The 42,165-nt window shown below is 66.3% G+C and carries 39 protein-coding genes; 37 read left to right on the top strand and 2 right to left on the bottom strand.

Annotated features, from left to right (window positions below):
- From OEX18_12035 to OEX18_12025, 3 genes are all read left to right on the top strand, one after another.
- Positions 1-276 (top strand): beta-ketoacyl-[acyl-carrier-protein] synthase II (locus tag OEX18_12035; protein ID MDH4337992.1); only part of this gene is annotated, 276 nt, incomplete at its 5' end.
- Positions 277-295: 19 nt separating this feature from the next.
- Positions 296-1,063, top strand: coding sequence for a ribonuclease III (gene rnc / locus OEX18_12030; protein ID MDH4337991.1), 768 nt, complete (start codon positions 296-298; stop codon positions 1,061-1,063).
- Positions 1,064-1,106: 43 nt separating this feature from the next.
- A complete protein-coding gene (locus tag OEX18_12025) occupies positions 1,107-1,595 on the top strand; it encodes a hypothetical protein (GenBank protein ID MDH4337990.1) in 489 nt (162 codons plus the stop codon).
- 3 nt (positions 1,596-1,598) lie between these two features.
- On the opposite strand, the gene OEX18_12020 is transcribed toward OEX18_12025, so the two are convergent.
- Together OEX18_12020 and OEX18_12015 are read right to left on the bottom strand one after the other, a co-directional pair.
- Entirely contained in the window at positions 1,599-2,909 is a 1,311-nt protein-coding gene (locus OEX18_12020) for a hypothetical protein (protein MDH4337989.1), read from the bottom strand.
- Positions 2,906-3,190: a hypothetical protein gene (locus OEX18_12015; protein MDH4337988.1), complete on the bottom strand. Its 285-nt coding sequence runs from the start codon at positions 3,188-3,190 to the stop codon at positions 2,906-2,908. The genes OEX18_12020 and OEX18_12015 overlap by 4 nt, the downstream gene beginning before the upstream one ends.
- 43 nt (positions 3,191-3,233) lie before the next feature.
- Between OEX18_12015 and OEX18_12010 the strand changes: the two genes are divergently transcribed.
- The 34 genes from OEX18_12010 (at position 3,234) to lpxK (ending at position 42,036) form a co-directional block, all read left to right on the top strand.
- On the top strand, positions 3,234-4,949 hold the full coding sequence (locus tag OEX18_12010; protein ID MDH4337987.1) for a tetratricopeptide repeat protein: 1,716 nt from the start codon (positions 3,234-3,236) through the stop codon (positions 4,947-4,949).
- 13 nt (positions 4,950-4,962) lie between these two features.
- A complete protein-coding gene (locus OEX18_12005; GenBank protein ID MDH4337986.1) occupies positions 4,963-5,634 on the top strand; it encodes a hypothetical protein in 672 nt (223 codons plus the stop codon).
- A gap of 117 nt (positions 5,635-5,751) precedes the next feature.
- Positions 5,752-6,381 (top strand): sigma-70 family RNA polymerase sigma factor, encoded by a 630-nt coding sequence (locus OEX18_12000; GenBank protein MDH4337985.1) that lies wholly within the window; start codon positions 5,752-5,754, stop codon positions 6,379-6,381.
- Positions 6,382-6,395: 14 nt separating this feature from the next.
- Positions 6,396-7,103: an anti-sigma factor gene (locus OEX18_11995; GenBank protein ID MDH4337984.1), complete on the top strand. Its 708-nt coding sequence runs from the start codon at positions 6,396-6,398 to the stop codon at positions 7,101-7,103.
- A 105-nt stretch (positions 7,104-7,208) separates the two neighbouring features.
- A complete protein-coding gene (locus tag OEX18_11990; GenBank protein ID MDH4337983.1) occupies positions 7,209-8,231 on the top strand; it encodes a DUF4837 family protein in 1,023 nt (340 codons plus the stop codon).
- A 204-nt stretch (positions 8,232-8,435) separates the two neighbouring features.
- Positions 8,436-9,359, top strand: a complete 924-nt coding sequence (locus OEX18_11985) for a hypothetical protein (GenBank protein MDH4337982.1) — start codon at positions 8,436-8,438, stop codon at positions 9,357-9,359.
- A 166-nt stretch (positions 9,360-9,525) separates the two neighbouring features.
- A complete protein-coding gene (gene efp / locus OEX18_11980; GenBank protein MDH4337981.1) occupies positions 9,526-10,083 on the top strand; it encodes an elongation factor P in 558 nt (185 codons plus the stop codon).
- A gap of 25 nt (positions 10,084-10,108) precedes the next feature.
- The gene (gene accB, locus OEX18_11975; protein ID MDH4337980.1) at positions 10,109-10,582 is read left to right on the top strand and encodes an acetyl-CoA carboxylase biotin carboxyl carrier protein; all 474 of its coding nucleotides are present in this window, start codon (positions 10,109-10,111) and stop codon (positions 10,580-10,582) included.
- Between the two features lie 27 nt (positions 10,583-10,609).
- Positions 10,610-11,746: a PilT/PilU family type 4a pilus ATPase gene (locus OEX18_11970; GenBank protein ID MDH4337979.1), complete on the top strand. Its 1,137-nt coding sequence runs from the start codon at positions 10,610-10,612 to the stop codon at positions 11,744-11,746.
- A gap of 60 nt (positions 11,747-11,806) precedes the next feature.
- Positions 11,807-13,186, top strand: a complete 1,380-nt coding sequence (gene accC / locus OEX18_11965) for an acetyl-CoA carboxylase biotin carboxylase subunit (GenBank protein MDH4337978.1) — start codon at positions 11,807-11,809, stop codon at positions 13,184-13,186.
- A gap of 4 nt (positions 13,187-13,190) precedes the next feature.
- Entirely contained in the window at positions 13,191-15,482 is a 2,292-nt protein-coding gene (locus OEX18_11960) for a DNA translocase FtsK (protein ID MDH4337977.1), read from the top strand.
- A 21-nt stretch (positions 15,483-15,503) separates the two neighbouring features.
- Entirely contained in the window at positions 15,504-16,847 is a 1,344-nt protein-coding gene (rimO, locus tag OEX18_11955) for a 30S ribosomal protein S12 methylthiotransferase RimO (protein MDH4337976.1), read from the top strand.
- A 10-nt stretch (positions 16,848-16,857) separates the two neighbouring features.
- Positions 16,858-17,598, top strand: a complete 741-nt coding sequence (locus OEX18_11950) for a hypothetical protein (GenBank protein ID MDH4337975.1) — start codon at positions 16,858-16,860, stop codon at positions 17,596-17,598.
- 34 nt (positions 17,599-17,632) lie between these two features.
- Complete coding sequence (locus tag OEX18_11945) at positions 17,633-18,526, top strand: tetratricopeptide repeat protein (protein ID MDH4337974.1); 894 nt, start codon at positions 17,633-17,635, stop codon at positions 18,524-18,526.
- Entirely contained in the window at positions 18,523-19,284 is a 762-nt protein-coding gene (gene bamD, locus OEX18_11940) for an outer membrane protein assembly factor BamD (protein ID MDH4337973.1), read from the top strand. The genes OEX18_11945 and bamD overlap by 4 nt, the downstream gene beginning before the upstream one ends.
- Positions 19,281-19,889, top strand: a complete 609-nt coding sequence (nadD, locus tag OEX18_11935) for a nicotinate (nicotinamide) nucleotide adenylyltransferase (protein ID MDH4337972.1) — start codon at positions 19,281-19,283, stop codon at positions 19,887-19,889. Before bamD ends, nadD begins: the two co-directional genes overlap by 4 nt.
- Before the next feature lie 19 nt (positions 19,890-19,908).
- Entirely contained in the window at positions 19,909-22,680 is a 2,772-nt protein-coding gene (gene polA / locus OEX18_11930; protein MDH4337971.1) for a DNA polymerase I, read from the top strand.
- A 10-nt stretch (positions 22,681-22,690) separates the two neighbouring features.
- Positions 22,691-23,302 carry a dephospho-CoA kinase gene (gene coaE, locus OEX18_11925; protein MDH4337970.1) on the top strand — a complete coding sequence of 204 codons (612 nt, stop codon included), beginning with the start codon at positions 22,691-22,693 and terminating at the stop codon, positions 23,300-23,302.
- A protein-coding gene (prfB, locus tag OEX18_11920; GenBank protein MDH4337969.1) for a peptide chain release factor 2 occupies positions 23,299-24,403 on the top strand; the annotation gives its coding sequence in 2 pieces (ribosomal slippage) (positions 23,299-23,361 and positions 23,363-24,403; 1,104 coding nt in all). The genes coaE and prfB overlap by 4 nt, the downstream gene beginning before the upstream one ends.
- A 19-nt stretch (positions 24,404-24,422) precedes the next feature.
- Complete coding sequence (gene lysS, locus OEX18_11915; protein ID MDH4337968.1) at positions 24,423-25,919, top strand: lysine--tRNA ligase; 1,497 nt, start codon at positions 24,423-24,425, stop codon at positions 25,917-25,919.
- A complete protein-coding gene (locus OEX18_11910) occupies positions 25,916-27,172 on the top strand; it encodes an ABC transporter permease (protein ID MDH4337967.1) in 1,257 nt (418 codons plus the stop codon). Before lysS ends, OEX18_11910 begins: the two co-directional genes overlap by 4 nt.
- Positions 27,173-27,250: 78 nt before the next feature.
- Positions 27,251-27,940, top strand: a complete 690-nt coding sequence (locus OEX18_11905) for an ABC transporter ATP-binding protein (GenBank protein ID MDH4337966.1) — start codon at positions 27,251-27,253, stop codon at positions 27,938-27,940.
- Between the two features lie 2 nt (positions 27,941-27,942).
- The gene (locus tag OEX18_11900; protein ID MDH4337965.1) at positions 27,943-28,455 is read left to right on the top strand and encodes a UvrB/UvrC motif-containing protein; all 513 of its coding nucleotides are present in this window, start codon (positions 27,943-27,945) and stop codon (positions 28,453-28,455) included.
- Entirely contained in the window at positions 28,452-29,519 is a 1,068-nt protein-coding gene (locus OEX18_11895) for a protein arginine kinase (GenBank protein ID MDH4337964.1), read from the top strand. The genes OEX18_11900 and OEX18_11895 overlap by 4 nt, the downstream gene beginning before the upstream one ends.
- Positions 29,520-29,545: 26 nt before the next feature.
- Positions 29,546-31,996, top strand: a complete 2,451-nt coding sequence (locus OEX18_11890; protein ID MDH4337963.1) for an ATP-dependent Clp protease ATP-binding subunit — start codon at positions 29,546-29,548, stop codon at positions 31,994-31,996.
- Between the two features lie 126 nt (positions 31,997-32,122).
- On the top strand, positions 32,123-34,402 hold the full coding sequence (gene bamA, locus OEX18_11885) for an outer membrane protein assembly factor BamA (GenBank protein ID MDH4337962.1): 2,280 nt from the start codon (positions 32,123-32,125) through the stop codon (positions 34,400-34,402).
- 34 nt (positions 34,403-34,436) lie between these two features.
- Positions 34,437-34,970: an OmpH family outer membrane protein gene (locus OEX18_11880; protein MDH4337961.1), complete on the top strand. Its 534-nt coding sequence runs from the start codon at positions 34,437-34,439 to the stop codon at positions 34,968-34,970.
- A 34-nt stretch (positions 34,971-35,004) separates the two neighbouring features.
- Entirely contained in the window at positions 35,005-36,072 is a 1,068-nt protein-coding gene (gene lpxD, locus OEX18_11875) for a UDP-3-O-(3-hydroxymyristoyl)glucosamine N-acyltransferase (GenBank protein ID MDH4337960.1), read from the top strand.
- Positions 36,044-37,357, top strand: coding sequence for a bifunctional UDP-3-O-[3-hydroxymyristoyl] N-acetylglucosamine deacetylase/3-hydroxyacyl-ACP dehydratase (locus OEX18_11870; protein MDH4337959.1), 1,314 nt, complete (start codon positions 36,044-36,046; stop codon positions 37,355-37,357). Before lpxD ends, OEX18_11870 begins: the two co-directional genes overlap by 29 nt.
- 52 nt (positions 37,358-37,409) lie before the next feature.
- Positions 37,410-38,204, top strand: a complete 795-nt coding sequence (gene lpxA / locus OEX18_11865; protein MDH4337958.1) for an acyl-ACP--UDP-N-acetylglucosamine O-acyltransferase — start codon at positions 37,410-37,412, stop codon at positions 38,202-38,204.
- A 6-nt stretch (positions 38,205-38,210) separates the two neighbouring features.
- Positions 38,211-39,194 (top strand): Gfo/Idh/MocA family oxidoreductase, encoded by a 984-nt coding sequence (locus tag OEX18_11860; protein MDH4337957.1) that lies wholly within the window; start codon positions 38,211-38,213, stop codon positions 39,192-39,194.
- Position 39,195: 1 nt separating this feature from the next.
- On the top strand, positions 39,196-40,320 hold the full coding sequence (lpxB, locus tag OEX18_11855) for a lipid-A-disaccharide synthase (GenBank protein ID MDH4337956.1): 1,125 nt from the start codon (positions 39,196-39,198) through the stop codon (positions 40,318-40,320).
- Positions 40,317-40,961, top strand: a complete 645-nt coding sequence (locus OEX18_11850; protein MDH4337955.1) for a lysophospholipid acyltransferase family protein — start codon at positions 40,317-40,319, stop codon at positions 40,959-40,961. Before lpxB ends, OEX18_11850 begins: the two co-directional genes overlap by 4 nt.
- A complete protein-coding gene (gene lpxK / locus OEX18_11845) occupies positions 40,948-42,036 on the top strand; it encodes a tetraacyldisaccharide 4'-kinase (protein ID MDH4337954.1) in 1,089 nt (362 codons plus the stop codon). Before OEX18_11850 ends, lpxK begins: the two co-directional genes overlap by 14 nt.
- The last annotated feature ends 129 nt before the right edge of the window (positions 42,037-42,165 follow it).

Raw genomic sequence — 42,165 nt, 5'->3', positions numbered from 1 at the left:
GATCACGCGCGCCGCTTGATGGTCAGCTCCACCAAGTCCATGGTGGGTCACCAGCTGGGTGCGGCCGCGGCGGTTGAGATCATCCTGTGCGCCCTCGCCATCCGCGACGACATTGTCCCTCCCACCATCAACCAGGAAACGCCCGACCCCGCGTGCGACCTCGACTACGTTCCCAACGCCGCGCGCCGCCAGCGCATCAACACCGCGCTGTCGAATTCGTTCGGTTTCGGCGGGCACAACGTATCCCTCATCATACGTCGATTCAGCGACGTCTAGCGACGGGTCGGTGGGCGGCGTGTTCCGTAGGCTGATTTCGCTATTCGCCGCCTCCCGACGCCCCGAACTGCCGGTAGAGCATGCGCAGCTCGCGCTGCTCGAGTCCACGCTGGACTATCGCTTTCGTGATCGCGCGCTGCTCACCGCCTCGCTCATGCACCGTTCCTACTACTCGGGCACCGAAAGCAACGGAGCCGGGCGCTCCAACGAACGCATGGAGTTCCTGGGTGATTCGGTCCTGTCCCTGGTGGTCAATGACTACCTGTATCACCGCTATCCCGAGAAGTCGGAAGGCGAACTGACCAAGATGAAGTCGGTGGTGGTCAGCAAGCAGGTGCTCGCCCATCTGGCCAAGAAGATCAACCTGGGTTCGTTCGTGCTGGTGAGCGACAACGCCCAGCGCGCGGGGGTCAGCACCATGGACAGCGTGCTCTCGGACACGCTGGAGGCTGTGTTCGGCGCGGTCTTCATCGACGGCGGCTTCGAGGCGGCGCGGCGTTGCGTGATGAAGGTCCTCCCCGACAACCTCAACGATGTGGTATACAAGGAAGAGTCGATCAACTACAAGAGCCTGCTGCAGGAGTATATCCAGGCGCTGCACAAGGTGCCGCCGCGATACCGGGTGCAATCGACCACCGGACCCGATCACGACAAGGAGTTCGTGGTGGAGGTCGTGGTGAAGGGGAACACCCTCGGCCAGGGAGCCGGGAAGACCAAGAAGATCGCCGAGCAGGAGGCCGCCCGCGAGGCCTACCGGAGGCTCACCAACGCGATGACCGGGAACTAGCGGGCGGGTGCGCGGGCACGCGTCCGGCCGTGGAGCAACCCCAATGGGCCGTCCCGAAATCAAGATCCCCGAGGCGCCGTACGTGTACGGTGGCGACCGCGAACGGCTGTGCCGCGACTGCCAGTTGCCGTGCCGTTTCGACGAGACCAGCCCCGATTGCTTCCGTCGTTTCTTCCTGCAGGGGATGATGCATTGCACCTACCTGGTATACGGCTACTGTTTCCTCGATCGGCCAGGTTGTGTGTTCGACAACGGCGCCGACCACGACAAGTACTGGCTGGGCCTGCTCAACGAGTACTTCCACAACGTGATGCAGCGCGAGGAGAGCGATCCGGAGTTTGCGCGGCATCGCGACGAGGTGAGCCGGCTCGTGGAGGAGCATATCGCGGGCCGTCAGGTGTCGTTGTGCCGCTACTTCGAGGAGTTCTACAATCGCCTGCTCGAGGACGGGGGCGGGCTCAGCGAGGACGTCATGGCCCGCTTCGACGAGGCCTATCTCTCGCTTCTCTCCGGCACATCCCGCAAGCGCTGAACCTCAGAACCAGTATGCGGCCTGCAGCGAGACCAGCGTTGCGCTGTAGTCGTCGGTCAACACGGTCGTCTCGCGAGTGCCTTCGGTCTGCACCCAGGCGGCGTCCACCACGATGCGCGTGAACAGCAGCGCCCCCGCACCCAGCGCTATGCTCGAACGCCCCGACTGCGAGCCGATGCGGGCGAGCGTGTCGTTGTCGATCCGATCGGTCTGCAGGAACTTGAGCGGCGAGGGCGCGTACTCGTAGCCGGCGCGCAGACGCACGGGCAGGCGCGCGGGGCTCCACTCCACCCCCGCCGAGAAGCCCAGCACGGTCTCCAGCACGGTTTCCGTGGAGCGCGTGTAGATACGCCTTCCGTCCACGGCCGCTTCGCCCCAGTCCGCGTAGTTGACCTGTGCGGCGAGCAGCCATGCGCCCAGCGGAAGCGCGATGGCGCCGTTGAAGCGGTAGGGCAGTATGTACTCGGTGTCGCCCTCGCTGGTCTGGCGCAGGAAGGATCCCACGTCGTTCTCGATCTGCGTCGTCTCCTCGCGTACGCCGGTGGAGTGAAGCTTCACCACCGTGGGTGCGTTGAAGCAAAGACCAATCTGCACGCGCGGGTGAAAGTAGAGTTGCATCCCGACTTGGGCCCCGTAACCACCAACGTCCGAGGAAACGTCCTCCAGCACGAACGTCCGTTCGCCCGGCGGGGTGACCAGCGGCTGCCACTGGTAGCGGCGGTGGGTGTCAATGCTGCCATTGAGCAGGAACGCGGATACACCGGCCGAGAGGGTGGACGAGAGGTCGATTCCGAGGCCGAGCGTGTAGGCGTAGGTGGCGCCACTCTGTTGCATCTGGAATCTCTCCGCGCGCGAGTCGGTGACGTTGTCACGCGCGTAGGCGAGGTCCAGTGCGCTGTCGAATGCACGATGCACGGAGATGGCGGGGACCAGGCTGCCGCGCAGGACGCGCAGCGGATACGCGACGCCGGCGAAGGCGAGGTAGGAATCGCTCACGTCCTCTCCCGTCGGGCCGTTGCCGTAGTCGAGTGTCACGCGGGATTCCGAACGGGCCATGACCGCAGCGCCGTGGATGCGCTTCACGCGCGCAAGGCCCGCACTGTTGAGGACGAGCGCGGTCACGTCGTCGCTGCTGGCGGCGAAGGCGCGCAGGGCCGTGGCGCGCGCCCCGATCTCCGCCGTTCCGGTGAGCCCGAGGTCCTCGAACTCCACCGCGCGGTCCTGTGCCTGGGCACCCGCCGTGACGGCGCCCTTCGGGCCGATGGGTCCGATGCAGCAGGCGAGAACCAGCGCGGCGGCCAGGCGGCGTCTCACCCGCCACCACCGGTGCTGTCGGGCGCGATCCACCATGGGCGGGTGAGGGAATCCCAGGGTGGGGGTGGGGCGGCGAGATGTTCCGGCCTGAGGAAGCCGCTGATCTCCTCCGCCCGGTGGCAGCCGGTACAGGACTTGCCCTGGGGACGGCGGAAGTTGAGGGAAGCGACACGCGGGTGCTGCACGAGCGTATAACAGGCGGCGAGGTGGCCGACTGCTGCGAGTGCCAGGAGCAGCAGAATGACCACGCGCGCGGCGGATAATTGTCGTATCGTTGTCATACGGGAGGCGCCCTGCTAAACTCAGTGCAGGAAAGGTACTAGGATGATGGGCCGAAAGGCAAACGTGCATTTGTGGCAGTTGCTTGCATTCGTCTGTTTTCTCGCGGGCGCGGCCCCGGCGCTCGCGCAGCCGGGTGACGAGTCGGGGGCGATGTCGAGCTTCGCGCGCGGGGTATTCCTGCTCGAGAACGGACATGCCGACCAGGCCATCGAAGCACTCGAGGAGGCATGGCGGGCCAGCGATCACGCACCGGCGGTGGGTGCGCGCCTGGCGGAGGCCTACTACGCCATCCGCGACATGTCGCGTGCCGAGCTCATCGCGGACGACGTCCTGGAGTCGGACCCGATGCGGGAAGACGTCCTCCAGCTCAAGGCGCGGCTGTGCTACGCGCGGCGCGACGTGCGGGCTTCCATCGCCTACCTGGAGCGGGTGCGCGAGGTGCGCCCCTCCTCGTTCGAGACCGACCGGCTCCTCGCGAGCCTCTACGCCGAGGTGGGCGAGCGCGACAAGGCCATCGAGGCGGTGGAGCGCTGCATTCGCAGCGAACCGTCGATCCCGTACCTGCACGTCCTTCTCGGCAGCATGCTGGAAGAGGCCGGGCGTACCGAAGAGGCGGAGCTAGCCTACATCGCGGCACTCGAACTCGACCCGTCCGACGAGACCGCGGTGGAGTCGCTCACCGACCTCCTGGAGAAGGACGATCGCGTTGCCGAAGCCATTCCGCACCTCGAGCGGCTTGCCGCGTCTCCCGGCGCGCCGGAGTCCGCCGCGCTGGCGCTGGCGGAGGCGTACCTGGTGGTGGGCCGCTACACGGACGGGATCGACCTGCTGGAGGCGCGGCGCGGAGACGGCCACCTCGCGCCGGAGGGTGAGATACTGCTGGGACGCCTCTACTACGAAGCGGGCCGCAACGAGGACGCCATCCGCGTCTTCGAACCGATGTACGAGCACACCGGCAACAATCCCGAACTGGCGCGAATCCTGGGAGAGCTGTACCTGAAGACCGACGACCCCGCGCGTGCGCGCAGCTACTTCGAGGCCGGAATCGCGGCGCAGCCGAAGGACTACCGCGGCTACCTGGCGCTGTTCTTCGCGCAGTCGGAGGCCTTCACCCAGGGCGGGCCCCGGGTCGAGATGACCACGGCGGAGGCGGGCGCGCTGCTGACCACGGCGTCGGGTCTGGTGCCGGCGTCCGATTTCGACGCCAACTATGCGCTCGGCATGGCGTTCTCCAGCGTGGACTCGCTGCGTTCGGCGCGGGTGCACCTGTCGCGCGCCAACACCATCAGGTCCGGGGACCGCGGCACACTGTTCAACCTGGCGGCGGTCGAAGAGAAGAGCGGCGACCTGGAGTCGGCGCTGCAACATCTTGTCGAGCTGCACGCCATCGTCCCCGACGACGCGGCGGTGAGCAATTTCTACGGCTACGTGCTGGCCGAAATGAATCGCGAACTGGATCTCGCCGAGTCATTGATAAGCGCCGCGCTCGCCGCGGAGCCGGAAAACGGGTACTTCATCGACAGCCTGGGCTGGGTTTACTACCAGCGCGGCGAATATCGTGACGCCGTGACCCATCTGGAGCGCGCGCTGCGCATCCTGGGTGACGACGCGGTCATCCTCGAACACCTCGGCGACGCCTATGCGGCGCTGTCGCGGTACAAGGAAGCGCTGGCGGCCTACCGGCAGTCCGACAGCCTGCAGGACAACAATCTCAAACTCCGTGAAAAAATCGAATCGACCGAGCGGCGCCTGCAGTAGCGGGTGGCTGGCGGTGCTGGCGTTGCTCGCGCTTGCGGTGGCGGCGTGTGGACCCAAGACCGTCGTGACCAGCCGGGTGGCGCGCGGGCAGGAGGCGTGCGTGGCGCTCGACTCGGTGCTGGCGCGCACGCTGCCGGTGCGGCCGTGGAACTGTTCGGGCAAGGCCACCTTCGACGTCGACGAATACCGGGTGCGGGGCCGCTACCGGCTCACGGTGGGCGGGCGGGAATCGCTCCTGTTCGAGTTCGAAGGGACGATGCTGATGGGCGGACACCGCGAGGACGTCGCCGTGTCGTTGCAGGACGACACCCTGCGCGTGCTGGACCGTGAGCACGGCGCGTATTACGTGGGTGACGAGGTGGACGCGTTGATCGAGCGCGGCACGGGTGCCACCGGGAACTGGGTGGACGCGGTGCGGGCGGTGGCGGGTTTCACCCCCGAGTGCACGCAGGGCCTGGAGATGCGAAGCGACGGCGAGCACATCAGCGGTCTGATCGACGGAGGGGCCTTCGTGCTGACCACGGACGGGTTCCGGCTGCAGAGCGCCTCGTGGCCCGACCCGACCGCCAGCCGCACCTACAGCGACCGCCTCGAGCTCAGCTACGACTGGGATGCCGGCCGCCTGGCCGGGATCACGGTCTCGCTCCCCAGGCGGGGCTGGCGCATCAAGCTGACCGTGGACTAGGCCGCTGGGCCAGACGGGGTGGGGACGGGCCGCCGGACCCGTGAATCAGGTGCTGGAATCCGGGAACCCGGGGCGGGCGGGGGTGGTATAAGGGACGTACTTGCGCAAGGAGCAGGGGTGCTGACGGATACGAGTCGCGACCGGGCCAGGTGGAAGGACCTCACCGACGAGGAGCTGATGCTCCGCGTGCAGGGCGGGGAGACGGACTGCTACGACGTCCTGGTCGAGCGGTACAAGAACCGTCTGTTCAACTACCTGCTGCGACTCACGGGCAACCGGGACGAGGCCGAGGAGTTCGCCCAGGAGGCCCTGGTCAAGGGGTACATCCACGCGGAGAAGTACAAGACCATCGCCAAATTCTCCACGTGGCTGTACACCATCGCGACCAATCTGGTGAGGAACCGGGTGCGGTCGCGCTCCCGGGCCCCGCAGATCGTGTCGCTCTGGTCGCGGGTGTTTGGAGACGGGGAAGAAGAGCGGGTGATCGACATCCCGGACGCACAGCGCAGTCCCGAGGAAGCGATCAACGACAACGAGCTGAGCGATGCCATCAACGCGGCGATCCAGCGCATCCCCGAGAAGTACCGGACCAGTTTCGTGCTGCGCGAGATCAACGAGTTGTCATATGAGGAAATCGCTGCGGTGACGGGCCTGAAGCTCGGAACCGTGAGATCAAGAATCAACCGGGCTCGCAATCACTTTCGACAACTGATTGCGCAGGTTCTGGAGAAGGGAATCGATTTCTAGGAGGGATCGAATCCATGAAGTGTCGCCGAGCACAACATCTGCTGTTCGATTTCATCGACGGAATGAGCAATGAATCCCTGCGCGCGGAACTGGACCGCCACCTGGGCGAGTGCCCGGCGTGCGAACAGTTCGCGGCGGAGATGACGCGCAGCCTTTCGATGCTGCGCCGCGCGCCCCGCGAGACGCTCGACGAGAATTTCAACTGGCGCGTCCGCCTGGCCATCCACCGGGAGCGCAACGCCATGCGATCGGCCGCGGCGTCCACCGGCGCCTGGGCGCGCGCGTGGAACGTCCGTTATGCGGTGGGTGCCGGTGTCGCCTTTGCGGTGGTGCTGGTTGCCGGGGCCGTGCTACAGCCCGGCGTGCAGGTGCCGCGTTCGCCGGTGAGCATTTCCAGTCCCGCGCCCCGGCAGGCGGATCGCAGCCTTGCCACCGCGAACCGGACACCGGGGCAGACGCGTTCCTTCTCCGGCCCGGGACCGATGTTCAACACGGAGAGCGGAACGCTGGTATCGCAGGGAGCCCCGCACGGCCTCATCGACCCCGCCGCGCGGCAGGGCGCCATCGACGACCCGGCACGCTCCGAGGCCATGATCGACTCGCTGGTGGAGCGCCAGTTGATGCCGCTCGCGCCGGAAGAACGCGCCCTCTACATCCAGCGCCAGATTCACAGGCTGCAGTCCCGATTGCAGAGCCAGCAAGCGGCTCCGGTGCAACCCTAGAACCGCAACCCACAGCCGCGAAACCCGGAGTCCGGCCCGGCCCCGTCGGGGGGTTGGGCCGGATTTCTTTTTGCCCGGCGCCATTGCCGGCGCTATGCTGACCCTGTGACACGATTCATCGCCAGAACGGCATGGGGTTGCCTGCTCCTGCTCGCCGCGCTGTCCGGCTGCCGCGAGGTGGCATTCCCGCCCGCGGGATCCTACGCGGAGGTCGACCTGGTGGCCGACGGCGGGCGCGGTGGGGAATGGGCCACCACGCTGGTGCCGCTGATCGAGGTGGAACGCGACTACTTCGTCTCCACCGAACCCGCGTTCCGCGTGGTGTCGGTGGCGGGCGAGCCCTCGGTGGATCCCCCGACGGTGAAGAACGTGGTTCTTTGCGGGGTGCTGGACGGATCCAGCGCGGTGGGCGCGAGAATCACCGATCTGCTGGGCGAGGCGGGTGTCGATCGTGTGCTCGCCGGCCAGGCGGCCATCCTCAAGAAGGAGGACGTTCCGCTGCCCGGACAACTCACCCTCATCATCACCGCGGCCACGGAGGACGCGTTGCGTGAGGTGCTGAAGGCGCGGGGCGAGGAGATCTCCGAGATCATCGACGCGAGTTGCCGCGAACGCCTGCGCCGCTACATGTTGCAGCGAAGGCGCGCGGCGCAGAGCGAGGAGTTCCGCCGGCACTGGGGTTTCTTCATCGAAGTACCGACACTGTACACGCTCTTCCGGGAGGGGGAGAATCCGCCCGGCGTGGAGCTGCACCGCGAATCCCCGCCCCGGGTGCTGGGGGTGTTCTGGAAGGAATGGGACCACGCCCCCTCGCTGTACAACACCGACGAGCTCTTCGATTTTCGTGCGGACTACGTGCGGCGCGTGTACGATGGCGACCAGATGGAGCGGAACCGCGTGCGCTACGCTTACACCCGGCTCGGCGAGTACACCGCCCTGCGCATGAACGGGTACTGGTACAACGACGAGTTTTCGATGGCGGGTGGGTACTTCGAGACCTACTTCGTGTGGGACAAGGACGCAAAACTGTTGTGGGCGGTGGACTGCCTGGTCTACGCTCCAGGCCGTGAGAAGACCTCGCTGGTGCGCGAACTGCACGCGCTGGCGGAGACGTTCCGCTACCAGTAGCGGCCCCCGGCCTTGGCACGGTTGGTGCATTGCCGACGCGGATTCCAACGCCTCTAACGGGTTGCGTAGAGCTGTAAGATATTGCAGTTAAATTAGTTGAGCGAATTCGCGCACCCTGCCCCCGAACGCGGACCGGACGGAATACCATCGCCGGCAGACCCCGCGGGGGCGCAAAAGCATCCGGACCGGAGCCGGAGCCGTCGCATGACACAGCCGTTTCAGACGCAGAACCCCGAGATCGACGAACTGTTCGATCGCTTCCGGCGCGCGCCCCACAGCACCGTCTTCGCCCCGCTGGCCGACGCCTGCCGCAAGGCGGGCATGCTGGATGAGGCGCTCGACATCTGCCGCAAGGGCCTCGTCGCGAACCCGGAGTACGCGAGCGGCTACGTGGTGCAGGGCAAGAGCCAGTACGACGCCGAAATGCCGGAGCAGGCGGAGGCGTCCTTCCGCCGTGTTCTGGAACTCGACGCCAACAACCTCGTGGCGCTGAAGTTCATCGGAATCATCCTCTCCGAGCGCGGCGATACGGGTGCGGCACGCGCGTGCTTCGAGCACATCCTGGTGCTCGACCCGGAGGACCGGGACATCAAGCGCCGTCTCGACGAGGTGCGTCCCTCGACCACCCGCGTGACGGACGTCACCATCACCGGCGAGCTGCCGGATGTCGCCCCCACCTTCCGGGAAGTGCCGGCTGCTGCACCGTCCACCCCGTCCCCGGACGTTGGCGAAGAAGCGGACGACTTCGAGGGCGCCCCGATCACGCTGAGCGAGGACGCCTCGACGACCGACGAGATTGCCACCATCACGCTGGCGGACATCTACGCCACCCAGGGTTACCGGGACAAGGCCATGCGCATCTACCGCGAGGTTCTGCGCCGCCAGCCCGACAACGACGACTTGAGGCGGAAGATTTCGGCACTCCAGTCGAGCGCGGAACATCCGGAGCCGGTTGCGCCGGATGTCCCCAGGCCATCCGCCCCCGCGGCGACGGCGTCCGCCGAGCCGCCCCGGGCCCCTGCGAGCCCTTCACCCGCCCCGGTGCCGCGCCCTGCGGCGGGCGGCCGGATAGACGAGTCTCGCAGCTACGAGCAGTTCAAGCGCTGGCTGCGCAGCGTCTCCGACTGAGCCCCCAGAGCGCAAGTCGTTATCCTTCAAGCCATTCGCTGTACGGCCCTGCCCAGGGGCGGGGCCAAGATATTGCTGGAACCGCCGGCCGCGCGGCGGTTAGAATCGCGGCGGAAAATACCCCCGCCCGGGGACATAATAATCATCATATCAAGGAGATAGAGGGATGGCCGACACCAGTGACATTCGCAACGGATTGATCATGTCCCAGGATGGCGCGTACTGGACCGTGGTTGAGTTTCAGCATGTGAAGCCCGGCAAGGGCGGGGCCTTCGTGAGAACCAAGTTGAAGAACCTCCTGACCGGCCAGGTCAAGGACCAGACCTTCCGCTCGGGCGAGAGGATCCAGGAGGTGCGGGTGGTGCGGCAGACCTACCAGTATCTCTATGCGTCGGGCGGCACGTATCACATGATGGACAAGGAGTCGTACGAGCAGATCGAGCTTCCGGAGAAGATGCTCGACGACGTGAAGTTGTACCTGAAGGAAAACATGGATATCGATATCCTGATGGACGGTGACAAGCCGCTGACCATCGAGCTGCCGAACTTCGTCGAGATGGAGATCCGGCAGTCGGAACCCGGCGTCCGCGGCGATACCGCCCAGGGTGCGTCCAAGCCGGCGACGCTCGAGTCCGGCCTGGTGGTGCAGGTGCCACTGTTCGTCAACGAGGGTGACGTGATACGCATCGACACCCGCACCGGCAAGTACGTCACCCGCGTCTAGCGACGCTGATCGCGAGGAGGTGCAGATGCGCAAGCAGGAAATCGAGGAGCTCATTCGGCTGGTGGAGGAGAGCGGCATCAACGAGCTCGAGGTGTCGCACGGCCGCAAGCGGATCCGGATTTCGAAGGGCGGTTCCGCGCTCTTCCACGGGGTTGCCGCCGGGCAGCCGCCCGCGCCCGCACCGCACCCGTCGCCCCAGGTGGCCGGGTCGGAGGACGACGCGGGGGAGGCCGGGGGCGAGGAGAAGCTGGCATCAAACTTGAAACAGATCAAGTCACCGATGGTCGGCACGTTTTACCGAGCACCGGCGCCAGGCTCCGAACCCTTCGCCGAAATTGGCCAGACCGTGGCGGTCGGCCAGACCGTCTGTATCGTCGAAGCGATGAAGCTGATGAACGAGATCGGCTCAGATTTCAACGGAGTCATTCGCCGCGTCCTCACCGAAAACGGGCAGCCCGTCGAGTACGGTCAGCCATTGTTTCTAATTGAAACAAAATAAGTTACGTGTTCGGTGGAGGGCGTTCGGATGAACATCAAGCAGCTCCTTGAAAAGATGATCGAGATGGGGGCCTCGGACCTCCACATCAAGCCCGGCATTCCCCCCGTGGTCCGGGTGAACGGCAAACTGCAGCGAATGACCTTCCCGGCGCCCACGCCCCGCGAGATGGAGGAGGTGGCCCGCAAGATCCTCACCCCGCTGCAGCGAGAGAAGTTCGAGAGCACGCGGGAAGTCGATTTTGCATTTGGCGTTACCGGTCTTGCACGGTTCCGCGCCAACTTCTACGTGCAGAGAAGCTCGATCGTCATGGTGTTCCGGCATGTTCCGGTGAACATCAAAAAAGTCGAAGAGCTGGGGTTGCCCCAGATCATCTCCGAACTCGCGGTCAAGCCGCGCGGACTCATCCTTGTCACCGGCACGGTGGGCAGCGGCAAGTCGACCACCCTGGCCGCGATGCTCTCCACCATCAACCAGAACCTGAACGCGTCCATCATCACCATCGAGGACCCGATCGAGTTCCTGCACCGCGACGACAAGAGCATCGTCAACCAGCGCGAGGTGGGCAGCGACACCGCGTCCTTCCACGAGGCGCTGCGCCACATCCTGCGCCAGGATCCCAACTGCATCATGATCGGCGAGATTCGTGACGCCGAGACCATGGAAATCGCCCTCAAGGCCGCGGACACCGGGCACCTCGTGCTCAGCACGCTGCACACGGTGGACGCGCCCCAGACCATCAACCGCATCATCTCCTTCTTCCCGCCCCACCATCACCAGGAGATCCGGTATCTGCTGGCCTCGACGCTGCAGGCGGTCATTTCGCAGCGCCTGGTGCGCCGCGCCGACGGCGGCGGGCGCGTGGCCGCGGTGGAGGTGCTGGTCACCACCGGGACGGTGCGCGAGTGCATCATCAACCCCGAGAAGACCGCCCTTCTGACCCAGGCCATGCGCGAGGGTGTCACCACGCACCAGATGCAGACCTTCGACCAGGCGCTCATGAAGCTCTACCAGGACGGGATCATCACCCTGGACGACGCGCTGCGCGCAAGCTCCAAGCCGCACGAACTCACACTGCGCCTCAAGGGCATCCAGGCCACCAGCGACCAGTCGTGGAAGGGCTTCGAGCAGAAGCAGGAAGAGCCCGCCGGCACCGGCAAGACCTGACCGGGCGGCGGCCAAGATCCGCATTAACAAGACGTCCCGCGCTGTGGTACGTTTGAGCCCATGTTTACGAAGATTCTCGTCGCAAACCGGGGCGAGATTGCGCTGCGTATCATGCGCGCGTGTCACGAGTTGGGCATCCAGACGGTCGCCGTGCACAGCGAGACGGACATCGACTCGCTGCACGTCCGCTTTGCGGACGAGGCGGTCTGTATCGGGCCCAATCCCCCCGGGCAGAGCTACCTCAATCTGAATCGCATCATCTCCGCCGCCGAGATCACCAGCGCGGAGGCCATCCACCCCGGCTACGGGTTTCTCTCCGAGAACTCCGAGTTCGCCGAGGCGGTGGTCTCGTGCGGCATCGGCTGGATCGGCCCGTCGCCGTCGGCCATCGAACGCATGGGCAACAAGTCCCTGGCCAAGGAGATGATGAAGCAGGCGGGCGTGCCCGTCATTCCTGGTTCCGACGGCGCTGTGTCCGAGGAGGACGAGGCGCTGGCCATCGCCGCCGAGATCGGCTATCCGGTTATCGTGAAGGCGGCCGCGGGTGGGGGCGGGCGCGGCATGCGGGTGGCACGCGATGCCGATGATCTCGCCAACGCGCTGCTCATCGCCCGGGCGGAGGCGGAAAGTGCGTTCGGCAACCCGGCCGTCTACGTGGAGAAGTACCTTCCGGCGCCGCGCCACGTGGAGGTGCAGCTGCTGGCGGATACCCATGGCAACGTGGTGCACCTGGGGGAGCGCGAGTGTTCCATCCAGCGCCGCCATCAGAAGCTCATCGAGGAATCGCCCTGCATGGGACTGGCGCCACAGACGCGTGAGCGGCTGCTGTCAACGGCGGTGCAGGGCGCGGGCGCCATGGGCTATACCTCGGCCGGGACCATGGAGTTCCTGGTGCAGGGCAATGAGTTCTTCTTCATGGAGATGAACACGCGCATCCAGGTGGAGCACCCGGTCACCGAGATGGTCACCGGCCGCGATCTCATCAAGGAGATGATCGCCGTGGCCGCGGGGGAGGCGCTGTCGTTCTCCCAGAAGGATGTCCGCTTCGTGGGCCACGCCATCGAGTGCCGTATCAACGCCGAGGATCCGGTGAAGGATTTCATGCCCTGCCCGGGCCGCGTCGGTTTCGTGCACCTGCCCGGGGGCATGGGCGTGCGGGTGGATTCGCACGTCTACCAGGGCTACAACATATCGCCGTTCTACGACTCGATGATCGCCAAGGTCATCTGCCACGGCCTCAGCCGCGACGAAGCGGTGCGGCGAATGCTGCGCGCGCTGGAGGAGTGCGTGGTCGACGGCGTCAAGAGTACCATCGATTTCCAGAAGGCCATCCTGCGTGAGCCACGCTTCCAGCAGGGTGAGCTCAGCACGCGGTTCCTGGAGGGCTACCAGTGGGACGGACAGACGCTGACGCTGCAGGTGCCGGCGGAGGTCCGGTAGCCGCGTGCGAAAGTCCGACGTTTCCCGGGTGAATCTGGCCGTGACCGATCGCGCACGCGCATTCCTGACCATCGCATTGCTGGCCGTGGCGGTGTTCCTCGCGGTTGGCCTGGGCAGCGCCACGCCCTTCGACTGGCCGTTCGATTCCTCCGCGCCTGTTCTGCGGGTCGACAACCACACCGGACCCTTCGGCTCGGCGCTCGCGTTCCTGGTTGTGCGCCTGTTCGGCAGCCTGCTGGCGTGGTCCGTGCCCATACTGCTCGCCGGCCTCGCCATCGCACTGGCGCGCGACGCGGAAGCGCCGGTGCGCCGGGTGGCGCTGAAGGGCTTCGTGGCCGTCGTGCTGTTGAACGCGTTCTTCGCGGTCTCGCCGGTCACGCGCGACGCAATCTCCCTGCGCGGCTGGCTGGGGGACGGGGTGGCGGCGGGTTTGAGCGCGGTATTCGGCGAAGTGGGCGCGGCCATCGTGCTGGTCGCGACGGTGTTGCTACTGGCACTGGGAGAGGCGCACATCCTGAACTGGGTGGGCGCGGCTGCGCGCGGGTTGGCGCTGCGCTCGCGCGAGGCGTTTGAAGGCGCGCGCGCGGCCTTCGCGCGCCGGCGGGAAGTCATGCGCGACTACGTGAAGAGCGCGGTGGAGCGCTCTGCAGGCGATGAGGACGACGCGCCCGCGTTGCCGCAAGAGGCCGCCGCCGACCCCGCGCCGGTGCGCGGCGCCTCCACCGCCAGCCTGTGGGACGAGCCGGCGGAGGCGGTGAAGAAGCGGCGTCGTGAGCCCGACATTGCCATTGCGGAGCCCCCGCGGCCGGAGCCAAAGCCACGCGCCCGGCGGCGTGCCCCGGATGCGGACGGCGATGCGCCCACCACCCCCATCAGCGACGCGTCGCTGCCGCCGCTCTCGATCCTCGAACAACCCGTCGACACCGGCGCCACGTTCACCCGCGACGACCTGCGCAACTGGAGCGGTGTGCTGGAGGAGAAGCTCAACCAGTTCGGCGTGCAGGGCAAGGTGACCGCCGTGCACCACGGCCCTGTGGTGACGACGTTCGAGTTCGAGCCCGCGCCGGGCGTGCGCATCAAGGACATCGTGAGTCGCAGCGACGACCTCGCGCTTGCCATGCGCGCGCGCAGCATCCGGCTCATCGCACCCATCCCGGGGCGCGCGGTGGTCGGCATCGAGATGCCCAACCCGAAGGCGCGCACGGTATACCTGTACGAGGTGCTGAGCGAGGTCACCGAGACGCAGCGCCTCAAGGGTGTCATGATCGGCGTGGGGGTGGACGTGGTGGGCAAGCCGTTCCTGATGAATCTGTGCGAGGCGCCGCATCTTCTCATTGCCGGCACCACCGGATCCGGCAAGAGCGTGTGCCTCAACGCGCTGCTCGCCAGCATTCTGCTCCACTACCGTCCCAGCGACGTGCAACTGTTGCTGGTGGACCCCAAGATGGTGGAGATGTCGCAATACAACGGGATCCCGCACCTGCTCCACCCCGTGATCACCGACCCCAAGGAAGCGGCGCGCGTGCTCGAGTTCCTGGTTGCGGAGATGGGACGCCGCAACGAGTTGTTCCGTCGCCACGGCGTGCGCAACCTGGAGAGCTACAACGCCAAGATCGCCATGCTCAAGAGCGACGATCCCGCGCTGGAGCGGCTGCCGTACATCGTGCTGGTGGTGGACGAACTGGGCGACCTGGCGCTGGCCAAGGGGGTGGACATCGAGTCGCTGCTCACGCGCCTCGCGCAGATGGCGCGCGCCGCGGGTATCCACATGGTGCTCGCCACGCAGCGCCCTTCGGTGGATGTGATCGTGGGCAAGACCAAGGCGAACTTTCCCACCCGCATCGCGTTCCGCGTCGCCACCAAGGTGGACTCCCGCACCATCCTGGACACCATCGGTGCGGACAAGCTGCTGGGCAAGGGCGATATGCTCTACCTGGACGCGCACCACCCGCAGCCGGCACGCCTGCATGGCGCGTGGGTGTCGGAGCCTGAAATCGAACACCTCATCCAGCACTGGAAGGCATACCGCTTCGATCCATCGTCGCTGGATCTCTCCGACGGCCGCGCGGGTTCCGCGGAGGCGGGCGGCGATCTGGATCCGCTCTTCGACGACGCGCGCAACATCGTGGTCGCGTTCAAGCAAGGTTCGACGTCGCTGTTGCAGCGCAAGCTGCACGTCGGCTACTCGCGCGCGGCGCGACTGCTCGACCAGCTGGAGACGCAGGGAATCGTCGGACCGCCCGACGGCTCGAAGCCGCGCGAGGTGTACCAGGACGCGGCGCACCCGCATGACTAACCCCACCGGCGCGGTGATATCGTGAAGGCCTACATCGTCACCCTCGGTTGCCCCAAGAACCTCGTGGACAGCGAGGCCACGCACCACGTGTTGCGCGGCAGCGGCTGCGAGATCACCGCTGATCCCCGCGCGGCCGACGTGCTGATGGTGGGCGCGTGCTCGTTTCTGGACGCGTCGTGGCAGGAGACGGTGGAGGAGACGCGGCGTCTCGCGCGCTACAAGCGGGGGGCACGCCGGCCGCGGCTCATCCTGATGGGCTGCCTGCCGCGCCACCGCCAGGAGGACCTCGAGTCGACGCTGCCCTGGGTGGATCACTTCCTGCCCACCGGTGCGCACGGGCGCCTGCCCGAGTTGTTTGCGTCCTGGCAGACGGACGCTCCGCTCGCGCGCACCATCGCCCTGGGCGACGCGGACCGTTTTGCCGGCATGGAGGGACGCGAGCTTCTCACCCCGGCCCATACCGCTTACGTGAAGGTTGCCGAGGGCTGCAATCGCTCGTGCACCTTCTGCGCCATCCCCATCATCCGCGGGCGCCAGGTGTCGCGCAGCGCCGACGCCATCGTGCGCGAGGTAGACGGGCTGGTGGCGCGCGGCGTGCGAGAGGTGACGCTGCTGGCGCAGGACATCGTTTCGTACCGCGACGGCGCCACGCGTTTTGCGGACGTCGTGGACCGGCTCACCGGCACCGGCGTGGAGTGGATTCGCATCTTCTACCTGCACCCGGCGGGTGTCACCGTGGATCATATCGCACGCCTCTTCGAACACCCATCGGTGTGCCGCTACCTGGAGATGCCGGTACAGCACGCCTCGTCGCGCGTGCTGGAACTCATGAAGCGTTCCTACGACCGGCCGCACGTGGAGAAGCTGATCGGTGACATCCGCGCCGCCTTCCCGGACGCCGTCATTCGCAGCGAGGTAATCGCCGGTTTCCCCGGTGAAACCGAGACGGAGTTCGAGGAACTCAAGAACTTCCTCTCGGATTTCGAGTTTGATTCTCTGGGGGTGTTTCCTTATTCTCCGGAGCCGGGCACGGAGGCGGCACCCCTGGCCGCCGCGGACACCGCCGCCGTTGCGTCGGAGAGGGCCGCCGAACTGTCGGCGGTGCAGGAGGCGGCGTCCTTCGGGGCGCGTGCCCGATTCCGGGACAAGACCCTGCGCGTGCTGGTCGATCGGACGGTGGAGCCGGACGAGACCGAGTACGACGCCTGCACCCGGGCCGGGCGCTTCTACGGGCAGGCACTGGACATCGACGGCGAGGTCTACCTGGACGGTGACACTCCGCCGGGGGAATTCGTCGAGGTTCGCATTCAGGATACCGATGTGTTCGACCTGCGCGGTGAGGCCCTCCCCGCATCGATCAGTTAAGGAGTACCACGTGCGAGTTGCATCCAGGAACGGACTGTTGGGGGATATTGCCGGAGTTGCGGCCGTGTGCGCGCTGATTGCGGCGGTGGTTTGCGCGCGTGGAGTACGGGCGGCCGAGTCGGTGGCGAGCAACCTCGACCTGATGACGCAGCTCACCGCGGAGGTTGCCAGCGAACTGTACGGGAAATTCAGTTCCTCGGTGGGAGACCGCACACTGGAAGTGCGGCCGTTCGCAAACAGCGAGGACTACGTCTTCGTCGGCAACGTCTTTACCGACGAACTGCGTCGTGCCGGCGTGCGCACGGTGCTTGCGGCTCGTCCCGCGGCGCCCGGGAAAACCGGCAACGCAGCCCTGGACTCGCTCTCCACGCCGGACGGTACGATGCCGCCGCCCGCCCCCGGCTCGTTGGTGCTCCGCTTTCAGAACACGGCGTTCGAGATTGCGTACCCGGATGCGTATCGTTCCCACATGGTCGGCGGCCGGAAGATCCGCCGCACGGCGTCGGTGCGCGTGTTCGCAACCCTCAGCGACGGGGACAGCGGTGAGGTGCTGTGGACGGGTGAAGCGCAACGTTCGCACAGTGACGAATTCGACAAGGACGACGCCGCGCGCATCGAGAGTGGAACCTACGCGTTCGTCCGGCCCGCGCTGCCGCCCGGCGGGTGGGGAAAGTACGTCGAGCCGGTGTTTGTCACCGCCATCGTGGCGGGACTCATCTATCTGTTCTTCGCCAATCAGAGTGACAACTAGGCGGTCTGGCACACTCACGCTCCCGGAGGCGGGTTTGGCGCGCCGGCTGACGCTCGCCGTTGCCGCCCTGCTCGCGGTATCCGCGTGCGGCGGGGGCGGAACGGTGGGCAAGCTGAAGCAGGCGCGCGAGCGCGGCGACTACAAGGAGATGGTGGGGCTGAGCCGGCACGCGATCCGCACCGGCGACGACCGCCCTGTCATTCATTTCTACCACGGCGTGGGCCTGGTGGGCATCGGGCGCGACCGTGAGGGGTTCGCCGAGTTCGACCGTGCCGTCGACGGGGATGATGGGTTCGCGGATCAGGCGGCGCTGTTCCTGATGGAACAGGCCGAGGCAAAGCCGGGCACCTCCGACGCGGCGCGGCGCATGCGCAAGGCGAGCCAGTTCGATCCGGACGTCGACCTCGGGCGCCACCGCTTCGCGGTGGCCGACGTGTGCCTGGCGGACCGGGACTACGCCGGCGCCGCGCACCTCTACGAGGCGGCAATCGCGGCCTACCCGGACAGCTCGGCGTGCGAAGCCGCATACGCGCGCCTGGCCGAGTGCTGGGTGGAACTGAACGAACCGGAGAAGGCGCGCGCAACCATGGAGACGCTGGTGAAGAAGTTCCCGCGCGGAAGCGAGGCCGGCCGTGCGGGAGCGCGCCTCGACGACCTGTCGTTCGATCAGGCGCAGGCCGCGTACGATGCGGGCGAATACGCACAGTCCATCGAGCTGGCGACCGCGCTGGTGGAGTCGACCGCAAACCGGTCGCTCCAGCAGAAGGCGCGCTATCTTCTGGGCGAGGCCTGCGAGGCATCGGGTGACGCGGCGGGGGCTTACGCGGCGTACAACGAGATCATACGCAGTGATCGCGGCGATCCCGGCCGCGTGGTGGAGCGGGCCCGTGCGCGCATCGAGGCGCTGCAGGAGGCGGGGTTGCGATGACGCGACGCCGCATCCGTCTGCGCACTGCGGTGCTCTTCGCGGTTGCGCTGGCTGTCGTCTCCGGTTGCGTGGGCGGCATGCCCAAGGTTCCCGCCACCCCCGACGCGGTGCTGGAGCGCGCGCAGGACTACCAGACGCGGGGCAAGTACATCCAGGCCGCCGCGCTCTACCAGCAGTTCCTCGAGCGCTACGCGGGCCACGAGCGCGCGGACTTCGCGCAGTACATGCTGGCGGAGACGCACTTCGAAGACCGCGACTATTCGCTGGCGGCGGTCGAGTTCCAGGTGGTGATCAGCAACTACGGCTACAGCGAGTACGTTGACGACGCGCTCTTCAAGATCGGCGTGTGCTACTGGAATCAGGCGCCGCGCTCGCAGCGTGACCAGCAGAAGAGCTTCGACGCCCTGAGCCGCTTCAACCAGTACCGGCAGACGTTTCCCGAGGGGGAGTACGCGGACGAGGTGGAGAAGTATGTGCGCGAGATCAACGAGCGGCTGGCCCAGAAGGAGTACGCCGCCGCGCGCTGGTACTATCGCCAGAAGCACGGTGCCGCGGCGATGATCTACTGCGACAAGATCATCGAGAACTACCCCGACAACCGCTACTGGGCCCAGGCCCTGCTGCTCAAGGGAGACATCCTCCTGCGCCGCGGCGAGAACGAGGAGGCCATCCGCCAGTACACGCGCCTGCTGGAGTATCCCGGCGACGCGGGCATCCGCCAACAGGCGGAGACGAAGATCCGCGAGGCGCGCCGGTGAACCGCGCGGCCGGTGAGGACTGGCGCGGCGCGCGCATCGGCGTCCTGGGCGGCACCTTCGACCCTCCGCACCGCGGGCACGTGCGCATGGCGGCAGCGGCGCGCGAGGTGCTGGGCCTGGATCGAGTGTTCTTTTCGCCCGCACCGCATCCGCCCCACAAGCGGGACGAACCGCTGAGCGCGTGGACGCACCGGCGCGCCATGACCCTCGCCGCCATCCAGGGCGAGGACGGCCTCGCGCTGACCGGGATCGAGCTGGACAGCGCGCCTTCGTACACCGTGGATCTTCTCAGGGCGGCGTCCGCGCGGACCGGCGCGGACCTCTACTTCATCATGGGCGCCGACAGCCTCGCGGATCTGGCCGCGTGGCACCAGCCGCGGGAGATCCTGGGGCTGTGCACGCTGGTGGTGTTTCCGCGCGACGGTCGACCGGTGCGCGTGCCCGTCGACGGGCCCGCGGCACTGGTGGTCTTCGAATCGCCGCGCGTCGATGTCTCGTCGAGCGCGGTGCGCGCGGCCCTGGCTGAAGGCACCGCGCCCGGGGACGCGCTGCCCGCGGCCGTGTCCGCGTACATCGAACACAACCGGCTCTATCGCCGCTGCTGACGGCAACCCCGGGGGAACCGTGGCTCTCTTTCTCGTGGACGGACACGCACTCGCGTACCGGTCGTACTTTGCGTTCGCCGGCGCGCCGCTGCGCAACTCCCAGGGCGAGGAGACGGGCGCAGTGTATGGCTTTCTCAACACGCTGCTGACCCTGTTCTCGAAGTACTCGCCCGAGTACATCGCCGTGGCCTTCGACAGCCGCGAGGCCACCTTCCGCCACGAACAGTTCGAGGACTACAAGGCCCATCGCCCGGAGATGCCCGAGGGGCTGGTCGCGCAGCTGCCGGTCATGTTCGAGGCCCTCGACGCCATGGGACTGGCGTGGCTGCAGGCGCCCGGCTTCGAGGCGGACGACATCATCGCCACCCTCGCGCGACGCTGGCGTGACGACGTCGAGGTGAAGATCGTGTCCGGCGACAAGGACCTGCTGCAGCTCATCGACGACCGCGTGCACGTCATCCGCCCCGGCAAGGGGGTCGTCCTGGAGAACGAACTGGATGCGGCCGGATTGCTGCAACTCACCGGGCTGCGCCCGGAGCAATTCGTGGATTACCTGGCGCTCGTGGGTGACGCCAGCGACAACGTTCCCGGTGTGCGCGGCATCGGCGAGAAGACCGCCAACACGCTGCTGCAGCGCTTTGGATCGCTGGATGCGATCTACCAGCACCTCGACGACATCGAGAAACCATCTGTGCGCCGCCGCCTGCTGGAGGGGCGCGCGTCCGCGCTCGCTTCGCGCGACCTGGTGCGCCTGCGTGAGGATGTTCCCGTCGCGCTGGGACTGGAGGCGTTCGTGCGCGGTGAGCACCGCACACCGGCGCTCGAGCGGCTCATCGATCGCCTCGAGTTCAAACGCATGAAGGGGCAACTATTCGCTGCGGAAACGCGCGTGACGGCGGCGGATCCGCCGGCGCAGGAACCGGTGCGCGCGCAGACCGCGCCCGCCGCCCGGATTCCGGTTCGCTACAGGTGCGTGGATTCCGTGCTGGCGCTGGAAGCGCTGGCGTGCGACCTCGCCGGCCGCGAGGAGATCGTCATCGACGTGGAGACCTCCAGCCTCGATGCCATGCGCGCGGTTCTGGCCGGTATCGCGGTGGGGACGGCACCGGGAGAGGCCTGGTACGTGCCGCTCTGCAGCGACCTGGACGAACCCGGCACGCTGGGGCTGCTGCCGGCGGCGCGCGCGCCCGGCCTCGCCCCGGACGACGTGCGGCGCGTGCTGGGGCCGGTGCTGGCGGCCGAGCGGCCGGGCAAGATCGGGCAGAACATCAAGTACGACGCCATCGCGCTGGCGCGGGCGGGTCTGCCGCTGGGCGGCATTGTGTTCGACACCATGGTGGCGTCGTACACCCTGGATCCCGCGCGGCGCAGCCACGGGCTCAACGCACTGGCGAAGGAGGAACTCGGCCACGAGATGATTCCGTTCGAGGCACTCTTCGACCGGCGCACGCGCGAGAAGGACATTCGCCGCGTCGCACTCGACCGGGTGGTGGAGTACGCGTGTGAGGACGCCGACTACACCTGGCGCCTGAAGGAGACCTTTGCGCCGTTGATCGAGGCCTCGGAGGTGCGTTCGCTGTTCCACGACGTGGAGATGCCGCTCTCCGGACTCCTCACGCGCATGGAAATGACGGGAGTGCGCGTGGACGCGGCGTTCCTGGGGGAACTCGCCGAACGTTACGGTGCGCGCATCGCCGATCTCGAGGCGGCCGTGTACGCCAGTGTGGGCGAGCAGTTCAATATTGCGTCGACCGCGAAACTGCGTGAGGTGCTCTTCGAGCGGCTCAAGCTCAAGCCGGCCCGCCGCACCAAGACCGGATACTCGACCGACGCGGACGTGCTGGAAGGGCTTGCCGGACAACACCCGGTGGTCAATCTGCTGCTGGAGTGGCGCCAGCTCATCAAGCTCAAGGGCACGTACGTGGATGCACTGCCGCGCCTCATCCATCCGGAAACGGGGCGTGTGCACACCTCGTACAACCAGGCCGTGGCAACCACCGGGCGCCTGTCGAGTTCCGACCCCAACCTGCAGAACATTCCCATCCGCACCCCGGAAGGCCGGGAGATCCGGCGCGCCTTCGTGGCGCGGGAGGCCGGCTGGGTGCTGCTCGACGCCGACTACTCGCAGATCGAGCTGCGTATCCTCGCGCACCTGTCGGGCGATGCGGCGTTGCAACAGGCGTTCCGAGAGGGCGTGGACGTGCACCGCGCAACGGCGGCACGCGTGATGAAGGTGGCGCCGGAGCAGGTGACGGATGAAATGCGCGGGCATGCCAAGGTGGTCAACTTCGGCATCGTGTACGGGATGGGCGCACGCGGTCTCGCCCAGTCGCTCGGTATCGAGACCGCCGAGGCGCGCCAGTTCATCGACGACTATTTCCGTTCCTATCCAGGCGTGAAGCGCTTCATTGACGACACCATCGCTGCGGCGCGGCGCGACAAGGCGGTGACCACGCTGCTGGGCCGCATGCGCCGGCTGCCCGACATCGACAGCAGCAACCCGGGCGCGCGCGCCTTCAGCGAGCGCGTCGCGGTGAACACGCCCGTGCAGGGGACCGCGGCGGACATCATCAAGCTCGCCATGCTGGCGGTGGACCGCGAACTGCGCTTGCGTGGCCTGGGCGCGCGCCTCATCCTGCAGGTGCACGACGAACTGCTGCTGGACGTCCCCGCGGTTGAACTGGACGCGGTGAGCAAGCTGGTGCGCGAATGCATGGAGTCGGCCATGGACCTGGACGTCCCGCTGCGGGTAGACATGGGCAGCGGCGCCAACTGGCTCGAGGCACACTGATGGAGGACGCATGATCGTGGTCGGCATTGCCGGTGGCTCGGGGACGGGAAAGTCCACAATCGCGCGCTACCTCGCGGAACGCTTCCGGGGGGTGCACATCGACGCGGACCGGGTGGCCCACGCCGCACTGGCGGAGGACGCCGCGGTGCTGTCGCGGCTGCGCGAGGCGTTCGGCGAGGGCGTTTTCAACGCGGACGGGTCCGTGAACCGCCTGCGCCTGGGGCGCAGGGTGTTCGCCGACCCCGCCCTCCTGGCGCGGCTCAACGCCATCGTGCACCCGGCGGTCATGGCGCGCTGCGCGGTGGCGGTGGAGGCGGCCCGGGAGGCGGGCGCGCGGGTGGCGGTGGTCGACGCCGCGCTGCTGTTCGAGGTGGCGATGCCGTTCGACTTCGACATGCTGATCGGCCTGACCTGTGACCCGCAGATCCGCCTGGCCCGGATCATGGCCAAGGGGGGGTGGGTGGAGGCGGATGTGCGCGCACGACTCGCGCGACAGCAGGACATGGAAAAACATTTTTACAAAGCGGACGCGGTGGTCGATACTGGGCGGGATCTTTCCTCGGTCCTCAAGGATGTCGGCGACCGCGTGGCCGCCGCACTGGATGCGGAGTCCAATTCATGAAAGCTGCACACGAAGTCGTCGATCATCTGAATTCGCTGACCGAGCGAGCCCGCAAACTCAAGGAGTGTCTTTGACGCTCCTGTCCTTGAGGCGCGCCTGGCCGAGCTCACGGCGCGCATGAACGACCCCGATTTCTGGTCCGACAAGAAGACGTCCGATACCGCGGTGCGGGAGTCCAGGGAGTTGCGCACCCGTCTGGAACCACTGCAGAACATGGAGACGCGGCTGTCCGACGCCGCCGAACTGCTCAAGATGGCGCGCGACGAGGACGACGCCTCGGTGCTGGCCGACGTGGCGGCGGAACTGGAGGACCTGGAAGCGCTGGTGGCGGAGCAGGAAACCGCCATGCTGCTCTCCGGTCCCGACGACGCGCGCAACGCCATCGTCACCATCCACTCCGGTGCGGGCGGCACCGAGTCGATGGACTGGGCCGAGATCCTGCTGCGCATGTACACCAGGTTCTGCGAGCGCCACGGTTACAGCGTGGGTGTGCTGGACATGACGCCCGGCGAAGAGGCGGGTGTCAAGGGCGCGTCGCTGGAGATCAAGGGGCCCTTCGCGTTCGGGCGCATGAAGGCGGAATCGGGCGTGCACCGCCTGGTGCGCCTGTCACCCTTCGACGCGGCGCACCGCCGTCACACGTCGTTTGCCTCCGTGTTCGTGTATCCCGAGATCGAGGAGGAGATCGAGGTGGACATCCGCGACGAGGATCTTCGCATAGATACCTACCGTGCCAGCGGTGCGGGCGGGCAGCACGTCAACAAGACCGACAGCGCGGTGCGCATCACCCATATCCCCAGCGGCATCGTGGTGCAGTGCCAGAACGAACGCTCGCAGGGCAGGAATCGCGAAAACGCCATGAAGATCCTGCGCGCGCGCCTGTACGCGAAGAAGCAGGAGGAGGAGAAGGCGCGCATCAACAAGATGATGGAAGTGCAGAAGGAGATCGCGTGGGGCAGCCAGATTCGTTCCTACGTGCTACACCCCTACACGCTGGTCAAGGACCACCGCACCGATTTCCAGACCGGCAACACGCAGGCGGTGCTGGACGGCGACCTGGACGCGTTCATCGAGGCGTACCTGCACAAGTTCGCGGAGTAGAAGACGAGAGGTGACGGAGATGACAGAAGAACAGGAAGAGCGCGGGGTCAGCGGGTTCGAGAAGCTGCGCGCGGTGCGCGTGGAGAAGATGGCGGCGCTGCGTGATGCCGGTGTGAACCCGTACCCGTACCGCTTCGTCGTCAGCCATGCGGTGGCGGAGCTGTTTGCCGCCGAAGCCGCGCTAGCGGGGGCGGAAACGGAGGTGGCCGTCGCGGGACGCGTGATGGCCATGCGCGGGCACGGCAAGACGCTGTTCGGGCACGTGGAGGATTCCAGCGGGCGCATGCAGGTTTACGTGCGCAAGGACGAGCTGGGCGAGGAGGCGTTCGCGCGTTTCGAATCGTTGGACCTGGGTGACATTTTGGGCGTGCGCGGCGTGCTGTTTCGAACCCGCACGGGCGAACTCACCATCCGCGTGGTCTCCTACGAGGTGTTGTCCAAATCGTTGCGCCCGCTGCCGGAGAAGTGGCACGGGCTCACCGACAAGGAGATTCGCTACCGCCAGCGGTACGTCGACCTGGCGGTGAATCCGGAGGTGCGCGAGGTTTTCCGCAAGCGCAGCGTGCTGGTGGAAACGATGCGGCGCTTCCTGATCGGCAAGGGCTTTCTGGAGGTGGAGACACCCATCCTGCAGCCCCTGTACGGCGGCGCAGCGGCGCGACCCTTCACCACCCACCACAACGCGCTCGACATGACGCTGTACCTGCGCATCGCCAACGAGCTCTACCTGAAACGGCTGCTGGTGGGTGGCTTCGAGCGCGTGTTCGAGTTTGCCAAGGACTTCCGCAACGAGGGTATCGACCGCTCGCACAATCCCGAGTTCACCATGATGGAGTGCTACGCGGCCTACCTCGATTACAACGATTACATGGACATGGTGGAAGAGATGATGCGGGTGATCGCGCTGGCGCTCAGCGATGACGGCGTGGTCAAGTACGGGGAGCGCGTGCTCGACTTCACCAAACCGTGGAAGCGTCTGCGTTTCTTTGAAGCGTTGCAGGAGAAGACCGGCATGGACTTCAGGAACCAGACCGACGAGGTGCTGCTGGCGCAGGCGCGCAAGGCGGGCGTGGTGCTGGAGAAGGGCATCCCGGCGTCGCGCATCATCGACGAGGTCTTCGGCGCCACGGTGGAGCCGGACCTGCAGGAGCCGACCTTCATCTACGACTATCCCAGGGAGCTCTCACCCCTGGCCAAGGACCATCGCAGCGAGGCCGGGCTGGTGGAGCGCTTCGAAGCCTTCGTGGCGGGTTTCGAGGTGGGCAACGCCTTCTCCGAGCTCAACGATCCCATCGAGCAGCGCCGCCGCTTCGAGCAGCAGGCGGAGAACCGCGCGCGGGGCGACGACGAAGCCCACCAGCTGGACGAGGATTTCATCCGCGCGCTGGAGTACGGCATGCCGCCCGCCGCGGGGCTGGGCATGGGCATCGACCGGCTCACCATGGTCTTTACCGACAGCCACTCCATCCGCGACGTGATCTTCTTTCCGCACATGCGGCCCGAGGAAGGCCGATGAGTTACGCGCTCTTCATCGCGCGCCGCTACCTCCAGACCAAGAAACGATCCGCGCTCGTATCCCGCATCACCTCCATCGCGGTGGGCGGGGTATTCGTCGGCACGATGACGCTGGTCATCGTGCTGTCGGTGATCAATGGCTTCGAGACCGAGCTGCGCCAGCGCATCGTCGGTTTCAACACCCACGTGCTGGTGTTCGCGCGCTCTCCCGAGGCGTGGGCGGCAGTCGATACCGCGGTGGCGCGGCTGCACCGGGACCCGGACATCGTTGCCACCGCGCCCTTCATCCGCTCCGAGGCGCTCGCGGCCTACGAGGTCATCCCCGGCCGGCGCACCAAGCTGCGCGGTGTGGTGGTGAAGGGGATCGATCTGGCCCGGGAGCACACCGTCTCATCGGTGGTGGACAGCATCCGCCCCGTCATCGACTCGTTCGACACCAGTTCCTTCGAGGACGACCCGCCGCGCATGGGCGCGGTGCTGGGGCTCGACCTGGCCCTCGACCTGGGCATCGGGCTGGGGGAGGAGTTCAGCATCGTCACCGCGCCGGCCACGATCCGCGGTTCCGACGTCGAGCCGCAGAAGTTCCGCTGCCGCGCGCTGGGTTTCTTCAACAGTGGCATGTACGAGTTCGACTCGCGATTCGTCTACGTGGACATCCAGGATGCCGCCCTCATGTTCGACTTCGAGACGGGGTTGCGCGGGGTGAGCATTCAGACGCGCGACATGTACCGCGCCGAAGCGATCGACGGGCGCGTACAGGATATCCTCTCGATGCGCGACTACGGCACCAACAACTGGATACAGCTCAATCAGAACCTTTTCAGCTACATGAAGATCGAGAAGATCCTCATGTTCCTCATGCTCACCCTTATCATCCTGGTGGCCGCGTTCAACCTGGTGGGGATGCTCACCATGGTCATCATGGAGAAGCGGCGCGAGATCGGCATCCTGCGCTCCATCGGTGCTTCGGGCCGCCAGGTGATGTCCATTTTCATGCTGGAGGGGACCGCCATCGGGGTGCTGGGCACGGCGGGGGGGCTGGCGACCGGGCTTCTTGCATGCGCCGTTCTGGACCGCATACGCCTCCAGCTGCCCGGTGACGTGTACTTCATCAAGACCCTGCCCGTCCTGGTGCAGTGGCCGGACCTCCTGTTGATCGGGGCCAGCTCGGTGGTCATCTGCTTCCTGGCCACTGTCTACCCAAGCTGGGAGGCCAGCCGCCTGACCCCGGTGGAGGCCATTCGTGATCTGTAACACAATATATTGCAATATGTTATACTTTTGGCCGATATGCGCCGCGGGGTTGTTTTCCGCCCCGGATGGGGTTAGATTATGAGCGGCAGGCCGATTCTGGAGGCCCACGGCCTGAGCCGCCGCTACCGCGGAACCGGGGTGGAGGTGGACGTTCTCAGGGATGTCTCGCTGGAGGTGGCGGAAGGGCAAGTGGTTTGCATCGTCGGGGCATCGGGGGTTGGAAAGAGCACCCTGCTCCACATCCTGGGGTCCCTGGATCGCCCGGACGCGGGGCAGGTTGCCATCCGCGGCGAGAACATCCACCGGTTGCAGGGCCCCGCTCTGGACCGGCTCCGGAACGCGACCCTCGGGTTCGTGTTCCAGTTCCACTTTCTCCTGCCGGAGTTCACGGCGCTGGAGAACGTGATGATGCCGGGGCTGGTGGCCCGGCAGTCGACGGCGGAGGCCGCGCGCCGGGCGAGGCAGTGGCTGGAGCGGGTGGGGCTGGGGGCGCGACTCGCCCACCGGCCCGGGGAACTGTCCGGGGGCGAACAGCAGCGCGTGGCCATCGCGCGCGCGCTGGTCAACGAGCCGGCGGTGGTGCTGGCCGACGAGCCCACCGGGAACCTGGACGATGAAACCGGCGAGGGTATCCACCGCCTGATCCGGGAACTGGCCCGGGACGAGGCCAAGACCTTCGTGGTCGTCACGCACAAACGCCAGTTCGGTGTGTTCGCCGACCGGATGCTGGTGCTGGCCGAAGGACGACTTTCCGACGTGGAGCGTTGAGCATGGTGCTCTGTCAGAACTGCAAGAAAAACCCGGCCAAGGTTCACTACACGGAGATCGTGAACGAGAGCATGGTCGCGATGAACCTGTGTGTGGCGTGCGCGGAGGAGAAGGGTATCGACGTGCACAAAGCCGGGAACTACGGGCTGGGCGACCTGGTGGCCGGCCTCATCGACAGTGCCTCCGAGTCCGACGCGGACCGCATCTCACGCGTGCGCTGCTCAACCTGTGGCTACGAGTACTCGGACTTCAAGAAGGTGGGCAGGCTGGGGTGCCCGGACTGCTACGCGGCGTTCGAGGCGCAGCTCGTGGCGGTGCTGCGCCACGTGCACGGCAGCACCCAGCACGCGGGCAAGAAGGCGGTGCGCGTGAGCGAACGCGCAGCCATTCGTGAACGCGTGGCGGCGTTGCGCGAGGACCTGTCGCTGGCCATTCGCTCCGAGGAATACGAGCGCGCCGCCGCGCTGCGCGACGAGATCAAGGACCTGGAGGCGAAGGTCGAAGAGGAACGATGAGCTCGATCGACTGGAACGATATCATCGCCCGGCCGGGGGGGTGGCTGGATGGAGACGGCGAAGAGAACGAGATCGTGCTCTCCAGCCGGGTGCGCATCGCACGCAACCTCCATGGGCACCGATTCACCCATAACTGCGACAACGCGGAACTCAGCACCATCCTGCGGAAGTCGCTGGACGCCGCCCGCGCCACGCGGGCCTTTGCGCACGGCCGCTACGTGCCGATGGGCGAAATCTCCACGCTGGAACGGCAGCTGCTCGCCGAGCGCCACCTGATCAGCCGCGAATTCCTTGGCCAATCGGCCAATCGCGGGGTGCTTTTCGTGGAGGACGAGAGCGTCAGCCTGATGATCAACGAGGAGGATCACCTGCGCATCCAGGGGTTTGCGCCCGGCTTCGAGGTGGGAGACGCGTTCCGGCGTGCCAACGACCTGGACGACGAGATCGCGCCCGGGCTGGAGATTGCCTACAACGACCGGCTGGGCTTTCTGACCGCCTGCCCCACCAATCTGGGTACGGGCATGCGGGTTTCGGTGCTGATCCACCTGCCGGGCCTGGTGCACAGCAAGGAAATCCACAAATTGCTCGAGTCGCTGCGCAAGCTCAACCATTCCATACGCGGTTTCTTTGGGGAAGGATCGGAAGTGATGGGGAACTTCTTCCAGTTGTCCAACAGCGCGGCGCTGGGGACCCCGGAGGACGTGCTGGTGAAGAATCTGCGCGAGATGGTGACCAAGATCATCGTATACGAGCGCCGCTCCCGCGAGATGCTGTTCCGCAAGGCACAGAGCTTGCTCGAAGATAAGGTCTGGCGGGCCTATGGCCTTCTTCGTTATGCTCGTAGCGTAAATACCAAGGAGGCGTTGAGCCTGATCTCGGCCGTGCGGCTGGGGGTGGGGGTGGGGCTGGTGACAGACGTCCCGGTCCAGACGCTCAACGAACTTCTCGTTTACATCCAGCCGGCCCATCTGCAGCAGCACAGGGGCACGGCGATGGATGCGCATCAGCGGGACGTGGCCCGCGCACAGACCATTCGCGAGGCGCTTGCACGCGCCGCCCGCTGAGGGCAACCCGGAGGACGAAAGCACCCATGCAGGATCGATTTACCGACCGCGTTCGCAAGGTCATCTACTACGCCCGTGATGAGGCCAACCGCCTCCAGCACGACTACATCGGCACAGAGCACCTCCTGCTGGGCATTGTGCGCGAGGGAGAGGGCATCGCCGCCAAGGTGCTGGCCAAGCTGGAACTCGACTTCGAGCAGATCCAGCAGGCGGTGGAGAACATGGTCAAGAGCTCGGGCGGCACGCTGACCATCGGCGAGATTCCGTTTACGCCGCGCGCCAAGCGCGTGCTGGAACTGGCCATCGAAGAAGCGCGCCTGCTGGGGCACAACTACGTCGGCACCGAGCACCTCCTGCTCGGGTTGATCCGCGAGGGCGAGGGCGTGGCCGCGCAGGTGCTGGCCGAACTGGGCGTTGACCGCAAGCGCGTGCGCGAGGAAGTCTTGAAGCTGCTCGGCCCGACCACCAGTGTGAAGACGCGCAAGGCCAAAAAGGAAAAGAGCGACACGCCAAACCTGGACCAGTTCGGGCGCGACCTCACGCAGATGGCGCGCGAGAACAAGCTGGATCCCATCATCGGACGCGAGGCGGAGATCGAACGCGTGATCCAGGTACTGAGCCGCCGCAAGAAGAACAACCCCGTGCTCATCGGCGAGCCGGGTGTGGGCAAGACCGCCATCGCGGAGGGGCTCGCGCAGCGCATCGTCGACAACAAGGTGCCGGAGATCCTCAAGGACCGCCGCATCTGCACGCTGGACCTGGCCTCGGTGGTGGCGGGTACCAAGTACCGCGGCCAGTTCGAGGAGCGCCTCAAGTCGATCATCAACGAAATCCGCCAGGCGGAGGACGTGATCATTTTCATCGATGAGATCCACACCATCGTGGGCGCGGGCGGCGCGGAGGGGGCCATTGATGCCTCCAACATGCTCAAGCCGGCGCTGGCGCGCGGCGAGCTGCAGTGCATCGGCGCCACCACGCTCGACGAGTACCGCAAGTACATCGAAAAGGACGGGGCTCTGGAGCGGCGCTTCCAGCCCATCATGGTCAACCCGCCCACCGGCGACGAGACCATCCAGATCATCTTCGGGTTGCGCGACAAGTACGAGGCGCACCACCGCGTGAAGATCAGCGACGACGCCGTGCGCGCCGCGGTGTTCCTGTCCGAGCGCTACATCCACGAGCGCTTCCTGCCCGACAAGGCCATCGACGTGATCGACGAGGCCGGCTCGCGCGCGCGCCTCACCGTGGTCACCGCGCCCTCCGAGCTCACCGACATGGAACGCGAGATCGAGGAGGTGTCGCGCGAGAAGGAGTCCGCCATTCAGGCACAGGAGTTCGAGAAGGCGGCGCGCTACCGCGACCGCGAGAAGGAGCTGCGCAAGCAGCTCGACGATCTGCGCAAGACCTGGGCCGAGACCAAGCAGGCCACCGAGACGGTAGTTTCCGCCAAGGACATCTCCAAGGTGGTATCCGCCATGACCGGCATCCCGGTCACCGAGGTCGAGCGCGAGGAGACCGAGAAGCTGCTCCATCTGGAGGACGCGCTGCGCGCGCGTGTGATCGGGCAGGAGGAGGCGGTCAAGGCGGTGTCGCGGGCGGTCCGGCGCAATCGCGCAGGGCTGCGCGATCCCAAGCGGCCCATCGGCAGCTTCATATTCCTGGGACCCACCGGAGTGGGCAAGACCGAGCTGGCCAAGTCGCTGGCCGAGGTCCTGTTCGAATCCGAGGAGGCGCTGATTCGCGTCGACATGTCCGAATACATGGAGAAGTTCTCGGTGTCGCGCCTGATCGGTGCGCCTCCGGGATACGTCGGCTATGACGAGGGCGGCCAGCTCACCGAGAAGGTGCGACGCAAGCCGTACTCGGTGGTGCTGCTGGATGAGATCGAGAAGGCGCACCCGGACGTGTTCAACCTGCTCCTGCAGGTGATGGAAGAGGGGCAGCTGACCGACAACTACGGCCGGCGCGTCGACTTCCGCAACACGGTGCTCATCATGACCTCCAACGTGGGCGCCGCGGAGATCAAGACCGGCAAGACGCTTGGATTCGTCACCGAGGGCGGCGACTCGCAGTACCAGTCGGTGAAGTCCAAGCTGCTCGACCACCTCAAGAAGACGTTCAACCCGGAGTTCCTCAACCGGCTCGACGACACCATCGTGTTCCGCCAGCTGGAGAAGGAAGACATGAAGCAGATCGTAGAGGTCCTGCTGCGCAACTTCGTCCGGCGGCTGGATGTCCTGCAGGTCGAGGTGAAGTTCACCGACGAGGCGAAGGTGTTCCTCATCGAACACGGCTTCGACCCGGCCCTGGGCGCACGCCCGCTGCGGCGTGCCATCCAGCGCTACCTCGAGGACCCGCTGAGCGAACTGCTGCTGTCCCACGGCGTTTCCAAGGACGCCGAGATCCTCGTTGCGCCGGGGGCGGGGGAGCTCTCCTTCGCGGTGACACCGGCCCCGGAGGATGCGCCAAAAGGCTAGTCAGGACAAGGAGTTAGGTTGCACATTGAGATACCCCTGGCGCCCGCCGGGGGTATCTTTGTTTTTGTTTACACCCCCGGGGGCCTCTGATAGCATGCACCAGTTTGGGCAGGGGCTCGTAGGTTAATGAAAAATAAGGGACTAGGCGTTTTTTTCGCGACGCTGCTCTTCGCGGTGCTCGTCTGTGCCGCGGCGTATGCCCAGCGGCCCGTTTCCATTATCCAGAAGGTCGACGTCCGCGGTAACAAGCAGGTTTCCTCCTCCAAGATCACACGCGTGGTGGGCGTGAAGCCGGGCGACGGTTACGATGCCGAGCGCATCCGCCCGGGATTGAAGCGCCTCTTCGAGACGCGGCAGTTCAGCGACATCAGGGCCTACCGGATTGACGGCTCGTCGCGGGATTCGTGCGTGGTGGTGATCGAGGTGGTGGAGTATCCGCGCATCGACGCTGTTCGCTTCGAGGGCGACGATCACATCGGCAAGGACGATCTGGTCAAGGTGATCTCTGCCACCAAGGGCACCTTCGTGCGCCCCTCGGTGACCGAGAAGGATCGCGAGGCGATCTCGGAGCAGTACCGCGAGAAGGGCTACTACCGGGTGGGGGTCACCGACACCATTGTCACGGATGCGAAGTCGGGTTCGCGCGAGCTCGTGTATCGCATCACCGAGGGCAAGAAGGTCAAGATCAAGCATATCGACTTCATCGGGTCGCGGCTCATGGACACCGACGAGTTGCGTGGCGCCATGAAGAGCAAGCCGGACGGCTTCCTCAGCGGTGGTGATTTCAACCCCACCCAACTCGACGAGGACCGCGAGCGGATCATCCAACTCTACAAGAGCCGCGGCTACATCGACGTGACGGCGAGCGATCCGGAACTGGACTTCACGCCGGACGGCAGTGGCATCGATGTCTACTTCACCATCGGTGAGGGCCGACAGTACTTCGTGGGAAAGATCACGTGGAGCGGAAACGAACTGTTTCCGGATACCACCATTGCCGGCCGCATCACACTGGAGAAGGGTGAGCCGCTGGACGACATCGAACTGTCGATGATCCAGTTCAACATCGCCAACCTGTACGGCGACCGCGGCTACATCTACGCCACGGTGACGCCGGTCAAGAGCATCACCGGCAGTGTGGTGGATCTGAACTTCGAGATCGACCAGGGCAACCTGGCCCACGTTCATGAGATCAACATCGCGGGCAACGAAAAGACCTGGGACGAGGTGATCCGCCGCGAGCTGGTGCTGATGCCCGGAGACGTGTTCTCCAGCAATCGCCTGCGGCGCTCGCGGCGGGAGGTATTCAACCTGGGCTTCTTTGCGGGACCGCCCGAGCCGCAGGTGACGCAGGCCAACGAGGAAGGCGACATCAACCTGACGCTGCGCGTGGAGGAGAAGTCGGCGGGGCAGTTCCGGGTGGGCGCCGGGTTCTCGCAGCTCAACCGGGTGAGCGGTTTCATCGGGGTCACGGAGCCGAACTTCCTCGGGCGCGGCTACCGGGTGGGCGTGAACTGGGAGTTCGCGCGTTCGCGCCAGGACATCAGCTTGAATTTCACCCAGCCGTGGGCATTCGGAACCCCGACCGAGCTGAGCTTCCAGCTATTTGCGGCCAACCAGGACAAGGTGTCGGCGCAGTTCTATTCCGACCGGCGCACGGGTTTTTCGGTGCGTGTCGGGCGCCCGCTGCCGTGGCTGGACTATACTTCCGTGTCGGTGCGCTACAGCCTGGAGGAGGTGGAGTTGTCCAACTTCTCGCCGGGCTACGTGGGTCCGTTGATCAATACCGGCTGGCCCCAGACCACGAGTTCGATGGGGTTGACGTTGTTCCGCAACTCCACCGACAACCCGTTCCATCCCACACTGGGGACGCGCACCACCTTGAACACGCGCTGGACGGGTGGATTGATGGGCGGGGACGTGAACCTGCAACGCTATGACGTCGAAGTCTCGTGGTTTCAATCCCTGTTGTGGAAGTTTGTGCTGCAATTGAGTCAGGGGTTCGGCGTGGTCGATGGATACACGAGTTCGTTGCAGGTGCCGGACTACGAGCGTTTCCGGCTGGGCGGAAACCGCAAGCTCGGTGTGCGCGGTTATGATTTCTACGAAATCGTTCCGCTGGGCAACAACACCTATACCGGCGGCCGTGCATACTCGATCACCGTCGCCGCAATCGAGTTTCCCATCGTGCCGCCCACCGTGTACGGACATTTCTTTCTGGACATGGGTGGCACGTGGAACAGCTTCGCGTCTGCGGAGTTCAGTGATGTCAGAAAGGGCGCCGGTTTCGGCATCGTCATCGAGCTGCCGATGATCGGCCTCTTTGGCTTCGACTACGCGTATGGCTTCGATCGATTCGGCGGCGGCAGATGGCAGTCGCATATCAACTTCGGGTCCACGTTCTGATGCGGGCCCGCTGTACCCAAGGAGGGTGTAACTGATGGTCAAGAAACTCGTTGCGGGTGCGCTTATGGCGGTGGCGGTGCTGGCGGGAGGGGCCATTTCGGCGCTTGCCCAGGATGTAAAGATTGGATACATTGACTCGATAAAGATCTTCGCGGAGAACAAGGAAACCCAGGAAGCGGAGCGCCTGTATCGACGCGACGTCGAGCAGTGGGAGGCGCAGAAGCAGCGCATGGAGCAGGAACTCATGCGCATGGGTGAAGAGTTGAACGCGCAGAGCGCGATGCTCTCGGAAGAGAAGAAAGCCGAACGGCGCCTGGAAGTGCAGCGCAAGAGCGATGAGTACAAGCGCTTCATGGAGGAGACGTTCGGCGACAACGGACTGGCGGCCAGACGAAACAAGGAACTGACCCAGCCCATCGTCGACAAGATAAATCGCGTCATCGAGAGAATTGCGGAAGAACAGGGCTACTCGATGGTTTTCGACGTGGCGAATGCGAACATCGTTTTCGCGGCCAAGACGCTCGATATAACCGAGCTGGTTCTGACCGCTCTGTCATCGCAGCAGTAGGCGCGCTCGTTTCGCGTGCGACGAAGGATCAAGATTGGGAACTCGTTCCTACAGGCTCTGTGAGCTCGCGGACATCGTGGGCGGAAAAGTCGTCGGCGACGGTGACGTGGAGATTTGCGGCGTAGCCGGAATCCGCGAGGCGATGCCGGGTGACATCACCTTCATCGCCAATCCGCGCTACGCCGAGTTCCTTTCCAATACCCGGGCGTCGGCGGTGATCGGGGGAGACGATCTCTCGCCGCTCAAACCCCTCATTCGCATCGGGAACCCGTACTATGCCTTTCTGCAGGTGCTGAATCTGTTTGCGGTCGAGCGCGCGGTACGCTACGCGCGCGGTGTGCATGAGAGCGCGGTGGTGCACGCGGATGTGGTGCTGGGTGACGACGTTTCCATCGGCGCCTTCTGCCAGATCTCGGCCGGCGCCCGCATCGGGGACCGCACCACCATCCTGCCCGGGACCTTCGTGGGCGAGGGGTGCGTGATCGGGCCGGATTGCCTCATCTACCCCAACGTGACCATTCGCGAGGGGAGCGAGATCGGGCAGCGCGTGATCCTGCAGCCTGGGGTGGTGGTGGGTTCGGACGGCTTCGGCTACGCAAAAAATGGCGTCTCCCACCACAAGGTGCCCCAGATTGGCCGCGTGGTGATCGAGGACGACGTGGAAATCGGAGCCAATTCGTGCGTGGACCGGGCCACCACCGGAGAAACCCGTATTCGGCGTGGAAGCAAGATCGATAATCTGGTACAGATCGCCCACAATGTGGTCCTCGGCGAGGACTCGGTGCTGGCCGCGCAGGTTGGCATCTCCGGCAGCACCGAGGTGGGCCGTGGCGCGGTGATCGGTGGGCAGGCCGGCCTCGCCGGGCACCTCACCATCGGGGACGGTGTGACCGTGGGGGGACAGGCGGGCGTGACCAAGTCGGTTCCGTCCGGCAAGGTGGTTTCCGGCTACCCGGCGCGCGACCACAGCGTGGCGCGGCGCCTGGCCGCATGCAACGCCATGCTGCCCGCGTTGTTCGAGCGCGTAAAGATCCTCGAACAACGACTTCGGGAACTGGAGAAGGGAGGCGTGCATGATCCGTCAGCAAAGAACGATCGCTAGGGAGTTTGTCCTGGATGGCCAGGGGCTCCACACCGGCGGCAACGTGACCATGCGCGTCAAGCCGGCGCCGGTGGGTACGGGGATCAGGTTCCTGCGCGTGGACATGTCGCCGCCGGTGGAGATTCCCGCGGTGGTGACCAGTATCGCGGAGGATGGTGCCGCACACCGCAACACCTCCATTTCCTCCGGCGCGGCCGAAATCCACACGGTGGAGCACGTGCTCGCCACCTGTTACGGAATGCAGATCGACAACCTGCTGATCGAGATTGACGGCAACGAGCCGCCGGAGCCGACCTCGGGCACCTACGCCGGTTACGTGCGCGCGTTCGATGAGGCCGGGCTCGTCAACCAGGGCGCGCCGGCGGATATCCTGACCATCGACCGCCCCATCACCCTCAAGGAGAACGGCATTGAGATCAACGCCGTTCCCGCCGACGACTTCCGCGTGAGCTTTACCATCCAGTACGCCAACCCGCAAATTGGCACGCAGTACGCGAGTTTCGCGGTTTCGCCGGAAGTGTTCGAAAAGGAAATCGCCCCCGCGCGCACCTTCGTGCTCTACGACGACGTGGAGCGTCTGCGCAGCATGGGGCTGATCAAGGGTGGCAACCTGAAGAACGCCGTGGTCTTTACCAACGACGGCGTCATGAACGAAGAGTCGCTGCGCTTTCCGGATGAGTGCGTGCGCCACAAGATTCTCGACCTGATTGGCGACCTGTCACTGCTGGGTGCGCCCATAAAGGGCCATGTGCACGCGGTGAAGTCCGGCCACGCCGCCAACGTGCGTTTCGTGCGCAAGCTGTACGAACTGCACCAGGGCCGCAAGCGCGCCAGCGCCGAGACCGCTGCCGGCGTATGGGACATCAACCTCATCCAGCAGATCATGCCGCACCGCTATCCGTTCCTGCTCGTGGACCGCATCCTCGAGCTGGAGGACCGCAAGCGCGTTGTGGGCATCAAGAACGTTACCATCAACGAGCCTTTTTTCAATGGACACTTCCCGGGGCATCCCATCATGCCCGCCGTTCTCATCATCGAGGCGATGGCCCAGACCGGGGGGGTCATGCTTCTGAACACGGTGGATGACCCGAAGAAGTACCTGGTCTATTTCACACGCGTGGACAAGGCAAAGTTCCGGCGGCCGGTTGTGCCCGGGGACCAGCTGCGCTTCGAGCTGGAGATGCGGAGTCTGCGCCGCGGAATGTGTACGATGCAGGGCTACGCGTACGTGGACGGAAAACTGGCGGCAGAGGCCGAACTATCGTCCGTGATCGTGGAACGCTAGAGAATTCACTCCAACAAACTATCTACTTATAGAAGAGGAAGGGGGCCGACTGGTGAGGGGTTACAATCTGCGCAAGACGGAGATACACCCGACTGCGGTCATTCACCCGTGGGCGCGTATCGGAGAGGGTGTCAAGATCGGGCCGTACACGGTGATCGGTGAGAACGTGGAGATTGGTGACGATTGCGAAATCGGCTCCAACGTCCTCATCGAGGGCGCCACGCGTATCGGACGCGGCAACCGCATTTTCCACGGCGCCAGCGTCGGTACCGCGCCCCAGGATCTGAAGTACGCTGGTGAACGCACGTTCCTGACCATCGGGGACGAGAACGTGCTGCGTGAGTTCGTTACCCTCAATGTCGCCACCGGCGAGGGCGACAGCACGGTGGTGGGGAGCCGCTGCCTGCTGATGGCCTACGCGCACGTGGCCCACAACTGTGTCATTGGCAATGAGGTCATCCTCGCCAATGCCGTCAACCTGGCCGGGCACGTCTTCATCGACGACTTCGTCACCATCGGCGGGCTCACGCCGGTGCACCAGTTCGTGCGCGTGGGCAAGTACGCGTTCATCGGCGGCGGGAGCCGCGTAGAGCGCGACGTGCCGCCCTTTGTCAAGCTGGCGGGCAACCCCATCCAGCTCTACGGACTCAATTCCATTGGGCTGGAGCGCCGCGGCTTCGACGCCGAGCGGCGCGCGCACGTGAAGCGGATTTACAAGCTCCTGTATCGCAGCGATCTCAACGTGGCCCAGGTGCTGGAGATCCTGGACGGCGACGACTGGGACAGCGCCGACGCGGCGGAGATGGCGGAGTTCCTGCGCCACTCCGAGCGCGGCATAACCAAGTAGCGGCGCGTGGGACTCCGCATCGGCGTCGCTGGAACCGGGCGCCTGGGGCGTGCCCACGTCCGGGTGCTGCGCTCCCTTGCGGGCGTGGACTTCGTGGGCTGCTACGACCTCGACGCGGCGCGCGCGCGTGAGGCAGCGACCGAATTCGGCGCCACCGCCTTCGCGTCGCTGGGCGCGCTGCTCGCGGAGGTGGACGCGCTCAGCGTCGTGACCAGCACGTCGGCCCACGCCGACGTGGCGCTGGAAGCCGTGGCCGCCGGCCGCGACCTCTTCATCGAAAAACCCATCGCAGCCACCGTGGCCCAGGGCGACGCGGTGGTGCGTGCGGCGCGCGACGCGGGGCGCATTCTGCAGGTGGGGCACATCGAGCGTTTCAACGGCGCCCTCGAGGCGGTGCTGCCGCGCATCGGGCAGCCCATGTTCATCGAGGTCCACCGCCTGGCCCCGTTCACACCGCGTGGCACCGACGTGTCGGTGGTCATGGATCTTATGATCCACGACCTCGACCTGCTCGGCTTGCTGGTGGGTGGGACACCGGTCGACATTCGCGCCAAGGGCGCGGCGTTGTTGACCCGCGAACCGGACATCGTCAACGCCCGCCTGGAGTACGCGGATGGTTGCGTGGCCAACGTGACCGCCAGCCGCATCACCGCCTCGCCCATGCGCAAGGTGCGCGTCTTCTCCACCACCGGTTACTATTCCATCGACCTGCTCGGCGCCGCGGTGACGCACTACCGCAAGAGCGACGGCTTTGCCGACCGCATGGCCGCCCTTCAGGCGGGTTCGCTGCCGGCACCCCCGTCGCTGGCGGATTTCGTGGCGGTGGAGCGCTTCCGCGGCGACGGCGCCGAGCCGCTGGCCAAGGAACTGGAGGCGTTCCGGCGTTCGGTGGCGGATCGTTCCACGCCCCCGGTGACGGGGGAGGCGGGGGTGGCCGCGTTGCGGCTGGCCTCGGAGATCCTCGAGCGCGTCGGCACGGCACGGATGTAACGTGGCTCAGCCGGCGCCCCGCAGCATCGTTCTGTCCGCGGGAGAACTGTCCGGCGATATGCACGCGGCGCATCTCGTCGCCGCGCTGCGGGACGCCCTGCCCGGGTTCGCGGTGACGGGGATGGCGGGTGACCGCTCGCGCGACGCGGGCATGGCCGTGCGCTTCCACCACCGCGACTACGCCGTCATTGGCTTCACCGGCGTGCTGGCCAGCCTGCCGCGTTTCTGGCGCCTTGAGCGTGACATACGCCGCCTCATCGACCGCGCCGAACTATTCATTCCCGTCGACTATCCCGGCCTGAATCTGCGCCTGTGCGCCTACGCGCGCGCGCGTGGCGTGCCCGTGCTCTACTATATATCGCCGCAGATATGGGCGTGGGGCGCCGGGCGCATGGATAAGATCAGGGCGCACGTCGATCGCATGGCCGTGGTGTTGCCGTTCGAGGCGGAGCTCTACCGCCAGGCGGGTGTGGCGGCGGAATTCGTGGGACACCCGTTCGTGGTTGACCACGAGCTGCCGGCTCCGGCCGCGACGGAGGTGCGCCGGCACGTGGCGCTGCTGCCGGGCAGCCGCGCGTCGGAGGTGCACCACATGCTGCCACTGATGATCGCGGCCGCGAAGGTGCTCGCGGCGCGCGCGCCGGGTGTGTCCTTCCGCGTTGCGCGCAGCCCGGTGGTGGATGCGGCGCTGTATGAACGCATCATCGGGCAGCCCGGGATCGACGTCACCACCGACGCGGATGCGGTGGCGGTGCTGTCGGGTGCGCGTGCCGCCCTGGTGGCGTCGGGAACGGCAACGCTGCAGGCGGCGTTGCTGGAGACACCGCTGGTCATCGTGTACCGCACCACACCGCTCAATTTTGCCCTGGCGCGGCGGCTGGTGAAGATACCCCACGTCGGGCTGGTCAACGTGCTGCTGGGCGAGAAGGTGGCGCCGGAGTTCGTGCAGGCGGACGCGCAGCCTGCGGCCCTTGCCACCGCCCTGCACGCGCTCCTGAGCGACGATGCGGTGCGTGCCGGCATGCTGGAACGCTTCCGTTCGTTGCGTGCGCAACTCGGCGGCTGCCGGGGGACGGTGCGTGTGGCGGAGATCGCCCGGGAGCTGGTGACGGGGAAGCAGCCATGAGTGTGCGCATGACGCTGATGCCGGTGCTGGGTGCGGGGGTGATTCGCGCGCTGGGCGCGAGCTGGAGAATCCGGACCGGCGGCGAGGAGCATCTGGCGGCGGCGCGCCGGCATTCGCCCTTCCTCATTTTCGCCTTCTGGCACGACCGTCTGCTCCCGCTGGTTCACGCCTATCGCGGACGCCGCGCAGCCATCCTGGCCAGCCAGCACGCCGACGGCGAACTGCTGGGGCGAACCCTGCAGCGCCTCGGCTATGGTCACGTGCGCGGTTCCAGCACGCGCGGGGGGGCGCGCGCGGTCATGGAACTGGTGAATGTGATCCGCGGCGGGCAGGACATCGGCATCACCGTGGACGGTCCGCGTGGCCCGCGCCACGTCGTCAAGCCGGGGGCGGTGCAGATTGCCAGGATCACCGGCAGCGCCATCATCCCCTTTACCTCGGCGTCACGACACCACAAGACGTTCGCCTCGTGGGACCGGTTTCAGCTGCCCTACCCGGGGACGCGGGTAATGCTCCGCTACGGGACCCCGGTGGTGGTGCCGGCGGACGCCGGCGATGCGATGCTGGAAGCGAAGTGCCTCGAGGTGGGGAGCATTCTCGACCGCATCACCCAGGAGGCCGACCGCGATGTTGGCGCGTGACGCGGGCGCGCGTCTGCGGGCGGGTGTTCCCGCGCTGGCGCCGTTGGCGGCGCTCTACGGCGCCGGGCTCGCGTTGTCGCGCGTGCTGGGCTTGCGGCGGCGCACGGAGGGACCCGCCGCGGCGCGGGTCATCGTGGTGGGCAATCTCGAGGTGGGGGGGAGCGGGAAGACACCGCTCGCCATGCACCTGCTTGAGGGCGCGTCGGCGGCAGGCCGCAGGGTAGCGTACGTGAGCCGTGGCTACGGTTGCGCCGCAGCGCGCGGACCCCACGTCACCGTGGTCCCGGCCCACGACGACACCTTTCCTGAGGGCAGCGGTGGCGTGCGCATACTCGATCGCAAGGGGTCGCCGGCGATTGAACGCGAGATCGGTGACGAGGCGGCGCTGGTGGCTATGCGCGTGCCGGCGGCGATCATCGCGGTGGGGGGCGACAAGCGGCGCGCGGTGGACACGGTGGCCCGCATGGGTGCGGACGTGGTGGTGGTGGACGACGCCTTCCAGTCGTGGTCGCTCGCGCGCAGTCTCGACATGGTGCTGCTGGACGCGGAGCGGCCGCTCGGCAGCGGGCGCCTGCTGCCCGCGGGGAGCCTGCGCGAACGGCCGGACGCCCTGCGGCGGGCGGACGTGGTGGTCTTCAACGGCGCCGACGATGAGGCGGCGGTGGACGCGGCACGGTCGCGCGTGGCGCGCTGGCTTTCTCCACAAACGGTGGCGCTGGGCATGCGCCGGCAAATCGGACTCGAGCGGGTCGCGGGCGATGCGGTGCTCGCCGGGGCACGCCTGCTGGTCGTGTGCGGGGTGGCGCGGCCGGAGCGGGTGCGGGCAGATGTTGCCGCGCAGGGAATGACCATCGCCGGCGAGATGTGTTTTGCCGATCACCACCCCTATCGCGCCGCCGACGTGGCGCGTATTCACGCGGCGGCGGCCGGGGCCGGCGCGGACGGCGTGGTGGTCACAGAAAAGGACTGGGTCAAGCTGCGGCGCTTCGAGTGGGGGATTGCGGTGTGGGTGGCCCGGCTGCACGTGTCCGTGACCGGAGCGGACGAGGGTCTGTGGCAACGTGTCGTGCGATGAGGGTTGTGGCCGGGAGATTGTCCCCGAGCGGATCGTATCCGCCCCATCCCGCTCCGAGCGGTCGTTAGAAGGCGTAGGTCAGTTCATGGGCCCGGTTGACCCGCAGCGCCCGGGTTTCCACACGCCGAC

The sequence above is a fragment of the Candidatus Krumholzibacteriia bacterium genome (genome assembly GCA_029865265.1).
Classification (GTDB): Bacteria; Krumholzibacteriota; Krumholzibacteriia; order WVZY01; family JAKEHA01; genus JAKEHA01.
The sequence above is the reverse complement of the archived record's forward strand: the minus strand, read 5'-3'. Positions and strand labels throughout refer to the sequence as shown.

Bases quoted from the DNA above. Each gene is read 5' to 3' on its own strand.
- OEX18_12025 (MDH4337990.1), top strand. From the start codon at position 1,107: ATGGGCCGTCCCGAAATCAAGATCCCCGAGGCGCCGTACGTGTACGGT.
- OEX18_12015 (MDH4337988.1), bottom strand. From the start codon at position 3,190: ATGACAACGATACGACAATTATCCGCCGCGCGCGTGGTCATTCTGCTG.
- OEX18_12010 (MDH4337987.1), top strand. From the start codon at position 3,234: ATGATGGGCCGAAAGGCAAACGTGCATTTGTGGCAGTTGCTTGCATTC.
- OEX18_11995 (MDH4337984.1), top strand. From the start codon at position 6,396: ATGAAGTGTCGCCGAGCACAACATCTGCTGTTCGATTTCATCGACGGA.
- OEX18_11985 (MDH4337982.1), top strand. From the start codon at position 8,436: ATGACACAGCCGTTTCAGACGCAGAACCCCGAGATCGACGAACTGTTC.
- efp (MDH4337981.1), top strand. From the start codon at position 9,526: ATGGCCGACACCAGTGACATTCGCAACGGATTGATCATGTCCCAGGAT.
- accB (MDH4337980.1), top strand. From the start codon at position 10,109: ATGCGCAAGCAGGAAATCGAGGAGCTCATTCGGCTGGTGGAGGAGAGC.
- OEX18_11970 (MDH4337979.1), top strand. From the start codon at position 10,610: ATGAACATCAAGCAGCTCCTTGAAAAGATGATCGAGATGGGGGCCTCG.
- accC (MDH4337978.1), top strand. From the start codon at position 11,807: ATGTTTACGAAGATTCTCGTCGCAAACCGGGGCGAGATTGCGCTGCGT.
- bamD (MDH4337973.1), top strand. From the start codon at position 18,523: ATGACGCGACGCCGCATCCGTCTGCGCACTGCGGTGCTCTTCGCGGTT.
- coaE (MDH4337970.1), top strand. From the start codon at position 22,691: ATGATCGTGGTCGGCATTGCCGGTGGCTCGGGGACGGGAAAGTCCACA.
- lysS (MDH4337968.1), top strand. From the start codon at position 24,423: ATGACAGAAGAACAGGAAGAGCGCGGGGTCAGCGGGTTCGAGAAGCTG.
- OEX18_11910 (MDH4337967.1), top strand. From the start codon at position 25,916: ATGAGTTACGCGCTCTTCATCGCGCGCCGCTACCTCCAGACCAAGAAA.
- OEX18_11905 (MDH4337966.1), top strand. From the start codon at position 27,251: ATGAGCGGCAGGCCGATTCTGGAGGCCCACGGCCTGAGCCGCCGCTAC.
- OEX18_11900 (MDH4337965.1), top strand. From the start codon at position 27,943: ATGGTGCTCTGTCAGAACTGCAAGAAAAACCCGGCCAAGGTTCACTAC.
- OEX18_11895 (MDH4337964.1), top strand. From the start codon at position 28,452: ATGAGCTCGATCGACTGGAACGATATCATCGCCCGGCCGGGGGGGTGG.
- OEX18_11890 (MDH4337963.1), top strand. From the start codon at position 29,546: ATGCAGGATCGATTTACCGACCGCGTTCGCAAGGTCATCTACTACGCC.
- bamA (MDH4337962.1), top strand. From the start codon at position 32,123: ATGAAAAATAAGGGACTAGGCGTTTTTTTCGCGACGCTGCTCTTCGCG.
- OEX18_11880 (MDH4337961.1), top strand. From the start codon at position 34,437: ATGGTCAAGAAACTCGTTGCGGGTGCGCTTATGGCGGTGGCGGTGCTG.
- OEX18_11870 (MDH4337959.1), top strand. From the start codon at position 36,044: ATGATCCGTCAGCAAAGAACGATCGCTAGGGAGTTTGTCCTGGATGGC.
- OEX18_11850 (MDH4337955.1), top strand. From the start codon at position 40,317: ATGAGTGTGCGCATGACGCTGATGCCGGTGCTGGGTGCGGGGGTGATT.
- lpxK (MDH4337954.1), top strand. From the start codon at position 40,948: ATGTTGGCGCGTGACGCGGGCGCGCGTCTGCGGGCGGGTGTTCCCGCG.